Origin of the sequence: Psychrobacter urativorans, assembly GCF_904846695.1 — a bacterium.
GTDB lineage: Bacteria > Pseudomonadota > Gammaproteobacteria > Pseudomonadales > Moraxellaceae > Psychrobacter > Psychrobacter urativorans.
On sequence record NZ_CAJHBR010000008.1, the window covers coordinates 1 to 57,671 of the forward strand.

Consider the following 57,671-nt stretch of genomic DNA (forward strand, 5'->3'; position numbering starts at 1 on the left):
TTATGGATTGCCAGCATAGGCTTTATCTACACTACAGGTTTTAAGCCTAAGGTTGGGCACAACTCTATGCTGACAGGGTCACTATTAGTGTACGCTACTAGTGACTGTTTTATCATACAAGGTTGGGTCAGTGCGATGCGTAGGCTGGGTTTTTAACCCAGCTTTAAGACTTTGCAAAATTACAACGCTTGGTTAAAAACCCAGCCTATAATGAGTGATAGTTATCATTATAAACATCAAAAAATAACATTATGTCTAAACAATAAGATTACCGTCGCAGAGCAAATTAGTAAACCAAGAAATATATAAAACAAAACATTATCACGAGCCAGCTTCTTTTTAATAGCAGAATACCCTAGAGTATCAAAGGTAATATAGCCCTGATTTATGTCAGAGTAATCGATTTTTTTTACAGTTTCGATGAAATGTTCAATAAACCAAGAGGGCCAATGCTGTGGTTTGAATGGTGAGATATCACTTACCTTAGTATGGTTTGAAAACTTTTCCCAATTATCATTACCTAAATTGAGACTGTGCATACGCCAATCTGTAAAACTATAACCACCCACCTTTTTAGCAAAAACAACAGTCACATCTTTGTGGTTTTCGTCTTTAAAGATTCTCTGCATAAGCGAAGACACAATATCCTTTGTACCCTCTAAACATTGCAAAAAGCTTTGGTCGTTATTGCACAAAAATCCTGCGATATTATTATCTTTATTAAAAGATTCTGAGTGACTCTGTATATGCTTAAATACAGAGTCACTAGTAGTGTTTAATCCACTAATATATATTAATCTTATCAGAGAGTCTGAAAGGACATCTTTCATAGACTCATCTAGCATGTCGTAACTGGCTATGCTCATATATGTACAGTCATCCCAAGTATTATGCGGTGTTTTTTACGGCTATCAATCTTACTATTTTAAAGTTTTTATTCAAGCTTACCGTATGAAAAACATTAGTAAACGTCCATATTGCCATATATATTCGCTTTAAATGAGAGTCACAGTTTCCAACGAGTAGAACAGGTTTGTAATCCAGCTTATGTTACTTAAAAAGCTCTCTATAGCATTTAAATAGGTCAGATAATTAACGGAAGTAATAGAGGTGATTTACTGTGCTCATTTGTGCAAATATCTGCAAATAGTCGTATTACCCTAGACCAAGTAATCAACCAATATATAGCTAATACAACCGTCACGCTGAGCGCTGTTTAAGTAATCAGCAACGGTGGCGGTTTTGCTTTGCCTTTTTTACAGAGTCTTTCATAGGGTTTTAGGCTACAATCAATAAAAGCAAACAAGCAACCAAACAAACGCTATGTCTAAAGTGGGCAGATATGACCAATCCAATCTCTAATATTAGCGCCAGTGCAAGCATCAACTTTGCCGAAGAATTCAGCTCAAAAATCCCCGCTTTAACCTTGCTCACTACGCTGGGCTATCAGTTTATTCCGCCTAACCAATGCAACGCCATGCGTAGTAATAAGCTGCTAGCTAATCAGGCGAATGCAAATAAAGCCACCAACCAAGTAGTATTGTTACCTATCATGCGTGCGTTCTTAGGCAAGCAAACTTTCATATTTGAAGGTCAGGCGCATCCTTTATCAGACAGCGCCATTGATAAAATCATGCATGAGCTAAACCCAGCCATAAATCTAGGCTTGCAGGCAGCAAACGAGGCACTGTATAACGCCATGCTCTATGGCGTGACGGTGACTGAGTTTATCGACGGTAAAAAGACTTCGCAAACCATCAGTCTGATAGATTGGGAGCATATCGATAATAATAGCTTTCACTTTACCGAAGAGTTTGTAGTACAAAATAGCGAGGGTACAGGCAATGTTATTCCTGATATCGTCTGCTTTGTGAATGGTCTGCCTTTAGTAGTCATTGAAGCCAAACGCCCTGATTCTAATAGAGAAGGGCAATCGACTAACGCTCAAGCTATCTCCCAGCACATCCGTAATCAAGGTCAAAAACAAATTCCGCATCTATTTGCCTATAGCCAGCTATTGCTAGCAGTCAATGGTCATGACGGTCTTTATGGAACCTGTAAAACGCCTGAGAAGTTCTGGGCAAAATGGGTCGAAGAAGACATCCAAGAGCCTGAGTTTCATCGTCTAAAAAACCAAAAGCTTAATGATGAGCAGATTAGTAGTTTGTTTGATCATCGTCCTGCCTTTATTAAAAATGAATATCAGGCTTTAATTGATGGCGGTGACTTAGTTGTTACCGATCAAGACCGCTTAATCATTAGCTTATTAAAGCCTGAGCGTTTGCTTGAGATGACGCGCATGTTTACCTTGTTTGATAAAAAGGCGGGCAAAATTGTTGCCCGTTATCAGCAAGTCTTTGGTATTAAAGCCCTGATCAAACGTATCAGCAGTTTCGATGAGCACGGAAGCCGTGAGGGCGGAGTTATTTGGCATACCACCGGTAGTGGTAAATCTTTTACCATGGTGTTCTTCTCCAAAGCGCTTATTTGGTTAGAAGCATTGGCACAGTGCCGGGTTATTGTGGTCACTGACCGTGTCGATCTTGAGACTCAGCTCAGCCAAACCTTTGCCTCAGGCGGTGTATTAAGTGATCGCGACAAAACCGATGCCATGGCAACCTCTGGTCGCCGTCTAGCTCAGCAAATCGGGCATGGCAATGAGCGCGTCATCTTCTCTATTATTAATAAGTTTGGCTCAGCGGTTAAGTATGATGAGTGCTATAACGACAGCCCAAATATCATTGTCATGGTCGATGAGGGTCACCGTAGCCAAAACGGTGAGAACAATATTCGTATGAGCCAGGCCCTGCCAAACGCCGCCTTCATTGCTTTTACGGGCACGCCACTGCTTAAAGACGATAAGACCGAAAACAAATTCGGTAGCATTATTCACTCCTACACTATGCAGCAAGCGGTGAAAGATAAAACCGTCACCCCACTGTTATACGAAGAGCGTATCCCTGAGCTCAATACCAATGATCAAGCCATAGATAGCTGGTTTGATCGTATCACCCAAAAGCTCACTAGCGATCAAAGGACCGATCTCAAACGTAAATTCTCACAAAAGGGTCAAATCTACCAAACCGAAGGTCGCATTGAGCTGATCGCTCACGACATCTCTGATCACTTTCAAAACTTTAAACAGCAGCATCTAAAAGGACAATTGGCTTGTGAGTCTAAAGCCTCTGCCATTCGCTATAAGCTCGCCTTAGACAAGATTGGCAAAGTGTCATCGGCGGTGGCTATATCATCACCTGATACTCGTGAAGGTCATGAAACGGTCGATGCTGAATCAAAAGACATCGTCCAAAACTGGTGGCAAGCCAATGTTGCACCTACCTATGGTGGCGATGAAAAAGCTTATACCAAAGCCATTATCGAAGCCTTTAGTCAGGACGATGGTCCTGACATTATGATCGTCGTTGATAAGCTATTAACGGGCTTTGATGAGCCGAAGAATACCGTGCTGTATATCGATAAGCCGTTAAAACAGCACAATCTCATTCAGGCCATTGCACGAGTAAACCGCTTGCATGAGAAGAAGCGCTTTGGCTATCTGATTGATTATCGTGGCATCTTAAAAGAGCTGGATATCACCATTGAGAAGTACCAGGATCTTGCCGAGCGTACGCAAGGGGGCTTCGATATTGAGGACCTTAAGGGCATGTATAACAGCATGGACACTGAGTACAAGCAACTACCAAAGCTGCATAGTGAGCTGTGGGCTATCTTCTCATCAGTAAAGAACAAACAAGATGGTCAAGCACTAAGACAAGTGCTAGCCCCTAAGATGCAAGATATCGATGGCAGAGTAGTCGATACTAGGCTTAAAGAACGTGATGACTTTTATGCCGCCTTAACTGACTTTTCTAATGCTATGAAAATTGCTTTGCAATCAGCGTCTTTTTTTGCAGACAGCTCATTGGATAGTAAGCGTGATCGCTACAAAGCCGATCTAAAAGCCTTCGTTAATCTGCGCAAACAAGTACGCGCGGACGCTGATGAAACCATTGATTACGATGAATATGAAGCGGATATTCGCAGCTTGCTCGATAAGCATATAGCGGGGCTTGAAGTGCGTGAGGCAAAAGGTGTTTACTTAGTCGATGGCCTAGGCAATGCCGGCAAGGTAGAAAAAGACATTCAGCCTGAGGCAATAAGTGACGATGAAGCCCGTAATCAAACCGATAAGATCACTGGTCGTGTCACTAGAATGATTGAGCAAGATTTGGCTGATGATCCCTATGCGCAAGAATATTTTTCTAAGCTACTTAAGCAAGCGATTGAAGATGCCAAAGCAATGTTCGATGCACCAGTGAAGCAATACATGATGTTTTTCGGTCTTGAGCAACAAGTTGATGAGCGTAAAGTCGCTGATATACCGAATGAGTTTATCGATGACTCTGGCAATTTAAACAAACATGCGCAGGCGTATTTTGGTTTGTTTAAACAGCTATTTAACGACGATAGCGATGCTACGTTTGCCGAAAAAGGTGTTGATAATGAGCAGCTGGTTGCTTACGCTTTTAAGATTGATGAGGTAGTGAATACCGCAGTAGCTGAGTATTCTATCAATCCGGCGCAGATTGAGAACGCTATCAGCGTCAAATTACTGCCGATGCTATTTGCTGACTTAGGTATTGATAAAGCGCAACAGCTTATAGAAGCCGTGCTGAAGATTACCCGTCTTGGACTCTCAAGAGAGACCAAAATCCCCAGAGCAACAAGAGGGTGATGGCTAATGGTTAAAAGCGGCGTAATTTATTATGGTGAAGAAAAAATTCACTATGAAGTCGTGCATAAAGCCGTAAAAGAGCAGTATAAAAACGATACGCTTATTACCGGAAAAAGCAAACCGAGTAAACCGAGTAAACCTCGTAAAATCGTTATCAAAGTACATCCTGATCAACGTGTGGTTGCTACTGCTCCTATCGATGCTACAGATGCAATAATCTATGATGCGATGATAAAGCGTGCGCGCTGGATATGGCAAAGCCTACAAGACTTCGCCAAGCAGCAAGATCATGTGCTACCTAAGCGTTATGTCAGCGGTGAGACCCAGTTTTATCTGGGTCGTCGTTATGTGTTAAAAGTGCTCATCAATGTAGAAAATAACGAGGTTATAAATAACCCTGTTAAGCTTAGTCGCGGTAAGCTGAATGTAGAATTTTCGCAAAGCGATGCTGAACTAGAAGCTGAAGAACGAGCGAACAAGGTAAAAAGCCTTATTGATCAATGGTATCAAGATAAAGCAAAAAATCTCTTCCATGCTAGGCTTAAAGCTATGCTCACCAAAGCTTCATGGGTTGAAGAGATACCATCATTTAGACTGCTGGCAATGAAGAAACAATGGGGTAGTTGTTCGACAAAAGGCACTCTCATACTCAATCCGCATTTAGTCAAAGCGCCAAAGGAATGCATCGATTACGTCATTCTGCATGAGCTATGTCATATCGCTGAGCACAATCACAGCGAGCAATTTTGGCGCTTACTAACGCAAGTGATGCCGAATTGGAAAGAGGTCAAGGCTAGGCTTGATGGGATGGCTGAGCTTTATTTGAATGAGTGAAGATAGTTGAGAGTGATTTATTAAGATATATAAGTCTGAATTTTAGACAAGAGTCTTAGCTTAAGATGGAGTATATTTTATTTAACTCGACCTATAGATAAATAGATAGTATTGGTTTGCTATATGCGGTCATGACTCAAGTTGGTTTTACTACCTTAACCACTCAATGGCGGCACTTTGATTATGGTAATCGGCTTTGGGCCTGTAACGACAAGCAAAAACATGCAATTTACAGTGCAGCTCATTGAGATATTGTATCTGCTTAATGCATAATAATTACTAGTTGTGAGAAACTTACATATCAGGTTTAAGGAAGAACATGATGCAAACATTAATACAGGCTGATGATCATTTAGCGTTGTGGACATTCGTTATGGTTGCCGCAACTTCTGCTATTTTCATTGAACAGCGCTATAAGTGGGCTAGTAAAATTCCAGGCGCTGTCATCGCACTATTGATTGCGATTGCGGCATCGAACATGAAAATTATTCCAATAGATGCCCCTACATACGACATCGTTTGGGGTTATATCGTTCCTTTAGCCATACCTTTACTATTGTTCAAAACAAACATACAGTCTCTGGTTAAAGAAAGTTGGAAGCTTCTACTACTATTTTTAACGTCTTCGATAGCTACCATGATCGGTACTGTTTTAGCATTTTTGGCTTTACGTCACTATATTCCAGAACTAGATAAAGTTAGTGGTATGATTTCAGCATCCTATAGTGGTGGTGGGGTAAATTACGCCGCCATGTCGGCTAAATTAGCGCCAAGTGAGAGCATTAATGCCGCTACTATCGTAGCTGACAATATGATGATGGCCTTTTACTTCTTAATACTTATTGGCTTAGCGGGTATACCTATTATACGCCGCGTATGGGGTTCGCCGCATACGGATGCAATTGAAAAAAATCCAGAAATGCTAAATAGTCGCACGTTGTCAGAAGCGTTCTGGAAACCTAACCTCATCTCTTTAAAAGATATTGCAATTTGCTTAGCATCATCAATGTTAATCGTATTGATTTCATTCAAACTATCAGCATTTTTACAGGCGGTGTTGGGTACTAGTGATAATATTGTGCTTGGCCTTATCATCAGTTTGATCACTGATAAATATCTGTTATTAACAACTATAACATTCGTAGTAGTTTCTATTTTTAAAAACTCTTTTGAGAATCTTAATGGCAGTCAAGAGCTCGGTACTTACTGTATCTATCTGTTCTTTGTAGTCATTGGTATTCCTGCATCGATTAGTTTGATTGTCACTAAAGCCCCGCTATTATTTGTGTTTGTATTTATAATTGCTATGGTTAATTTAGCTATTACTATGGGTATAGGTAAATTATTTAAGTTTAATGTTGAAGAGGTGGTACTAGCTTGCAATGCTAATATCGGTGGTCCTACCACTGCAGCAGCTTTAGCTATTAGTAAGGGTTGGACTAATCTAGTAGGCCCGATCCTAGTTATTGGTACTGTAGGTTATGTGATTGGCAATTACGTAGGCACAATTATTTATTTTATAGTCACTCAAATTGGTATGTAAAAACTATCAATGTATAAGTATAAAACCGATGCTATCAGCGTCGGTTTTTGCTTTTTTGCTTGTCAGAAGTCTGTATTAGCTTTTTTAAATATATTGAAAACGGTTTGATAAACCTGGCTTTATATTACATTAGCTATAACAGTCGGTTTAAGCTTACCAATCTTGCCACCGTATAGCCTGTGGATGGAGTGAAGAAGTAGATAAATAAAACAGGTAGGATAAATAGCATTAAACAACAATATTTCAGACAGCAGAATACAATAAGCATAGACTAGAAGTCTTACTAGCAAAGGTTTTAGACTGTCAAAGGTTTCAAATAATGTTTTTTGGGCAAAGCAGAAGAGTAAAGCAGAGTTTTGGATTAAGCAGAAAAAGATATGGCGGTGAAGGAGGGATTCGAACCCTCGATACGCTATTAACGCATACACACTTTCCAGGCGTGCGGTTTCAGCCACTCACCCACTTCACCGTTTTTAGACGGCTTAGTATAGCCGATAGCAGCCACAATGTCACGGTTTTGACGACAGTGATTTTGATTAATAGCGCTTATCTTTCTTTATTGGTCAGCGCCTGCTAGGATAGGCCCTAAGTGTGAACAGCGATAGAGAGATAGAGAGTTAGATGACGACCAACAGTAAGCTAATAACCGTAAACCGTAAAAAAAGCACTGTAACTGAGCTTACAGCAACTCTTAAAATCAGCATTATGAGCATAACCATCGTTGCTCTATCAGGGTTATCGGTGGCGCATGCTGATGACTTGGCGCAGTGTAACCAGTCTTTCTACGCTGGGATTTATCCTGAATTTACTGAAAACAGTAAACTTAGCAAAAATACTCAAGCGTTATGCTTCGATGGTTTTGCGGTGATGTATTCTGGCATCTCACGAACACCGTTATGGTCAGCTGAATATCTGACTCGTGAGCGTTTGACGCAAGCGAAGCTGATCGATCGTGATGACAGCTTTCATGAAGAGAGCCGCTTACCAAATTCTATGCGTGCCAAACTCGCTGACTATTCAGGTTCAGGCTATGACCGAGGTCATCTAGCGCCCAATGGAGATATGGCCAATCGCAGTCAGCAGTATGACAGCTTTAGCTTGGCTAATATTGCCCCGCAGTCACCGCGTAATAATCGTTATATTTGGCGTAATATTGAATCGGCTACTCGTTATCTAACCCAACAGTATGGCGAGGTTTATAGCATTACTGGGGTGGCGTTCACCGATAAAAAAGCTAAGCAACTTGAACAGCGAGTCTTAGTACCTAGTCATTTTTACAAAGCAGTCTATATTCCAGCTATCAACCAAGCGGGGGTTTATTACGCTCCTAATGATGAGTCTGAGCGCATAGAGGTTATTAGTTTAGATGAGCTGACAGCGCAGACAGGTATTGACGTTATGCCACTGCTAGATCATCAGACCAAGTCAAAAGCCTTGGATTTGCCATTGAAGGCAGGTAATGAAATGGATCCTGCTAATAGCAATAATAACAATAACGATAATGGCAACGATGCTAATACTGTTAATAAAGATCCTGAATGGATGGTGTTTGTCATGGTTATTATCGACTGGCTATTAACGCAATTAAAGGCTTAGTATTCAATAATTGTCTATTAATATTGACACCTGCTAGAATATAGTTAAAATAAAACCGCTTAGTTTTTAGGAGTAGGGCCACGTCTTCAACTGGCTTAACCATACTATTAAAAATATACCCTTAACTAAAGGTAGGTACTCAAAGTCCATGAGGACAGTGAGCAGCTAAAGGCCGTTTTTAAAGGCTGGTAATGGCAATACTGAACCCGTAAAGCTAAGCCAAGTGTTGCGATACTTTTAACGACAAGTTATTGATTAATGGCTTAATGGATAGGAGAAAATAATGATTGAACCTTTTGCTAATGATCATCAAAGTATGCAAATTGGTGAGCTAGTTATCGAAAACCAAATGGACAAAATTATTATTTATGGCGACCTTGATTTGCATTTGAATGAGCTTGGACGTGAGCAAGCGGAGCAATTGCATCGCTTAACGGAGAAAATCCTACAAGCTTTCTCAGATTCTGATAAAAACAGTAATGACGAGTCAATGTCAAAATTAAAAAGTGACCGATCAGACGTAAATATAGATAATCCTTTTATGTAACTATTTGATATAGTTTTGATTTTGTAGTAATAATATTCTATAAAAAAATTACTAGGCAAATTTATAATTTTGCTTATAATGAATTAGTCCTACGTTTATGTAGCTCATTATTTTAATTATTATTAGGCGTTTTAATAAACAACTAATAGATGACTAATCGATAATTAGAAGATGGCAAAGGATATAATAAGCGTATAACCCTGTTTTAAAAGTTAACATTTTGAATAATCATCTTACGAAAGGAGTCGATTTATGAAATTATTTACGAAATCTGTGTTAGCAGTGGCTGGAATCAGTATGGCTACTATGGCATTTGCCGCTGACCCGTTGCACAATACTACTTGGCAAACTTTTGATGAAGGCCAACCTAAAGGTCTAGTGAAAATCACCGAATCTAATGGCGTATTAACGGGTAAGCTAGTTGGTGGTTCAACAGAGAAGGCCAAACAATATATTGGTACTACTGTAATCACTGGTTTGAAGGCAGACGGTAATGGCAAATACAGTGGTGGTAACATTACTGATCCTGCTAAAAACAAAACTTACCGTATGACTGCTAATCTAAAAGGTAATACTTTAGATCTAAAAGGTTATATTGGACCGTTCTCTCGTAGCCAAACTTGGAAAAAGAAATAAGTAATAGGTCTATTTAGATTTTACTTATTTAAAGTTTACTTATTTAGATTGTAATGATTAAAACCCCGCTAAACCTATAGGTCTAGCGGGGTTTTTGTTTATGCCTTATGGTGTAATTACAATCGTTGCAGCCTATTTAGTAAATTCAGGATAGGCTTCCATACCACATTCCGCTATATCTGCCCCTTCATACTCGTGCTCTTCGGAGATGCGCAGACCAACTAGGGCCTTAATGATTACCCAAACTACTAAGCTGGCTACATATACCCAAGTAAAAATAGTAATAGCGCCAACGAACTGACCTATAAATGTCGCTGCCGGATTAGTGAGGGGTACGATTAATAGCCCAAACAGGCCTGTCACCCCATGTACTGAAATAGCCCCTACAGGATCGTCGATTTTCATTTTGTCCAAAGCAAGGATAGCTAATACTACGATGATTCCAGCTGCTACACCGAACAGCGTTGCTTGTAATGCTGATGGCGTTGCTGGCTCTGCAGTAATAGCCACTAGACCTGCCAATGCACCATTTAAGAGCATAGTTAGATCGGCTTTACCGAAAATGATACGAGCCAGTAGCAGAGAGCCGACAGCGCCTCCCGCTGCCGCCGCATTAGTATTTAGGAACACCATAGCTACAGTATTGGCGCTAGCGATATCACCTAGTTTCAGTACTGAGCCACCGTTGAAGCCGAACCAACCCATCCATAGGATGAGTGTACCAAGCGCCGCTAACGGTAGATTAGCTCCAGGGATCGCTCGTATTTCTCCTCTAGATCCGTACTTACCTTTACGTGCCCCTAACAGCAACACCCCTGAGAGTGCGGCAGCAGCACCAGCCATATGAACGATACCAGAGCCGGCAAAATCGGAAAAGCCGATATCAGCTAAATTAAATAAGCCAAAGACATCCTTACCACCCCAAGTCCAACTGCCCTCTAAAGGATAGATAAAGCCAGTCATAGCTACCGTGAATAATAAGAACGACCAGAGCTTCATGCGCTCAGCAACAGCTCCTGAAACGATAGACATACAAGTCGCCACAAAAACCACTTGGAAGAAAAAGTCAGCGGCTACTGAATATACTGAGTCACCAGCAAAGCCACTGCTCGCTGACTGAGTCAAGGCATCAGCAACTAAGCTCTCATCGCCAGCAATGCCACTCAAAAACAGCTCACCACCATACATAATGGCATACCCACAGATCATGTACATAGTACAAGCCGTAGCGAAAAGTGCGATATTTTTGGTTAAGATCTCAACAGTGTTCTTGGAGCGTACTAGGCCAGCCTCTAACATAGAAAAGCCAGCAGCCATCCACATTACTAAGGCGCCACATATTAAGAAATAAAACGTATCAAGCGCGTACTGTAGTTCGAAAATCTGACTTTGCATATTAATTCCCCCTTGAATTGTCAATGCAGTGTTCGGTGCTGGGATTGCTATCGATAGTAAGATCGACGGCTGATCGCAGCCAAGAGCTACTACTTATAGGGGCTTATTAGTGGACTGTAATAAGCGCTATAGAGTAAGCTCAGAAATAGTTAATGCTGTTAGATAGCGTCAGGACCTGACTCACCGGTACGAATACGAATAACTTGCTCAAGCGCCGTCACGAATATTTTGCCGTCGCCGATCTTGCCAGTACTAGCGATGCGAGTGATGGCTTCGATAGCAGGCTCAACCATTTCGTCAATTACCGCCACTTCGACTTTTACTTTCGGTAAAAAGTCCACCACATATTCTGCGCCACGATAAAGCTCGGTATGTCCTTTTTGGCGACCAAAACCTTTAACTTCAGTGACAGTAACGCCTTTTACGCCAATGTCAGACAAAGCTTCACGCACATCGTCGAGTTTAAAAGGTTTTAAAATAGCAGTGATTAGCTTCATGAGAATTTCCTTATCTAAGTGATGTCGCAGGCTGATGCTTGCGCTTTAGTGCATCGTACCGCCACTGTGCTCACTATAATTCATTCAAGAATTGTGCCAAACATGCTCAAAAGGGGTGAGTACGTTTGAACTAAGCAGTCTTAAATTATTTTAGTAATAACAGCATAAAATGCCTATAACGGCATTTTAAAGGGTACGAGTGCTATGAAAATACGGTTGATCTATCGCCGGCAGTCCCCGAGCGAAGGTTTTATTATAACCAACTTTAGTAACTTTTTGCGAGGGTATCCTGTGATGATTTGCTAAAAATAGATACTGGATAAAAAGCTGATTATGAGTGCAAGCGCTTAATGGTAGGCGTTCAACTTACTATTCAGGTAGAGGCAGGGCTGATTGTCCAGTACTAGGGCTTGAGCATTAGAGCGGATAATAATCTAGAGCAAGCAAAGCTTTAGCTGGACGGTTAATAATAGCAGACGCTGGTCATTGATCGATTGCTAGCTGGTTGCTGATCGATTGCTAATAGGGGCAACCATAGCAGCATAGAAATAAGTGCTACTAGGGATTGATTATTATTGAGCGCTTATCAAAAAAGGGTATCAAACGAGATTATCAAAAGACAGCATCGAAGTGAAGAGGGCATAAAGCTGAAATTATTAACAGTGTTTACAGTACTAAGATTTTGGGAAGAGTAGATAAGGAGTTTTAGTGCTGCCTAGCAGTTTTTTAGTATCACTACCTTGCAGTAGCTCGCGAAAGCGTGACTGTCCAAAGGCGCCAGTCATTAGCAGACCTATATTATGTTCGCTTTGATAATAGGTAAGAGCAGCGCTGACATCGCGGCAGTCTAATAGCTTTTTCTTACAACTAAGGCCCGCTTGCTTGAGACGAGCATAGGCTTCTCTTAAAGCATCACAGTTTTCAGAATTCTCTTTGCCGACCATAACGATATGTATAGTCAGCGTGCGCACTAATGGCGTTTTACACAGCCAATTGAGCATTTTATGAGTAGTAGGACGATTGTCAAAAGCAAATAAGGCGGTAGTTGGGGGCAAAAATGGTGCAGGAGTCACCAAAATAGGGCAGTGGCTAAGACGAATCAGTTGGCATAAGGTCGATTTACAAGTGACTTGATGACCAATAACTACCAGCTGGGCTATGTCATCGATATAATCGATACTCTCACTTAGATTTTCGTGCCTATGCAAAGTATAAGTCTGACGTTTAGGTTGATGCTCTAAGCAATAAGACGCTGCTTGGTATAACAACAGCCTACCGTGGGCTTTTAGCTCACTGTTACTGAGATGCTCTTTACTAGCAAACTGATCGAGCAAGTAGCTTTCATCATTGACATTTAGACAACCAGAATAGTTGATGGCTGCTTTTTGTTGCATACTAGGCACTGCATGGAGCAGACCTATCGGCGCTTGCATACGCTTAGATGCCCACATACTAGCATCCAACACTGACTGCACATGATCAGGACAATCTAAACAAGCGATAACGCTATCTGTTTTTAAACTACTCATAACACCATCACATCATCTGGCAAGGTAAATATAGGCAAACCGTAGCGCTCATATACGCCCATTCATTAATAGCTGTTAATCAAGCAAGCCGATGTCCCGACGATCATGGATAGAAAAGCGATCAATCAAAGTACGGCTAGCATTATTAAGCCCTACTACTTTGACATCAATGCCTTCACGTTGCAAGCGTATCACTAGCTTATCCAAAGTATCGACAGCGCTAATATCCCAAAAGTGTGCTTGGCTTACATCGATCTCGATATGGTCTAAGGCTTCTTTAGTATCAAAACTATGCAAAAACTGAGTCGTTGAAGCGAAGAATACTTGTCCTTGCACATAGTAATAGCGAGTGTTGCTACTATCATCATATTCACTAAAGACCGTTAAGAACTGACCTATTTTATTAGCGAATGACAAGGCAGATAACAATACACCCACGCCTACACCATAAGCTAAATTGTGGGTGAACACAGTAGTCAACACCGTCGCTAACATAACGATATTAAAAGACATCGGATGGGTTTTAAACTCGCGAATAGATTGCCAATTAAAAGTGCCAATCGATACCATAATCATTACAGCTACTAAAGCGGCCATCGGTATTTGACTGACCCATTTGCTTAAGAATACCACCATAATCAAAAGTACCACACCAGCTATCAAGGCTGATAGGCGCGTGCGTCCCCCTGATTTTACGTTGATCATTGACTGACCAATCATCGCGCAGCCCGCCATACCACCGAAGAAGCCAGCAACTACGTTGGCGATACCTTGACCACGGCATTCACGGTTCTTATTGCTAGGTGTATCAGTCAACTCATCAACAATAGTAGCCGTCATCATAGACTCAAGCAGACCAATAATCGCTAGGGTAATAGAATAAGGAGCAATGATTAGTAAGGTATTTAAATTTAGAGGAATATCAGGCAACAAAAACATAGGCAGCGAATCAGGTAATTCACCCATACTGCCCACATTACGAATGTCCAAATTCAGGTACATAGCGACTGCGGTAAGCCCGACAATACATACTAAGGGGGAGGGCAGCACACGACCGATTTTAGGAATCAACGGAAACAGATAGATAATAGCTAACCCGGCAGCGGTCATGATATAGACCGTCAAGCCTACTCGCTCAGTCATCGGATTTAGTTCTGGTATCTGGGCGGCGAAGATCAAAATCGCCAGAGCATTGACGAAACCTATCACTACTGAGCGTGAGACAAAACGCATTAAGTTGCCAAGCTTTAGGATACCCATTACAATCTGCATAGCACCGCACAGTAAGGTGGCGGCTAATAGATACTGTAAGCCATAATCAGCGACTAGATCAACCATCACTAAAGCCATAGCTCCAGTTGCCGCTGAGATCATCCCTGGTCGGCCACCTACAAAGCTAATGACTACAGCGATACAGAACGAAGCATATAAGCCTACTTTTGGATCAACGCCAGCGATAATAGAGAAGGCGATGGCCTCTGGAATCAGCGCTAATGCAACCACAGTGCCTGATAAAATATCACCACGTACATTAGAAAACCATTCGTCACGTAAGCTATCAATATAAGATGTCATAAGTAAACTGCATAGAGTTAAAGGCAAAAAAAGTAATCATTATTGACAGCGAGCGATGATCCATCATAGAGGATGGCCCGCCTTCAATAAGCTACCACGTAGCTCAATAGATCAATACTATCGAGCACTAGGGCAAGATCATTTAGACTAATAATGCTAAGACCAATGATAAAGCATGATTAACTAGCATAAAGCCTAAATAATGACTATAGCTACTGAGTCGTTACAGTATATTTAATGATAAAATATGATGAAGCGTAAGTAGCTATGACGAAGTAGGCTAAAACGGGTGTCAGCCATACATAATGATAGTATTAATAGAGAAGTAATTAATGGCTGTCGATTGGCCATAAAAGTATGCGCATAATAGCATAAAGTGGCAAAAAAGCAGTATCGAAACATGAACGATAGCGTTATGATGCCATGCAACGGAGCAATAAGACCCAACTAGTAGTATAACCAGCAGTATAAAAGGATAAAATATGACTAGCCTTGCCACAACAGAAACTCTAATTCAAAAAGGCGGTGGCCTACAAGTAGTAGTTGGTTTAGGGCAGTCAGGGCTCTCGACAGCACGTTATCTAGCCGAACAAGGCTATCGAGTGGCAGTAACTGACAACCAAAGTGCACCAAAACTGGCCGATCAATTGCCCGCAGCAGTCGAAATACGTCAGTTTGGAGAGATCGATGCTGAATTACTGCTACAGGCAGCACGTATCATCATTAGCCCTGGTATTTCACTAGCTACGGCTGCGGTTGCTGCTGCTCGTCAAGCTAATATTCCTGTTGTCAGCGATATACAGCTTTTTTGCGAAGCTTGTAATGTACCTATAGTAGCTATTACTGGCTCTAATGCTAAGAGCACAGTAACTACTTTAGTAGGACAAATGGCTGCTGATGCTGGTGTTGATGTTGGAGTGGGTGGCAATATCGGTGTACCAGCACTGACCCTATTAGCCAATGCTAATATGCAGTTAGCAGTACTTGAGTTGTCCAGCTTCCAGTTGGAGACAGTGACTAATCTAGGCGCACAAGTAGCCACTGTGCTTAACATGTCGCCTGACCATCTGGATCGCCATGGTGATATGCTCGGCTATCATCAAGCTAAGCACCGTATCTTTCAAGGCGCAAAGTCAGTAGTGATTAATCGTGAGGATGCATTAACTCGTCCTTTAGTGGCGGACAATTTACCACGTATAAGTACGGGTATTCATGCGCCTGACCAAAACCACTTTGGACTTATTACTGAGCCTGATGGACAGATTTATTTGGCACGCGGCACTGAACTGCTGTTATCAGCAGATAAGCTGCGGATCAAAGGTCGGCATAATTTGCTTAATGCGCAAGCGGCGCTAGCGCTCGGTGAGCTGGCAGGTCTACCCTTAGAGAGTATGCTTAACACTCTGCAGCAGTTCACTGGCCTTGAGCATCGTTGTCAGTACTTAGCAACCGTAGCAGGTATTGACTATTTCAATGATTCTAAAGGTACAAATATAGGTTCAACAATAGCTGCTATCGAAGGCTTAGGTGCAGTATATGCGCCCAAAGATGGCAAGTTACTTTTGATATTAGGCGGTCAAGGCAAGGCGCAGCAGTTTGGTGATTTGAGTCATCACATCAATAAATATGTTAGTCAAGTTTTATGCATCGGTGAAGATAGTGCTCGGATCGAACAGGAGTTGCGCGCCGCCAAGCTCAGTGACGAGGTTAGATTGCATCAGTGTCAAACTTTGGACAACGCTTTTATTATTATCCAGCAGCTGACTGAGAGTAGTCTATCGCAAGTACAAGCCGTATTATTATCTCCTGCCTGCGCCAGCTTTGATCAGTTTAGTGGCTATGCAGCACGCGGTGAGTATTTTGCAAAGCTGGTCAAGCAGCTTGCCTGCAACAACTGATACTACTAAGGCATAGTGGTATATGAGTAGCTAGTAGCATTGTATTAGCATAAACCATTGTTTTGCCAAGCTATTACTGCTACTGTGCTTTAAAGACGGTGTTATCCCCAGAGCTATGCTGTAGCAAAGATCGTTGGCTCTCAAAAACGGCTTTTAGCAGCAAGCAGGTTGTTTATCGTTAAACGGTGGCGTCTTTTTCTTATATAGGCTAGGCGCCGTGTTCTTCGTTCGTTCGTTAGTGTGTTTAAATATTATGGCGCTCTCCTTTCTTAATAAATTTTCTAAATCTCAAGCAACCACTGGCTCAGATGGTGTCCTTTCGCTGCCGTCAGTACGTTCTATACTGCTATCTAGCGTTGGCTGTATTATGGTGTTGAGCCTACTCATGGTAGCGTCTGCTTCGATACCTTTTGCGCTAAGCCGTGGTATGACTGAGTTACATTTCTTTGATCGTCAGCTGCTATATATGGGTATAGGCGTGTTCTCAGCGGTGTTGACCTATTATCTAGTGCCGCTAAAGACCTTATATCAGATAGGAACTCAATTTATCTTGTTGGGCATAACGGCCTTGCTATTAGTAGCCACCTTATTCGGTACGCCTATTAATGGCTCTAAACGTTGGCTTAATTTAGTGTTTATCAACTTTCAGGTTGCTGAGCTTGCTAAGTTAGTGGTTATTGTTTTTGTCTCTGATTTTGTGGTTCGACGTTCTTTTGAAGTGCGCAACGGTTGGGATGGGTTTTTGCGTATATCCTTAGTCATAGGCATGTTAACTTTGCTATTACTGTTGCAACCTGATTTTGGCTCATTGGTAGTTATAGTGGGCACTGTGTTTGCGATTTTTTATATCGCTGGTGCACCTTATAAGCAGTTCTTAGCACTAGGTGCGGTAGTTGGAGCTCTTGGCGTCTTGGCCGTAACCTTAGTGCAGTATCGACTCACGCGCGCTCTATCGTTTTTAGACCCTTTTGACGATATTCAAGATACTGATTATCAGTTGGCACGTAGCCTTATCGCTTTTGGTCGTGGTCAGTTCACTGGCGTAGGTTATGGTGAGAGCGTACAGAAGCTATCTCATTTGCCTGAAGCTCATACGGATTTCTTGTTAGCGATTACTGGTGAGGAGTTAGGCTTCGTTGGGGTGACTATGGTGCTGTTACTCGAAGCGCTGATCATTGGTAGCGCTATGCGTATCAGTTATAACGCCCTTAAACGTCGGCAGATGCGTATGAGCTATACCGCTTTTGGTATTGGGGTTATTTTTATTGCTCAGACCATTATTAATGCGGCGATGAACATGGGTGCGATGCCAACTAAAGGTCTGACTATGCCATTCTTCAGTTACGGCGGCTCTTCCATGTTGATCAGCTTAGTGATGATAGCGTTATTATTAAAGATTTATAAAGAAAGCCCGGAGATAGAAAAAAGCCAGTGCCGTTATTTCTAATTTCAGCACTACTTTTTTCCCTTTTAATTTTCTATCTATAACGCTATAAAGAAAAACCAGATACTTATCAAAAAACGTCGCTACTGTTAATAGCGGCGTTTTTTTTCAGCACACTTTTAGTCTTCGACTACAGCCAATTGCTGTTGGCCTTGTAGCGGCGCATTATCCCATTGGGTAACGGCTTGCGCTAACATACGTGCAGGGGTATCTCTATCCACAGCGGGTTGCTGCAGTAAGCGTAAGGCAGTGGCTAGTAACTCACTAGGCTGGCTAGTATCTATAGGCTGTGCCAAATTCTGCTTAGAAAGCTTTTGACCTTCAGCGTTGAATATCAATGGCAAATGATACCAGTGATCAATAGCTGGCAACTTAGCTGCCTGCATGATAGCTATCTGCGCTGTAGTCATCGGTAAGATATCGAGGCCACGCATCACATGAGTCACTTGCTGCAAGCCATCATCAATACTAGCCGCTAAGATATAGTTAATCAGACCGTCTTGTCGACGCACCACCATGTCGCCTAAGGTTCGCTGGGGATTAGCCCATTGTAGCCCTTGAATATGATCCATAAAACCCATGTCATAATCGGGTAGTTGTATACGCAGCTTATGCTGATGCTCATCAAGATCAGCAGTGATACAACAGCGAGGGTAGCGCTGCCGATCAGGCTGATGAAGGCTCATAGAACTATCGATTGAGTATTTATCATTAAGTGGAGTAGCTGTTGATTGCTGCTGTGCCCAAAAATTTTCTAGGCTTTTACGCGAGCACTGACAGCCATAAGTTAGCGGACGCAGGTTCGATGCTAGATAATCGTTATAGATGTCAGTACGCTCAGACTGATAGATAACATCGCCATCCCAGTGCAAACTTAAAGCCTCTAAATCTAATAGTATCTGCTCACTAAACTGGGCATCACAACGCTCAGTATCAGTATTTTCCATACGTAAGAGCCAGTCCCCACCCAAAGACTTGATATGGCAAAAGCTAGCTAGCGCTGTAGTCAAAGAGCCAAGGTGCAACTCACCCGTAGGCGAGGGTGCAAAGCGACCAATAGGACGCGGCAGCGCTTGAGTAGTCGTAGCTGGAAGTGCAGTGCTAGCAGTATAAGCACTAGTAATATAATTATTAGCAATCAAAATAAGCAACTGTCAGAAGTAGCAGAATGAGCCAGCTAGGATAAGTAAAATAAAGCTAAAAAGATATTCCTTAAATACAGCTGTTTTGTGACTGATCTGCTAACAGCGCTGAAAACAGCCTATAGAAATATCGGCTGCTATAACGCAAAAAGCGACCTAAGATAAGGTCGCTTTTTTAACAGTTAGTTTAAGAGGTTACCTAGCTAATACTAAGGGTCTAGGTGTGACCTTGGTTTTGACGCTCTTTCATCTCAGATAAAGTCTTGCAATCGATACACTGAGTCGCTGTTGGGCGAGCTTCTAAACGACGCAAGCCAATTTCTACGCCACAAGTTTCACAAAAGCCATAGTCATCGTTTTCAATCTCTGACATAGACTTATCGATTTTGCGGATAAGTTTACGTTCACGATCGCGAGTACGAAGGGCTAAAGCGAACTCTTCTTCTTGCGTAGCGCGATCATTGATATCCGGCATAGAGCTGGACTCATCTTGAATATAAGTTTTAGTGCGGTCCGCCTCACCTATTAACTGACCTTTCCAGTCTAGCAAGATGGCTTTAAAATGCTCTAATTGTGCCTCAGACATATACTCTTCGTCTTTGGCTGGCACATAAGGGCTAAATTTTACATCACTCGGATTTGTGGTTAGGGTGCTCATATGGGTATCCTATTTTTTCAAATTAATCCAACAAAACGCTTTCTCAAAAGACAAAATATTACCACTGTTATAGAAAGCTAAACGCTGTCTTCCTGCAAAACGTTTTACCACTGGGTAACGCAATCAATACAGCTTGTCTGGCTATTTATTCACCCTTAAGTTCTTTGTCATTATAGGGAGGATAGCCGTATTTTTATTCCTATATCAGCTATCATAGCCGATATTTAGTTACATCCATAGTATTATACGAACAATATTGGCGCTCAAGTATCCAACCTTTCGACCCAGCTTGCAACCTGCCCATTGTTGGCTAATTGCAACCAACGATAACCAGGACGAGCATTGTCATCATAAGTAAAGCTCTCTTCAAAGGGTTTATACTGATAACAAGTTGATGGCGTAGTGTAGACCGTAACCCCATTATGATGTTGGATTTGTTCTTGGTGGGTGTGACCGTTAATAATCACTCGTAAATGTTCAAAGTTTGCCATGCGTTGCCAAAACGTATCAGTATTTTTTACGATATGTCTATCTATCCAGTCTGACTGCATGGGTATAACGTGATGATGCAAAGCCAATAATGTTGGTTTATGGCAATGGGTTAATTGTTCGCATAGCCAATCAATATCGTCGCTACTAATTTCACCAGCGATTTCGCCAGGAATAGCCGAGTTTATTAATAGTAATTGCCAGTAAGCAGTATTGATGACTTGGCGACTTAGCAGACGTGAATCAGCAGGTTGAGCGACTAAATATCGCTGATCAAAAGGCAGCTCTTCTCCTACTTCATCGGTCACATCGTGGTTGCCTGCGATACAAGCAAAAGGGATGCCGGTAGCATTCAACACCTGATAGATATAGTCATAGATAGCGGGTTCGACTTTATTTACTAAGTCGCCAGTGACTAAAATTAAGTCACAGTCACTTCGTTGATTAAGGGCTTGCTTTATAACCGATTCAAAGCCGTACTGACAGCTCGGTGTAGAGGCTGGGTTATCATTAGCAGTCGGATGAGTTGATATATGCAAATCAGTAATTTGCAAAATACTTAAATGCTTGCTCGGTGTTCTGATGGGGTAGACAAGGTTAGTCGGAATAAGATCAACTCCTCATTAAGCCGAAATAATGCTGGTATCAGCGAGTCAAAAATTAATATTCAGCAGTTCATGCACTCGTCAGTAAGCGCTGATTATACCAATAAACGACAGCTGATGAATCTATTTTTCAGGTCATCAGTCAATGCCCAAGATTCCTAAAAGACCAGTTGTATAGGCTTATATCTTCTATACAGGTCGCATTTATAGCATGGATTCTGTAACAAACTCAATATCATTTAGCAAAAAACTAAAATAATGTTCAACAAAATACTTTGGTTATTAAATTTTTAGTTCCTGGTAGTAATACAAGCTTTGACGATGACTCAGCTGTAGTGCTGCTCTATTAATACTCTAGCACTAACTACCACTTGATGACCTTGCCGCTAGAACCTTAGAAACTATAAGAGCGGTAAAGAATATGATTGCCAGCACTAATACAATGGCCAGTCCAGTTTGAATATCAAATAAAATACTACCCCAAACTCCTAAAGTGACTCCCAGTTGTGCTACTACTAAAGCCAGTATTACCATTTGCTTAGGTGCTGCTGAATACAAGCGTGCGGTTAAGGCTGGCAAGACTAATAAACCGCTAATCAATAAGCTACCCACTGCTTGGAGTGCAATCGCACAAAACCCAGCCAATAGCCCCATAAAGAATAGGCGCTGGCGAGTAGGGTCGATTCCTTGAATACGTGCTAATGCTTCATGAGTCGCTAACTTGACTTGCGCCGGCCAAATATAAACTAGCAAGGCTAAGCCTAGCGCTACACTGACGCCAAGTAATGGTAAATCGGCCCAATCAAGATCTAATAAGTTACCGAATAAGAAGCCCAAAATATTGGCTTGTTGATCAGTCAGCTGCGTCAAAGTTAATAAGCCTAAACACAATAGCGTGACGGCTACTACTGCTAATACGGCATCGACTGGCAAGCGCTCATCATCGACCAATACTAGTCCTAACACCACTACAATGCTGACTAAAGCTACGCCTATACCCATTGGTAACTGCCACCAAACCGCTAGAGCGACGCCCAGTAACGTTCCGTGCGCTAGAGCATCGGCAAAAAAAGCCATGCGTCGCCATAATACCAAACAGCCAAGCGGTGCTGAGAGCAACCCTAAAATACTACCGGCAATCCAAGCCGGAGCAATGATAGCTAACCAAGCAGTCATAACTAATATCGTCCATTAAATTTTATTAAAAGCCAAAAGCCAAATGTTACTAACAATTAACCTTAGCTAAAAGTAGCTAGGCAGCTGTTTATCTACCTCGACATTGCGCTTGGCGCATGATGCTCACAGGCATGAGGCTGATGGACATACGGCTGCTCATAGTGATGACCAAACAGCTTTTGAAATTCAGCCGTGACCGCCAGCTCGCTAGGTTGACCTTCGCAGCAAATATGCTTGTTAAGGCATATCACTCGGCGACTGCCTTTCATCACCCAATGTAGATCATGAGAGACTACTAGCATGGCACAGCGTAAAAAATCTGGTAACTCATCGATAAACTGATACAGCCAAAGCTCAGTATCGGGATCAAGGCCTTGCATAGGCTCATCCAAAATCAGTAAGTTAGGCTTATCTAATAAAGCTCTAGCAAGCAGCACTCGCTGAGTCTCGCCACCAGATAGATGCAGCATTTGCCGTAGTAATAGGTGATTTAGGGATAAGTTGTCAAAAATAAACTGCCGCTGCTCAGCATTTAGACGGCGCTGATCTGCTTGCGCTAATAAATCTTTTACTCGTAATGGCAAAATAGGCGGTACGGCAAAACGCTGTGGCACATACCCTAATTGTAGCGGTTGATGAGTGACGATTTGGCCTTTGCTAGGCTTGAGTAGACCTAAAATAAGCTTAACTAGCGTGGACTTGCCAGCCCCATTAGGGCCGATGAGGCTAAGAGTCTCATTGACAGCGATATCGATATTAATATGGGATACCAAACGCTGTGGGCCAATCTCGTAGCTGACATTTTCTAGGCTGAGTAGCTTAGGGCTAGCTTCGAGCTTTTGGTCACTTATACTAGCGTCAAGCGCTCGAGCAGAATTAATGGCAAGATGCTGAGGGGCAATAGACTGTTTCATGGTATGACTGCTAACGGTTAATGAATAGTGATTAACGAATAATGATGAGTTACTACAATTTAACAGTAACTTACCAAGTTCAAGCTTAAAAAGCAGCTAATGTTCCTGATAAGGTTATTGGCAAGCTTGGCAATGCCCGCTCAATTCAATAACACTACGGGCAACCTTAAAGCCCACATCTTGCTCTGCAAAAATCATCATTTCTTGGATAGGCAGGCTGCTACATTCCTGCACCCGTTGACACTGCTCACAGATAAGAAAAGCGGCAGTATGTTGCGCCCGTGGATGACAGCAAGGCACATAAGCGTTGATCGAGGTCAGTTGATGAATTAAGCCTTCGCTCAATAAAAACTCTAAACTGCGATAAACCGTTGGTGGTGCTACGTTTTTTGGCGTTTGCTTGTCTGAGCTACCATCTGTGCTATCAGCAGCGGTGTCTGAGAAGCGCATTTGCTGCAGCTGGGTGATCAAATCGTAAGCACCAACCGGCTGATTGGCGGTTAAGACTAGCTGATATATCTGCTGACGCAATAGGGTGAAACGTACGCCACGCTTACGGCAGTCCTCTTTTGCGCTGGCTAAGCGTTGAGCAACATCTTCTGCTGTGGATTGCTGTACATCATGCAGATGGTCGGTATCGACACATCTAGTAGCGCAAGAAGTCATAGTATAATTAGAAATAGTAGGGGACACCTTACAGACCTCCAAAATAATAGTGCATATTCAATTGTTATAGTATAACATAATGATAGATAAAATTATGCGCTCATAGCATTATAATTTTTCTTATCATTTATCAAAAAATGTTTATAAAAAAGCATTTTACAAAATAGTTATAGGACAAAACCCCACATGTCTGACAATCAACAAATTTTTGCTAATATCCTAAATAAGCAACGAGTGACACGGCTGTTGAGCAACCTCTCATCGCTAGTGCTAAGGCTCAAGTTTTGGCCAGCAAAAGCATTATCAATGTCAGCAGTTTTAATAGCTATGCTGTTAAGCTCAGTAATAGTGAGCAATGCACAGGCGGCAACGGTCAGTGTTAGTAACTATCCACTTTTTCTGTTAAGTGAAGCTGTGACAGCAGGCGCGCCGTCAGCTAAGCAACTGCTACATGCAGGCGAGGTGGGGCATCATGGTAGCATCAGCCCTGGTGATATTAAAGCCATTCAAGACAGCAAATTTGTAGTTTGGTTTGGTGCTCCTTTAGAGAATAACTTGGCAGCTAGTTTAGAAAAAGCGCCCAATGCTATTTCCTTATTTGCTTTCAAGGCTTTTACTAGACATCCACTACGTGAAGTACAAGGTAAGCCTATTACTAATACTCTAGATCCGCATATTTGGCTCGATCCAGAAAATGCTAAAGCTATTACTCGTGCACTAGCTGTGATTCACAGTCATGCCAATCCGCAGTACAAGTCGCTCTATCAAGCCAATGCAAAAAAATTCGCTCAGCGTATGGATCAAGCAGTAGCAAGCCAAAATAAGGTTTTAAAGCAGCAACCTTACTGGGCTTATCACGACGCTTATCAGTATATAGAGCAAGCGGCAAAGCTAAAGCTTATTGGTAGCTTGAGTGTGGATGAACATTTAGCCCCCAAAGCTAGCCAGTTACGTTGGCTAAATGAACAGCGCCCTGCCAAGTCAATGTGCTTAGTGACTCAAGGTAAAGTGGCGAAAGGCTTGTTGGCTAAGCTGCAACCAGTGACTAGTACTGTACAGCTGGAGGATATGAGTGCGAGTAAAGATTTTGTACAAGGATGGCAAGATATGGCGCAGCAAATACGCAGTTGTATAAACTGATAGGGTAGGGAGGCAAAGCTAAACACTTGATAGCAGCCATTATTCTGCTTGCTTCAATACAGCTTAGCCCTTATCATGACTGGGATTTTATTTAGATGAATAAGGGAATATCGCACTGATATTTTACACTTTAGGATAGCTAATGACCCAACCTGCCAAACGCAGCCAAAAACAACAAGTAAGAGTTTATCTTAAGCGACAGACTTGGGCGTTACTGCTAGTAATCGTTGCGGCTTGGCTGATAGATAACAGTTGGTTCAATGGCGAATTAGTAGTAGCAAAAAGTGCCGCTATCGGTGGCTTGTTGAGCTTTGTGACCCAAATGGTATTTGCTGTCTTTATGTTTAGTCATAGCGGGTACCAGGCGCGTAACCGCATTGTTAGCCAATTTTTTAGAGGGCAGGCGCTAAAATGGCTGCTAACAGTGTTTGGTTTTGCTTTTATTTTTATCACTATAAAACCACTATCTGCGCCAGCCTTGTTGCTTGGATTTATCGTTATGAAAATAAGTCATGTGCTAATGTTGGGTCGTATTAGATAATGCTATAAACTAACAGCAGCCGTAATACACCTAATTTTTATTAAAAACAACATTTAAAAATAAAATCTTACAATTTAATTATCGACGTAAAGCCATGCTAGCAAAGCTGTTAGCCATTAAGTTAGTCATATAGTGGATAAAAAACGAATAATTGCCTTTACACGAATACAACGCTGCATTAATATACACAACTAATTGTTTTGCTCAACCGTACTTAATTGAGCGACAGTCTCGCCGAATGGATACAGGCAGACGAACATATAATATATTTATATGTGAATACTAAGGGCTAGTAGTTATTACTCATAAGCCCTTTTTTTATAGCTACGTTTTATGAAAAGCTAATGAAAACAAGCATTTGCATGCAGAGTACAAGTTAAAATAGGGTGGCTGTTATTGATTATTGGGATGCTAAAGTAGGGTTTGTTTATGGGCTATATCAGCGCAGTAAATATTCGTACTTAAGTCTCATCAGATGACAATCATATTTTTGGTAGTTGAGTAAATCGTTGATTAATAAGAAGCTTATATTATGGCAGGCGAGCAAACAACAACAGAATATATCTCTCACCACTTAACGAACTGGACGTACGGCTATCTGCCGGGCGAAGGTTGGAAAGTTGCCTACACTGCTGAAGAAGCAAGTGCAATGGGCTTTAAAGCTATCCACCTTGATTCTATGCTTTGGTCAATTGGTTTAGGTATTGTTTTCTGCGCTATCTTTTGGATGGTTGCTAGAAAAGTCACTTCAGGTGTGCCGGGTAAACTACAAGCCGCTGTTGAGATGATCGTTGAGTTCGTTGATAACAACGTTCGCGACTCTTATAGTGGTACCTCAAAGCTAGTAGCGCCTTTGGCGTTAACTATCTTTGTGTGGATTTTCTTAATGAACTTGATGGATTTACTACCCGTTGATTTTATTCCTATGATTGCTGGACAAATCGGCGCCATGATGGGACATGATCCGCATCATGTGTTCTTTAAGATTGTACCAACCACTGATCCTAATATCACCCTTGGTATGTCCTTTTCAGTCTTTATATTGATTCTATTTTATAGTATCAAAGAAAAAGGTTTAGGCGGCTTTATTGGCGAGCTAACGCTGCATCCGTTTAGCGCTAAAAACCCTATCATACAAATTATTTTAATACCCATCAACTTTATCTTAGAGTTTGTTACTCTAATAGCTAAGCCTATTTCTTTAGGTTTACGACTATTCGGTAACATGTATGCTGGTGAGTTGATTTTCATACTGATTGCCCTAATGCCATTTTGGATTCAGTGGGCGTTGTCAGTACCGTGGGCTATTTTCCACATCTTAATTATTACCCTCCAAGCGTTCGTATTTATGATGCTGACTATAGTTTATATGTCACTTGCATCATCAACTGAACATTAATTAGACATTCAATAGGTAAATGAGGATACATCCATGGATCCAGTATTAGGTGGTTACACAGTTATCGCAGTAGCACTACTTATCGGTTTAGGTGCACTAGGTACAGGCATTGGCTTTGCAATCTTAGGTGGCAAATTCCTAGAAGGCGTTGCACGTCAACCAGAGCTTGGTTCACAATTGCAAACTCGTATGTTCATCGTGGCAGGTCTACTTGATGCTATCCCGATGATCGGTGTTGGTATTGCTATGCTATTGTTGTTCGCGAACCCTCTAGCAGGTTAATCAGAAAGCTCAGTTGTAAATGTTTGATTTTCAAGGTTTTTCTAAAAGATTGTTACCAATAAATTTAGTCAAATTTTGACTATCAAACATGGTCAATGAAACTGATTTTTCATTAACAAAGAGGTGATCACGTGAATATCAATTCTACCCTCATCGGTCAAGCCATTGCTTTTGCAATCTTTGTGATGTTCTGCATGAAGTTCGTGTGGCCACCACTTATCGGTGCTATCAATGACCGTCAGCGCAAAATCGCTGAAGGCTTAGATGCCGCAGAAAAAGCAAAAGCAGATTTGGCCACCGCGGAGCAAGATGTACAGCAGGAGCTTAATCTGGCTAAGACTAAAGCTGCTGCCTTAATTGAGCAAGCGAACAAGAGTGCTAATCAACTCATTGAAGATGCCAAGTCGCAAGCACAAGTAGAAGGCGAGCGTATTCGTCAACAAGCACAAGCGGCAATCGATCAGGAAATCAATCAAGCGCGTGAATCATTACGTGCCCAAGTTGCAGAACTTGCAGTCCTTGGTGCTGAGAAGATTTTGCAAGATAGAGTCGATGTGCAAAAACATGCCAGCATGTTAAATCAGCTGGCGGCGAAGCTGTAATTGTGAGGATATAATGGCTGACTTATCAACCTTAGCACGACCCTACGCGAAAGCCGCGTTTGACTATGCCAATGAGAACGGGATAGTAAACGAGTGGGAAGATTTTTTATTCGTTGCCAGTACGATTGTCAATGATAAATCTTTTCACACCTTGCTAGACAATCCAGCTGTTTCTGCTGAGCATAAGTCAGCCGCTCTGACTGATCTTTATGATACGCAAGTAGCTAGTGCTAGTGATTCTGCCTTTAAGCAACTATTGGGTGCTACCCATGGTCGCAGTGAGCAGATTCATAACAGTAGTGTCAGCTATCCAAAAGTATCAACTGCGCTTAATAACTTTGTAAACCAGCTAGCAGAGCAAGAACGTTTGGCCCTGCTACCTGAAGTTTATAAGCATTATCGTCGTCATAAAGCGATAAGTCTGAAGCAGCTTGATGCTTACGTGACTACCGCCTATCCATTGACTGACGAGCAGCGTGAGATGTTACAAACACGTCTTGCTGCCTCGCTTAATGCCAGTGTAGTGATTCACGAAACAGTTGATTCTAGTCTTTTAGCAGGCGCTACTATAAAAGTCGGTGACAAAGTCATCGATGATTCAATGCGCGGTAAGTTAAAACAGTTAAAAACACAGCTAACGGCCTAATACTACTGATAGATAATACCCTACTGAATGAGTAGGGTGTGCTAGTGAGAGTGTTTGAGTCAGTGGGCGGTATCATAAATTAAAGGAAACCAGGCAATGCAACAATTGAATCCAGCGGAAATCAGTAGTCTGATCAAGCAGCGTATTCAAGACCTTGATGCGGGTGCAACTGCAAAGAATGAAGGCACGATTGTCAAAGTATCTGACGGTATCGTGCAGATTCATGGTCTTGAAGACGCTATGTACGGCGAAATGATTGAATTTGAAGGCGAAATCTATGGAATGGCGCTGAACTTAGAGCGTGATTCTGTTGGTGCAGTAGTATTGGGCGACTTCTTAAAATTACAAGAAGGCCAAAAAGCATATTGTACTGGTCGTATTCTTGAAGTACCCGTAGGTCCTGAGCTATTAGGCCGTGTTGTTGATGCTTTAGGTAATCCTATTGATGGCAAAGGTCCTATCAATGCCAAAATGACTGACAAAGTCGAAAAGATTGCTCCAGGCGTTATTGATCGTCAGTCAGTAGATCAACCTGTAATGACGGGTTATAAAGCCGTTGATACTATGATCCCAATCGGTCGTGGTCAGCGTGAGCTTATCATTGGTGACCGCCAAACCGGTAAAACGGCAATGGCTATCGATGCGATCATTGCGCAAAAATCATCTGGCATTAAGTGTGTGTATGTGGCCATTGGTCAAAAACGCTCTACTATCGCCAACGTGGTACGCAAACTTGAGCAAACTGGTGCCCTTGAATATACTACAGTAGTAGTTGCTTCAGCATCAGAGCCAGCAGCACTGCAGTACATTGCACCGTACTCAGGTTGTACGATGGGTGAATACTTCCGTGACCGTGGCGAAGATGCATTGATTGTTTTTGATGATTTATCAAAACAGGCAGTTGCTTATCGTCAGATATCGCTGTTGTTACGTCGTCCGCCAGGTCGTGAAGCTTATCCTGGTGATGTATTCTATCTCCATTCACGTCTATTAGAGCGTGCATCACGCGTAAACGCGGCGTATGTAGAAAAGTTCACTAATGGTGAAGTTGTTGGTAAAACTGGTTCTTTAACCGCCTTACCGATTATTGAAACCCAAGCTGGTGACGTTTCAGCATTCGTACCGACTAACGTAATTTCAATTACTGATGGTCAGATCTTCTTAGAATCAAGCCTATTTAACTCAGGTATCCGTCCAGCAGTGAACGCTGGTATTTCGGTATCGCGAGTTGGTGGTGCGGCGCAAACTAAGATTATCAAAAAGCTCTCTGGTGGTATTCGTACTGCCCTAGCTCAGTATCGTGAATTGGCAGCATTTGCTCAGTTCGCCTCTGACCTTGATGATGCGACTCGTGAACAGTTGGATCATGGTGAACGTGTGACTGAACTGATGAAACAAAAACAGTATCAGCCAATGTCTATCGCTGAGCAAGCTGCGGTTATCTATGCCTCAAACGAAGGCTTCTTAGCAGACGTTCCAGTCGAGAAGATTGGTTCTTTTGAAGAAAGCTACTTGCGTTATATGCATGATGAGCAATGTGAGCTGATGAAAGAGATCGATGACACTGCAAATTATAATGATGATATTGCAGGTCGTTTAAAGTCGTCACTTGAGACTTTTAAACAAAACCACAGTTATTAATTTAACGGGTTAAGTTGGTTAAAGGCGCTGTGATAGAGGCCTAATATCGAAGTTATTAGTAGCTCTGAATAATATCAATAGGATATTGTTAAGACTTTACTTTAACAGCAGTCGCAGATATTAGTGCCGCTATCAGCCGCCATTACTGACACGTGATTGCATAATGCCACAAGACAATACTTTTTCTATTACTACCTTGTAGCATGTGCCAATGCTTTTTTAACCCTCTTATATTGGAATCATTATGGCAAGCTTAAAAGAGATACGTGCCAAAGTCACCAGTATTAAAAGCACCCAAAAAATTACTCGTGCCATGCAAATGGTGGCTGCGAGTAAGATGCGCCGTGCCCAAGAACGCATGAGCGTGGGTCGCCCGTATGCTGATAGTATGCGCCGGGTTATTTCACATTTGGTGCATGCCTCATCAGACTACAAACATCCGTATATGGTAACGCGCCCAGTTAATAAAGTGGGCTATATCGTTATCACCTCTGATCGAGGTTTAGCGGGTGGTTTAAATATCAATTTATTTAAAGCGCTATCAAAAAGCATTCAGCAATACCAGCAACAATCGGTAGCCGCTGAGTACGCTGTTATCGGTGCTAAAGGCGTCAGTTTTTTTAAAAGCTTCGGTGGCAAAGTCACCTCTGCTGTTACTGATTATGGTGATAAGCCAACCTTTGAGCAGATAAATGCGCCAGTGCAAGCGATGCTTGATGACTATAATCATGGCAAGATAGATCGTATCTACTTAGTATATAACCAGTTTATCAATGCGATGACTCAGAAACCGACTGTCAATCAGTTAGTACCTCTACCAGAAGGTGCCTTTAGTGATGACGAAAGTGGCATGCAGACTGAGTTGAGCTGGGATTATATCTACGAGCCTGACATCAAGACCTTGATTGACGATCTGCTAGGACGTTATATCGAATCTATCGTCTACCAAGCGGTTATGGAAAACATTGCCTCTGAGCAGTCTTCCCGTATGGTTGCTATGAAAGCAGCAACGGATAATGCTGGTGACTTAATTAACGATTTACAGTTGGTTTATAACAAGCTGCGTCAAGCGGCGATTACTCGAGAAATCTCGGAAATCGTTGGCGGTGCTGCTGCTGTTTCATAATTACTGTTTGTCTATAATTGTTTTTATGAAGCCCCCATATATAGAAGTTAAAGGAGAACGCAATGAGTAGCGGTCGTATTGTACAGATTATTGGCGCGGTTCTTGACGTTGAGTTCAACCGTAACGAAGTTCCACAGATTTATGATGCCTTGCAAGTTGACGGCACCGAGACCACTTTAGAAGTACAGCAACAGTTAGGTGATGGTATTGTACGTACTATCGCTATGGGCTCAACTGAAGGCCTAAAACGTAACTTACCAGTTACTAACACTGGCGCTCCTATTTCTGTCCCTGTTGGTATCGGTACTTTAGGTCGTATCATGGATGTCCTAGGTCGTCCTATCGATGAAGAAGGTCCAGTAATAGCTGATGAGCGCTGGTCAATTCACCGTGAAGCACCAAGCTATGCTGAACAGTCAAATAGTACTGAGCTGTTAGAGACTGGTATTAAAGTTATCGATCTACTTTGCCCGTTCGCTAAAGGTGGTAAAGTTGGTCTGTTCGGTGGTGCTGGGGTTGGTAAAACCGTCAACATGATGGAATTGATCAACAACATCGCTCTTAAGCACGAAGGCCTATCAGTATTTGCTGGTGTTGGCGAACGTACTCGTGAAGGTAATGATTTCTATCACGAAATGCAAGATGCGGGCGTTGTGAATACCGAAGACTTTAGCAAATCTAAAGTAGCGATGGTATATGGTCAGATGAATGAGCCACCGGGTAACCGTTTACGTGTTGCCTTATCTGGTTTGACGATGGCTGAATACTTCCGTGATACTAAAGATCCTGCCACTGGCAAAGGTCGTGACGTACTACTGTTCGTTGATAATATCTATCGTTATACCTTAGCCGGTACTGAAGTATCAGCACTACTAGGTCGTATGCCATCAGCTGTTGGTTATCAGCCAACTCTAGCTGAAGAGATGGGTATGCTGCAAGAGCGTATTACTTCAACGCAGTCAGGTTCAATCACTTCAGTACAAGCGGTTTATGTACCAGCAGATGACTTGACCGATCCATCACCTGCTACTACTTTTGCTCACTTAGACGCCACTGTAGTATTGAGCCGTGATATTGCCTCACAAGGTATCTATCCTGCGGTTGATCCACTAGATTCAACGTCACGTCAGCTTGATCCACAAGTGATCGGCGAAGAGCATTATAATGTTGCTCGCGGCGTGCAAGAAGTGTTGCAGAGCTATAAAGAACTAAAAGACATCATCGCTATTCTAGGGATGGATGAGCTGTCTGAAGAAGATAAACTAACCGTTTATCGTGCTCGTAAGATTCAGCGTTTCTTATCACAGCCTTTCCACGTTGCTGAAATCTTCACTGGTGCACCTGGTAAATATGTGCCACTACGCGATACTATTGCTAGCTTTAAAGCAATTATCGCTGGTGAATATGATGATTTACCAGAGCAAGCCTTCTATATGGCTGGTGGTATTGATGAAGTCGTTGCAAAAGCAGAAAAAATGAAATCTACTGCAGCCTAAGCAGATCAATTGCTGAGCTAGTGAGTGCATAAGCTTTAACCAGTTTATCCACTCATACGCCGTATGAATTTAATAGTTATTTCTATAATAGCTTTACTGCTTTTAGTATTCTATAAAAATAACTGCTGTTGGAAACTACTGCTTTTACAATAAGGAATTAAGTATGGCAACGTTACAATGTCGTGTAGTAAGTGCCCGTGAAGAGTTGTATTCAGGGGAGATTAGTATGCTAATCGCAACCGGTAGCGAAGGCGAGATTGGGGTGTTGCCAGGCCATACGCCACTAATTACTTTGCTAAAACCGGGTGCAATGCGCTTACAAAAAGCTAATGGCGAAGAAGAAGTTATTTACGTTTCAGGTGGGGTTTTAGAAGTACAGCCAAAGATGGTTACTATCCTAGCTGATACTGCTATGCGTGCTCATAATCTGGACGAGAGCAAAATCGTTGAAGCTCGTAGAAAAGCTGAGCAAATGCTAGTTAATCAGTCTGATACTCTGCAAACTAACGCAGCATTAGCCTCACTAGCAGAATCAGTGGCTCAGCTACAGACTATACGTAAGTATCAGAATCGAAGCTAAGACAATCAGTAAGCGTTAGATTATTACTGCTAATAACAATATCTTATAAACGACAGTCCATAGTGGGCTGTTTTTTTATGGCTTATTACCCTATATATACATCCTTTGCAAAGTATTAATAAATAATAGTTATTTATCCCAAAAGACACTAGCGATATCAGTGATATTTAGTTATATTACGGTACTACTAACTTTATCAACAGTAGACTTAAAGCGACTTACTAGCAGGCCAGCTTAAGCTAAATGCATTCAGCAGGGCAGAACTGTGCATAAGCAATAGTTATAATAGTGGACACTTATGATTTTCGGACGTTAACTAAAGTTTTAGCCCATATTGTTTATAGGTTTTGTTAATGACAATGAGCTATAGTATAGATGGTAGTAGATTTGCTAGTATAGTAAGCAAGCCCACAAAACTGAAAAACTCAAATAAACATAAATAGATGACTATAATACTTATAAATTATGCCACTTCACGGTGCTATTAATTTCTAATTTTATTACTTTTAACTCAGATGTACTAGAGGATATAGCAATGACAGCAACTGATGACGACAATACCCCTCGAATTTTGATTGTCGAGGACGATGAGCGTCTTGCCATGTTAACCCAAGATTACTTGGTAAAAAATGGCCTAGAAGTAGCGATCGAAACAGATGGTAATCGCGCGATTCGTCGTATCGTTAGCGAGCAGCCAGATTTAGTAGTACTTGATGTCATGTTACCAGGTAGCGATGGCTTGACAGTTTGCCGTGAAGTACGTCCACACTATCAGAACCCTATCTTGATGTTGACAGCCCGCACCGAAGATATGGATCAAGTATTAGGGTTAGAGATGGGCGCTGATGACTATGTCGCTAAGCCTGCTCAACCACGCGTATTGTTAGCGCGTATTCGTGCTTTATTACGTCGTTCTGAAAACGCCCCTTCTGAAGATGTGCCACAACGCTTAGAGTTTGGCGAGCTGGTCATTGATAATGGTGGTCGTTCAGTTATGCTTGGTGAAGAGTTAGTTGATTTTACTAGCGCCGAATATGACTTATTATGGTTGTTGGCTTCTAATGCTGGTCGTATCTTATCGCGTGAAGATATCTTTGAGCGTCTACGTGGTATCGAGTATGACGGACAAGATCGTTCAATTGATGTACGTATCTCACGTATTCGTCCAAAGATTGGTGATGATCCTGAGAATCCAAAGCGTATCAAAACGGTACGTAGCAAAGGCTATCTCTTCGTCAAAGAAGGCAACTAAGTCTGCATTTAGACTTATTGTAGATTGAGCATAGTCAGTTATTTAGAAAAACCAGCATAATGCTGGTTTTTCTTGGTATAAATTTTAACTTTTTGACCTTATGCATAGCGTTCTATGGTTTAATTAGCTGCTATAGTCAGTGCAATAAGTTACTTTTAGCTAGCAGTTCTTGCTCAGCCCCTATTATTCAGTCATCATTCAACGGTTTGGTCACGGCACGTATGTCATTAGTCTCCTCGTTAAAACACAGTATCTTCGTACGCATTTATGGTGGACTATTAATAGTTTGTCTATGCGTAGCCTTATTTGCGCAGTTATTGATGGATACTATCAATAAAGAGCGGGTGCAATCCTACCGTGAAAACATGGCGACTGGGGCGTTTTACTTAGTAAGTGAAGGCATTGGTCATCAGGATAGTGAGGCCCAGCGTGAGTACTGGTTATCTGATGCTAGCAGTCTGTTCGGCTCTACGTTTAAGATACTGCCGATCAAAGAGGTTGGTTTCAGCTCTAGTGAATTGCGCCGTTTTGACAACGGTGAAACAGTGGTTCGCTATGTTACGCAGCCTACTTATGCTGATGTTTACCATCGATTGCCAGATGGCAAAAGCGTATTGACAGTGCGAATCTCACAAGTTACTGAGCAGCAAGTGCGTGCTATGGCGGTATTTCTTTTGGACGACTTGTCCTACTATTCGACGCTATCAGCGAAAAGCAGTCGTCTAGCGCAACTATCAGAAAAATTTGCTTTCCCATTAAAATTAAAAGGTATTAATAGCTTAAGTCTAGACAGTGACCAAATGGCACGATTACGCCGTGATGAAGTAGTGATATTGTTTCAAGATACTAGCTCCAACCAAGGTGGCTCTTCGATAAAAATAATTGTGCCTTCTGAAATCAACGATATGGTGATAGTGATGGGGCCAGTACCCTTATTTAACTGGTTTCCACTAAATCTAATCATCAGTATGGTACTGATTAGCATGTTCTTAATCAGTTTAGGCGTCTACGCCCTTATCTTCCCACTCGAGCGTAAGCTACAATTAATCCAAGTCGGGGTTAATGAGGTCAGCGAGGGCAATCTTGATATTCAAGTACAAGTTATCGGTCAAGACGAAATCGCTCGTTTGTCAGCGACTTTTAATGCTATGACATCGCATATCAAGCGTTTGATTGAATCACAGCGTGAGTTAACTCGGGCGGTGTCTCATGAGCTGCGTACGCCAGTCGCTCGTATTCGTTTTGCGGTTGATATGCTGGCTGATACAGAGGATGAGGAATCACGTTTTAAGCAGCGCGATTTCATAGATGAAGATATTGAATCGCTGAACGGTTTGATTGATGAGATGTTGACTTATGCCAAGCTAGAAGAAGGCTCACCTAAGCTAGATCTAGAAGCGGTAAATCTTAAAGAGCTAATCGAGCAGGTGGTCCGTGAGACTAATGCGTTAGGTAAAGATATCAAAATCGTCGGTAATCCGCCTAATGCTAAAGTGACAGCCATTGCTGATCGTCGCTATCTACATCGAGTCATTCAAAATCTAGCTGGTAATGCATTACGCTATGCAGAGAGTACTATCATTATCAGTGCTGGGGTAAAAAAAGGCGATGCTTTCGTTATCGTTGAAGATGATGGTCATGGCATAGCAGAGTCTGATCGTGAAAAGGTGTTCATTCCTTTTTCACGCTTAGATGACAGTCGAACCCGTGCTTCAGGTGGCTATGGTTTAGGCTTATCTATTGTATCGCGCATTGCTTTTTGGTTTAATGGTAGTATGTCTGTAGACGAAAGCCCGGAGCTGGGTGGCGCACGCTTTGCCATGACTTGGCCGATTAAACCTTTGACTCAAACTATCTCTGCTGATCAAATCACTCAAGAGCAAAGCAATCGTAGTTTTGATAGCTAATATTATATCCAAGGTATCGATGCAAATTTTCGATCCAAATAGTAGAGGCTAAAGAATAGCAGTTAGAGTAGCTCGCAGAGTTTTTATGTACTGTAAAAACAGCTATCAGTATTAGCAGCCTGTCATTCGCATAAATTTTTAGCTAAGCATAAGTCTGAATGTAAACATAGCTGGCTAGGCAGCAGTTGGTTATCAACAAACTTATTAATGAGTTGAAGATAGTGAAGGGGATGGGCCTTACTGTTTGAAATACAGGAGCACAAACAATGCGTTATCTATTTGGCGGTTTAGTATTAATAAACGCTATCACTTTAGCCTACTACTTATTTATACCGCAGCCGTCAGTTACTGACAGTCTAAAGTTGGTTGAAGCTGAGATAATACAGCCACTGGCTTTTACCAATAGCGCCACATATATCGCACCGCCTGTTGGTAAAGTAGAGTAGCCAGCAGTATTTATTGCCCTGCTATTGTATTATCAGCAATAATTTTAGCGTCACCAGCTGAGGCTTCGTCCCCAGTAACTTTAGAAATTAGTGGAATACGCACACAAACCTCTAAGCCACCATCAGGATGATTAATAGCTTCGACTTTCCCATGATGTAGGCGGGCAATACGACTAACAATCGCCAAGCCTAAGCCGCTACCTTGGGTAGTTCGTGCTGTCTCTCCGCGCTCAAAGGGCTGCATAATACGCTCCAACTGATCCTCTGCGACGCCTTCACCACAGTCACGTACACAAATCACTAATTGCTCATTAGCCTCTTTATTCACTTGGCTTTCTCCACCTATCTCACTATCTTCTTCCAGCTCAGCCTCGCTAAGAATGGGTACTACCTTAGCCGATAAATAGATCGGTGGCTTACCATAACGGTTAGCGTTGTTAACTAAGTTGATGATCAGGCGTTTGATTGATAAAGGGCGTACGGGAACGGCGTTATTACATTCAGACTGATAGATAAACTTCATCGGCGCAAACTGCACCATAATCTCTTTAAATATAGTGTCTAAGTTGGTTAAGCGCACTGGTTCATCAGAGCCATCTTTCATAAATGAGATAAACTGCTCTAAGATCGCATCCATGTCCTCTACATCATAAATAAGCCCTTCACGGAAAAAGTCATCCGGCAGCATCTCAGCAGTTAGGCGCATGCGGGTCAGAGGAGTACGCAGATCGTGAGAAATTCCAGCGAGCATAATAGTACGCTCTTTTTGTGCTTGGTTAAGGGTAGTGAACAGACGATTAAACGCGGTGTTTACTTGCCGAATCTCAGTAGGACCACTATTCGTTGGCAAAGTAGTCGCATGACCCAGACGGATATAATTGTTTGCTGCCCGCTGCAAGTAACGCAGTGGACGATTAAGCTGACGCGCTAATAAAATGATAGTCAATAAGGTCAATATTGGTAAGCCAAACAAAAATAATATTAGTAATACTGGACTGTACTGTGAGTAATAGACCACCGACTCGCGAATCCAAAAGCTAGTATCACGACTGTCTTGTACCCACAACTGGGGAGTAGGTTTAAATTTAAAATACACTGCTACAGGACGCCCAAGTTGAGCCCCAATCTCATGTTGCAGCACGTCAGTGAATAAGCCTACAAAAGCTTTATCTTCCACCTTTGGGAAGTCGCTAGGGTTATTCACTACTGCCACATGTGAGTGCTGATAGACCCACTGCTGCATTTGTGGATTATCTCGCCAGTCACGTTTGACACTATTCATTAGACGCAGCTCACTAGTCAAATAGCGTGCATGGCTTTTGAGCTCTGGTAAATAAAGACTGCGCCAAAAAAACCATATCGATAAGCTAACGCTAATGATTACAATAAAAGTAACCATCATCGTGGTTTTCCAACTATTGGAATAGGAGCGAGTAAACCAGCCTTGACGGCGTGAGCGTGGATTCGGAGATATCATAAGCAGTTGTGGCTCTGGACAATAGGTAATAATGTATGAAGTATAGTGCAATAGTTATTCAGGTGCTATGGGCACTACTAGACTTTTCACTAACCAAACGCCAGCTCTAAGAATCGGCAGGCATTCGTCAGAGTGATTAGCGTTAAGTCACGGTTATAAAAGCATTAAATAAACCTAGTTTAGGTGTTTAATAATAAAATACTATGTTATAATTACGCCCTTTTTGGTATACCTGCGAAAGAGAGAATTCACATGGTTGTTATTCGTTTAGCACGGGGCGGTGCCAAGAAACGCCCATTTTATCAAGTAGTAGTAGCAGATCAACGCCGCGCGCGTGATGGCCGTTACATCGAAAATATTGGCTTTTTTAATCCGCTAGCTAAAGATTCAGAAGAAGCAGTACGCGTAAACATGGAAGCGTACAAGTCTTGGATCGAGAAAGGTGCACAACCTTCAGATCGCGTTGCTTCTTTAGTAAAGTCTTATAACAAAGCAGCTACTACCGAAGCTAAAGCTTAAGTATTAGTTTATCGGCTAATTAGATAAGTAAATGATTAAACAGCGTCAGTTATTTAATCATTCATTTTTATTAGCCCGCTTTAAAACATAGCGTAACTGGTCTAACCAGGCTACGCCATTAACTGTTTATTGCTGTTTTAAGTGGCTGTTGATGTTCACATTAATAAGTGCTTATACAAAGCTAGGTTCGCTGTTATGTCATCTGCTCCAGACGCTAAATCCCTCATGAAAATTGCCCAGCTCAAAAAGCCTTACGGCATTAAAGGCTGGTTATGGTTATTTAGTGAAACTGATAATCGCGAAGACATATTTGGCATGCAGCCGTGGTGGATGAAAACCGCTACTGGTATGAAGCCGTTGACTGTCAAAGCTTGGCGTCAGCAAGGTACAGGGATCGTTGCTCAGTTTGAGCAAGTTCCTGACCGTAACGTCGCTGAGACTATGAACGGAGTTACCGTTTGGGTTGAGCAAGATATACTACCAGAGACTGCTGCTGATGAGTTTTATTGGTCAGATTTGGTAGGTATGCGAGTCATAAACGAGCAAGATGAGTATCTAGGTGATATCACCGAAATGTTTGAAACGGGTGCCCATGATATTATGCGTGTAGCCGTTACTTCAGACAGTATAGATGGTGAAGAGCGTCTGATACCTTGGCATAAGCAAACCGTAGTGCAAGTCGATAAGACTAGCAAAACGGTAACTGTAGATTGGCCAAGCGACTACTAATAACAGACTGTTAGTTCAGTGTGAGTAGCCGTCATTTACCTCTAACAAGTTAAGGTGATGACACTAAGCTGAGTAGTTAAACAAGCGGGCCTAAGATGTATTTTGCAGTGATTAGTATTTTTCCTGAGATGTTTGCATCGATTCGTGATTTTGGTATTACGGGGCGAGCAGTGACTCAGAATCAGGTCACTATAGAGTGCATTAACCCGCGTGATTATACTACTGATAACTACCGCCGTATTGACGAACGTCCTTATGGTGGTGGTCCTGGCATGGTCATGATGGCTGAACCTTTAGCGCAAGCTATTGATGATGCTCGTCAGCGAGCTAGCTTACATGGCTGTCGTATTGACAAAGCGCATTGTCCGGTGATTTATATGTCACCACAAGGGCAAACGCTGAGTGAGAGTAAAGTGCTCGATATGGCTGAGTATGACGGCATGATTATATTGTGCGGTCGTTACGAAGGCATAGATGAGCGCTTATTAGCACAATATGTTGATAGCGAAGTGTCAGTTGGTGATTATGTGCTTACTGGTGGCGAGCTGCCAGCGATGGTACTAATGGATAGTGTGATTCGTCGTCTACCAGATACTATGGGTGATGATCAATCAGCTGAGCAAGACTCGTTCGTCGATGGCTTGCTTGACTGCCCACACTATACTAAGCCGCATGAGTTTGCAGGTATGGCTGTCCCGGAAGTGCTACTTTCAGGTCATCATGCCAACATTGCCAAGTGGCGTTTTAGTCAGCAAGTTGAACGTACGCAAGCGCGGCGTCCAGACTTATGGCAAGCGTTTACTCCCAATGTTCAGCAAGCGAAGTGGCTAAAAGCCTTAGCAAAAGCAGACAGCAATAACCGTTAAAAAATAGTTAATCGTTAAAATTTTGCGCAATAACAAAACAGGTCATACCATAATGGCCGTTTGTATAACCCTTACCTTGTATCTTATTACAGATATAATTAATTATTACAAACAGGTGATATGCGCTTAGCCTCTATTATCTAATGTGAGGAGATAACTCTCATGAGCAACAAGCATCCATTAGTTCAAGTCATCGAAAATGCCCAACTACGTGAGCACCCAAGCTTCAGCCCAGGCGATACTGTCGTGGTTCAAGTAAAAGTACGTGAAGGCGATCGTGAGCGTTTACAGGCCTTTGAAGGCGTTGTTATCGCTAAGCGTAACCGCGGTCTAAACTCAGCATTTACTGTTCGTAAAATTTCGAGCGGTGTTGGTGTTGAGCGTGCTTTCCAATTGCATTCACCTATCGTTGATAGCATTGAAGTGAAACGTCGCGGCGCTGTTCGTCGTGCGAAACTGTACTACTTACGTGAGCGTTCTGGTAAATCAGCACGTATCCGTGAAAAACTTGGCGCTCGTCCAGTTAAAAAAGTCGCTCAGAAAAAGACTGATGCTAACGTTCCAGCCGATACTGCACCAGGTATCTAAGCACTTATTTAAGACTACCGTTACTTCAGCTTCATTCATTGATGGATAGGTTGAAGTAAATCAGTAGACTTAGTGCTCGCTACAAGCCCTTATTCATAGGTTTATCATATTAATAAGTAGGCGTACCAAAAAAGACAAAACCCCAATCTTGCTGATGCCAGATTGGGGTTTTTGTATCTATAGACTTTAATATTAGTCAAGCTGCTAATCTATTAGTCACTTAATCAACAGTATCTACTGGACTGCTCTGGTTTTTAGATTTGCTGTGTTTACGCAGACGAATATAGACCGTTTTAGTCACAGTAGCGATAATTTTTTGTTGATCATCGACGATGTCGGTCTTATAGTCACGAAATACCGCTTCACCCTGCTCTGCTAGGTCACGGATAGTGGCTATCTCATCATTAGGGATCTTCATACGTGCGGTGACTCTAGTTTTGCCAGGGGCGATAAACTCAATATGTGAGCTTTTGTCCCAAACCACATAGCTACTACCAAGCTGGTGCATCAACATAGTCATATAAAAAGGATCAACCATCGAATACAGGCTACCGCCAAACTGGGTGCCAACGATATTTTTATTCATCGCATTGAGCCCCATGCTAACTACGCATAAGCCATGATCAAGATTGACATGCTCAACTTTAATACCGGCACCAACATAAGGCGCATAAGTATTAATACGCAATTTAAGCAAATGAGGTGACAACAGCGGCATAATGTTTTTTTTAGTCTTACGCTTGAACGACTCAAAATTCTTTGGTAATAGGTTCATAGGGTTGTCCTGTTGTTTTTTATAATTATAGCGGTTATCTAAGCTTTAGCTGCGCAAAAGATAACCATAATAGTTAAAAATAGCAGCACTAGCCAGTCTTAAAGGGTAATTAAAGCAATGCTTATCTTAAGCATGAATGAGCGCTGATGCAAGCCAAGCGCTAGCGTATCACCTTAGCATTTCGGGGTTATCGTTTTTGGGTATGTAGATACTATTGCGGTGAAGATGGCAGCAACTACTGGTAAAGTAGTAACGGTCGGCACTATTGCTGCTACTTTTGTGCGCCCTTTAGGGCTAAACTAAGATTTTGTATTAGAAAAAGTAGGCTATAAGTTATTAACTACTGCTGCATCTGGATTTTATAGGTACTAGATGCGCATTCAAAACCAGTCAAACCTATCTTTACTTGATCACTTACTTGCCCACTTACTTTGGCATAAGGTATTAGTATCTCGTATAGTGAGCTTACTATTATTTAAGGTTAAGATCTTTATAGTTATAGATGGACTTATAGTTGTAATGTCGCTTTAATGTGGTTTTGCTACCGCTTTACCCTGATGCGTTGTTGCAATAACAGTAGAATTGCCCCATAAATAAATGCATTACAGCATTTTCTGAGAGTACAGTTCACTATGGTCACTGATTCAAAATCAAGCGTTGTTGACGATGAAAAGCATATCGATAATAAAAAGATAGCCATCGATAAAGAGGATAAGCAAGCTCGTCTAAAGCATCTTATTAAACGCCTGCCAAACTTGCCAGGGGTCTATAAAATGCTGGGCAAAAATGGTGATATTCTCTATGTAGGCAAGGCTAAATCGCTGAAAAGTCGGGTTAATAGCTACTTCGCTAAGACCATTGATCATCCAAAAACTCGTGCGCTAGTGGCTCGTATTCATAATATCGAAACCATTATTACTCGGAGCGAGACTGAAGCGCTATTGCTTGAGCAAAATCTGATTAAGGAGCATCGTCCGCCTTATAACGTTATGTTGCGTGACGATAAATCTTATCTCTATGTGTTTATTTCTGCCGATAAACCTTATCCACGCTTGGCTTATGGTCGTGGCAAAGGCAATCATCAAAAGGGTAAGTTTTTTGGGCCATTTCCTTCGGCACATGCGGCTAAAGAAACTTTAGTGCTAATGCAAAAAATGTTTCAGATGCGCCAGTGTACTAATAGCTTTTTCAAACAACGTAAGCGCCCCTGTTTAGAGTATCAGATCAAGCGTTGCCGTGCCCCTTGCGTGGGTTTAGTGACCCCTGAGGATTATATCGAGGATGTGAATAATACTATTCGCTTTCTTAAAGGCGATTCTAGCGATATTCATAGTGCCTTGATTGAAAAGATGGAAGGTGCGGCTGAAGAGCTGGATTTTGAAAAAGCGGTTTTTTATCGAGATCAGCTATCGATGCTACGCGAAGTGCAGGCGCGACAAGCAGTTTATACTATAGAAGGTGAGGCAGATGTGATCGCCATTGCCAGCCAAGCGGGTATGACCACAGTGAATGTGCTCACCGTACGTGGCGGGCGAGTACTTGGTGGTAAGAACTACTTCCCTGATGTAGATAGTAGTCTGCCACTAGAAGATAATCTATCAGCTTTTATAATGTCGTTTTATTTCCAAGTAACCGATGATTTGCCGGGCGAGATTATTTTAAGCCACAAGTTACCGGATCAAAGTGCTGTCGCTGAAGCCTTGGCAACCCATTTCGGTAGTAAAGTGGTAATAAAAAACAGCGTACGTGAGCACCGTGCTGAATGGTTAGATTTAGCAACGCTCAATACCAATAATGCTTTGAAGACTAAGCTGGGTGATTATTTAGAGCTGCATGCTCGCTTTGGCGCGTTGAAGGATGTACTAGCCTCAGTAAGTGATCGAGTGATCGATCGTATCGAATGCTTCGATATTTCGCACACTATGGGTGAGGCGACTATTGGTAGCTGCGTAGTGTTTGACCAAGGGGGCTCAAGGCGTCGTGACTATCGGCAGTATGCCATTCATGATATCGTTGGCGGTGATGATTATGCGGCGATGAAGCAAGTACTGACCCGCCGCTATAAAAAGCAGCCGTTGCCAGATTTACTGTTGATCGATGGTGGCAAAGGTCAGTTAAGTATGGCCAAAGAGGTATTGGTAGAACTCAATATCTTGGGTGACACTCTATTAATTGGCGTTGCCAAAGGTGAGGGGCGTAAAGCAGGGCTAGAAGTGCTGCATTTCTTAGATCACGAGCCGCTCGACTTGCCTATGGATAGCAAAGCGCTGCATTTACTGATGCATATTCGCGATGAAGCGCATAGATTTGCGATTACTGCCCATCGTAAAAAGCGTGACAAGCGTCGCTCATCGTCAGTATTAGAAGTGATCCCTGGGCTAGGGGAGAAGCGTCGCCGTGACTTACTCAATCATTTCGGTGGTTTACAGCAGTTACTAGGTGCCTCGCAGCAAGAGCTGGCAGGGGTGCAAGGTATAGGGCCAATACTAGCCAAGACCGTCTATAAAGTGTTGCATGAGTAATCTACAAATCAGTGGCTTGATTGACATAAACCACTGATGCAAAACCTGATGGCGATAGCCAATAAGCCACTATTAATTAGTGGCTTTTCTTTGGTAAGTCACAAATTTAAAGTCTAAACTGCTTTTGTCATCATGCATTTGCTCAGACTGCTGCGCTACAGTGAAGTCACTAGGTAGCTGAGGATAAAAAGCATCACCAGCCTCAATTTCAGTATCAACATGAGTCAGCTCAATGCGATCGGTATAGAGTAAGGCGTCGCTAAATACTTTTTCACCACCGATAACCCAAATAGTCTCTAAATGTGCACCATGCGCTAGACTGGCAGCTTGGGTCAAAGCATCATCTAAGTTATGCACTACGTAAGCGTTGTCTTTGCCCTCTAAGCCTTGTTGCTGGGCATAATCTAGCTGGCTAGTAATAATAAAGCTAACCCGCTTAGGTAAAGGCTTGCTGCCCATAGATTCAAAAGTTTTGCGACCCATAATAACGATGCCTTTTATGGCATTGACGGTTTCTGCAGTAGTTAGCTGTTTAAAATGCTGCAAATCGGCTGAGATATGCCAAGGTAAATCATTGCCTTTACCGATACAACGATTGTTACTAATAGCGGCGATTTGGGCCACTTGGGTATTGGCATAACTCATGGAATATCCTTGATCATTAATAAAAAATGGCTTAGTAAAAACAGCATGGTATAAATACTAGCATAGACACTAGCAAAAATAGTAGTTATAAGTAGCGTTTATACTGTTATTATTAATTCAGGCTTAATAACGGCATATGACTAATAATTATCGATAGTAGTATCTTGCTAGCTCACAGCGTAGCTGGCACGGTTAAATGGCATTGTTAGGATCTCTATAGGCAATATTTTAGTGGTCTAACATTGGGATTAGTAGTAATCAATGCTCAACGACATAAGCAAGATATGTTATGTTTTATCAATACACGTAAAAACACTTAATCCTAGCTTAGAAGTTACCCTAAAACCCTATCAATCAACGAATCTATAAATTGAAATCACGTCTCTTAAGACTGCTTTATCTTCTGTTTTAGCTGTAGGTTATCTTCAATAATATATTCAGCGAATTTCTTTTTAACATAATCACTGTTATGGGAACAAGGAGCGCCAACATAGTGAGAATTTAAACCTTCGATTGTAGGATGATTGGTATCAATCAGCGTCAGTCACGACTAAATGCAATTTGCACATTATCTTGCCCAAATATATCGGCTAATTTATCAGGCTGGTTCACTCTACCAATACGCGTATAAGAATATGATGAGGAGAAATTCTTATAAAATACCACTAACGTTGATGAGCCATATAACATGATGTCACCATTATGAATGGTATTTGCACGACTGGCATTCGTTGGCACTGCATTTGGTAACTGGGTATGCTTCTCGTTACTGTGCAAGTCTTCCATATTTAACGTTAAGGGTAATTGTGCCGCAAAAGCGTTCGCAGTCGCATTGTCTTCAAACGTCACTTCAAAACGATGTCCGTTAACCTTCATCCACATCCTCAATTGTTCCTTTTCTGATATCGGTTGCACCGTATTATTGTGGCTTGTGTTTTGTGTCACGTCTTGATGCACAACGGGTGAGTTTGATGTACCATTTTGATAGTCAGCACAAGCGCTTAATGCTGACATGACACCAATTGCCATCATGATCATCATGCGGTTATTCACATTCATCTGTCAAACTCCCTTAAAGCAGTTACCTTATGGCCAATCGCGATGTTAAGAACGCAGAAATCACTAAAATAATTGCACTAAACACAAACGTTGCTTGATAACCGCTATGATCAAAAAGTACACCACCCAATGTTGAACCCGAAGCAATAGCCAGCTGAACTACCGCTACCATTAATCCACCACCTGCTTCTGCATTTTCTGGTAGCGTTCGAGCAAGCCAAGCCCACCACCCAACGGGTGCTGCTGTTCCTAAAAACCCCCACATGCCGAGCAATACAGCCACAATCATGGTCGATGTACCAAAAAATATCAGCGTCGCTGCAATTGCCGCCATGAGAATAGGAATCACAATCAAAGTTGCATAAAAACGCCGCTCCAAGAAAATGGTAATCACACACGTGCCAATAAAACCCATCACGCCAATGCCAAGCAAAATCAATGACAAGGTAGAAATACCAACTTGGGTAACGGTCTCTAGAAAAGGTCTTATATAAGTAAAAAGCGAGAACTGCCCCATAAAAAACAAACTGACTGCCAACATACCAATCATCACGACAGGATTACGGAGCAACCCCAAAATAGAGGGAGGTTTTTCTGTTTGATCTATGGTGACTTGCATGGAAGGTAAACTGATCCACTGCCAAATAAATGCCAGTATGGCGACAGGAACCAGACAAAGAAAAGCGCCGCGCCAACCAATGATTGAGCCAAGATAACTCCCTAAAGGGGCAGCAATGACCATTGCCAAGGCGTTGCCACTGTTAAAAATGGCCATTGCACGAGGTACATCTGAGCTGGGTACTAAACGCATTGCCATCGCCGCCGACATTGACCAAAAACCGCCGATAACCATCCCAAGCAAAGCTCGGCCTATCATGTAAACCATATAATTTTGCGCAAGCGCAACAATGGCTCCTGATATAGCCATAATGGCGGTTAAAAGCAACAATAGCGTTTTACGATTCATGCTACCTGCTACACGAGAGACCGTCAAACTTGTGATAACCGCAAAAGCACCTGAAATGGCAATACCTTGACCCACCATCCCTTCACTGATTTTAAGATCTACTGCGATCGGCGTGAGTAGACTCACCGGCATAAACTCTGATGCAATCAATGCAAAAACGCATAAGGTCATGGCAAAGACCCCACTCCAGTAAGCGGGCTGTTCTATATTCTTGTCTACTTCTTTGGTGCTTAACATACACACTCTCGATATTGTATTGAGACTCTATTAAAAAAACGGATTTTAAACCAAACCAAAAACTGGCTACCACGTAGCCGGTTGTCTTTATAACTCACTATCTTGCTTTTTATTTCAAATTTTTGTTAAAAAAGTCTGTTAACTTGTCAAAGGGAATTTTATCCATGCGGTCGTATAAATCGACATGGTTCGTATTTGGTAAAATGAGTAGCTCTTTTGGTTGTTTGGCTTTTTGATAAGCATCTTGACTAAAATAAAGCGAGTGGGCATCCTCACCAGCAATGATTAGAATAGGACGCGGAGATATCTCGTCGATGTAGCTCAGCAGTGGCATATTCATAAATGATAAAGGAGTCGTCGCCGTCCATGCTCCACTGGAATTAACTGAGTTTTTATGAAAACCCCGAGCCGTGCGGTAGTAATCAAAAAACTCTTTTTGTACAGGGTTTGGATTGCTATCTAACGCTTTAGGCAAAATACGATCCGCCGTGGTCACTTTACCGTTATCGTCCACATAGAGGTCATGATTGGCTGTCGCAGGTTGGCCTTTTTCTGCGTCTACCCAGCGTTGTTGATTGAGGTGTTTTAATACCGCTTGACGATCGTCCGCATCATAGCGATCATTACCGTCACCTACCCCATGTCCCATCGCACGGCTCATATCGTACATGCTGGTCGTGGCGACCGCTTTGATGCGTGTATCCATCGCCGCCGCATTCAGTCCCATGCCGCCCCAGCCACAGATACCAATAATGCCAATCCGATTTCTATCAACTTCAGGACGTAATCCTAAGTAATCTATTGCCGCACTAAAATCTTCAGTATTGATATCTGGTGAGGCTACATTTCTAAGCTGACCGCTGCTTTCGCCCGTATACGAAGGGTCAAAGGCAATAGTGACAAAGCCCTGTTCTGCCATTTTTTGGGCATATAATCCTGATGACTGTTCTTTCACAGCGCCAAAAGGCCCACCAACAGCCAATGCTGCCAGCTTTTTACCCTTATAATTTTTTGGTATATAAAGATCTGCGGCAAGCGTAATGCCATAACGGTTTTTGAACGTTACTTTTTGATGTGTGACGCTGTCACTTTTAGTAAAGGTTTTATCCCATTTTTGTACGAGTGGGACGGTAGATGTGGCTGCATGTGCCATATGATTCGCTCCAAGAATGGTTGAGCTGACAAGTAATCCCAAGCTAAACTTTTTTAACATTGATGGTAAGGTCATTGGACTTCCTTTTTGATAATAAATAATCACGTATCTGATGATTACTTATCATATGTGAGAGGGAATAGCCGTGTTCTAAACAAGACAAAGTTTTTTAAAATATATTCTTTGAAGTCATGAGATTATCTTATACTTCTACGATTCTAGTGATAATACCCATTTTTTAACTTTTATTTATTCACTCAGGTTCTGAATATGCGACAACAAGAGAATTATAATGAGCTGCATGCTTTCTTATTGGTTGCTCAAGAAAGCAGTTTTACTAAGGCCGCTGTCAAACTTGGGATATCACAATCCGCACTGAGCCGCTCTATCAAGTTATTAGAGCAGCGCTTAGGTCTACAGTTATTCACGAGAACCACACGTAGCTTGTCTTTGACACAGGCAGGTGAGCAGTTATTTGTGACCGCTGAGCAGAGTTTTGGCTCGTTAGATAGGAAGTTGGATGGACTCAAGCATTTACGCGAAACGCCTGCAGGGTTGGTGCGCATCAGTGCTGGTCAGTATGCTATTGATAAAGTGCTGTTACCAAAGCTGGCCAAATTCAAACAGCTATATCCTGATATTGAATTGGAATTGATAAGCGATACTGCGTTGTCGGATATTGTCAGCACACAATTTGATGCCGGCGTTCGCTTTGGTAGCTTAGTTACTGAAGGCATGATATCAGTACGTATCGATTATGATGAGGAGATTGCTGTGGTCGGTTCGCCAGACTACTTCAATGAGTTTGGCCTTCCTAAAACCCCAATGGATTTAAACGATCATAATTGTTTGGGCTATCGATTTATGAGTGGCGGCATGTATCACTGGGACTTTATGGTTGATGGGCAGCCATATAAATTAAAGACGCAAGGACAATGGGTGTTTTCGACTGATTATTCAGTGATTGATGCTGCAAAACGAGGACTGGGTATTGGTTATGTGCCTATCGATATGATTAAAAATGAGCTAAAAAACGGCAAGCTTATTCATATATTGAGAGAGTTCAGTCATACCTTTAGCGGTTTTCATTTATATTATCCGCATCACAATGTGTCACCTGCGCTACGAGCCGTCATTGATGCTTTGAAGCTCAAATAATAGTTATTCGAGCCCTTAGTATGAAGTTTTCCTGTAGAAATGAGCAGTACATTTATTTTTTGCCTAGATTGGGTATACCCCAAGGGAACCATCTATTTTACGCTATAAACCTATTAACAGACTACTTAAAACAGACTGCTATAATGGAACCACTTATAACAGACTATTTTAGGTGTTTATGTTTATCAGAGCGTATCTACGAGCGTCTACCAAAGAACAAAATGCTAAGCGTGCCAAAAGCGAACTCATAGCATTTGCCAAAGATAGTGACTACAAAATTGCCACCTGCTATGTTGAAAACTTATCAGGAGCTACTTTGGTGCGACCCCAGTTAATGCAGCTGATTGATGAAGATCATGCAGGCGATGTGATACTAGTTGAGCAGATAGATCGCTGATTTCACCCACAGGTTTGTACAATCAAGTCTCAAACTTTATAATACTTAAGAACTTGTCAGGTAAAATGTGCCGTGACCGCATGGCAATAGAAACACAGCCTGATGAGAAAGAAGTTTAGTCTAACTAAGGTGATTGAATGAAACAATATCTAGATTTGTGTCAACGCATAATCGATGAAGGTGTATGGGTTGAAAATGAACGAACTGGAAAGCGTTGTTTAACCGTTATTAATGCTGATTTGCAATATGATGTAGGAGCTAATGAGTTCCCTTTAGTAACTACTCGCAAAAGTTATTGGAAAGCAGCTATCGCAGAGCTGTTGGGGTATATACGTGGATATGATAATGCCGCTCAGTTTCGGGCGATTGGCTGTAATACTTGGAATGCCAATGCTAATGATAATGAAGCTTGGTTAGCCAATCCTTATCGTAAAGGTGAGGATGATATGGGCCGAGTCTATGGTGTACAGGGACGCCGTTGGTGTAACTCAGTAGGGGAGGAGTTCGATCAGCTTCGTAAGATTTACGACAATCTGCGCAACGGGATTGATGACCGAGGTGAAATTCTAACTTTCTATAATCCAGGTGAGTTTGAGATGGGATGTTTGCGTCCTTGTATGCATACTCACACGTTTTCATTGCTAGGAGGAAAGCTGTATTTAACGTCCTCGCAACGTTCATGTGATGTGCCATTAGGTCAAAACTTTAATCAGATCCAAGTTTTTACCTTATTAGCTTTAATGGCTCAAATTACCGGCCATGAAGCAGGAAGTGCTTATCATAAGATAGTAAATGCACATATTTATGCAGATCAGTTAGAGTTAATGCGCGATGTGCAATTAAAACGCCAACCTTACCCCGCAGCTAAGCTGCATATCAACCCTGAGATTAAAACTCTTGAAGATATCGAAACTTGGGTCACATTGGATGATTTCAAAGTTACCGACTACCAATACCATGAGCCCATTGCGTATCCATTTTCTGTATAAGCAGATAGCTGTAATCAAAAGATGAATTGAAAACACTGAAAAGATAACTTATAGGCTGAGCAGGAAAAATAGTCTTTGCTAGATTTTCTGCTCTTAACCCCTTACTAACTTTTATAGAAGCTACTTGATGCTTGCTTGCGCAAAGCCCTTAATAAGCCGCTTGTTTACCCCAATCATAAATACCACGCTTATAAGCATAAGCTATCAAGAAGATACCAATGAGGATCATTGGAGCGCTGAGTATTTGCCCTTTAGTCATCCAACCTAATAAGATAAAACCTTGATCCATATCTGGTTGACGGAAGAATTCAATGATAAAGCGGCTCAAGCCATAACCTAGCATAAATACGCCAGTAACCGCCATACGTGGGCGTGGCTTCGATGAATACCACCATAAGAATAAGAACAGCAGCAAGCCTTCAGCAAGCGCTTCATAGAGCTGTGAAGGATGGCGCGGCAATAGGGATTGTCCGTTTACTTCAGTAACTAAAGCTTGTAGCGTAGGATTGGTTTGCAGTAAAGTAATATCAGCTTGAGCGGCTTGTGGAAAAAAAGTAAGCCAGTTATAGCCCCCATCAGATACTCGTCCCCACAGCTCACCATTTATATAGTTGCCGATGCGTCCGAACAACAGTCCTGTGGGCACACAAGGAATGATAAAGTCCAGTACTTGAAAAGGCGTCTTTTTATATTTACGGGCAAAATATAGCATGCCAAGGCCAACGCCAATCAGGCCACCATGGAAAGACATGCCACCTTCCCAAACTTTAAATAAGTAAGCTGGGTTCTGTAATAATTCGCCAAACTGATAAAACAATACGTAACCAACACGGCCACCCAATATTACCCCTAGTGCACCAAAAAACACTAAGTCAGATACCATATCGTTCGACCAGTTATCACGTTTAGTACTGCGATACCAGGCGAGACCATAAGCGGCGGCAAAAGCCAATAAATACATCAGGCCATACCAATGTACGGCTACTGGGCCCATGGATAGAGCTACAGGATCATACTGTGGGTGAATCATCATAAGGGCATCATAATATGGATAATAAAATGCTGACTATCATAACAAATTTTACGCTCACGGACATCATTAGCATGCAATGGATGGCAAAGGGTTTAGAAAAGCGATAGTATAGAAAAAAGCGTACTGACTACTAAGGGATTATTATGCAAGCGCACTCATCAAAGTCAATGACTTCACTAGTATCTGTCACTGCAAATCCACAGCTAGTAGCCAACGCTAGCCTGGGAATGGCCAGCAATAAATGGCTGCCCTTATCACTAGTTACTACCGCTGCATTAACTATGATTAGCCCTAGTGTACAAGCGGCTGCGAGTAGCGTAGAACAAGTCACTATTTATCAAGGTTTGGCTAGCGTAACTCGGGCCCTACCTATCACTGGTAGTGGTGAACAGACTTTAGTTTTTTCTTGTTTATCGCCTTATATTGATAAAGAAAGTTTGAGTGTTCAGGCCTTGGGCAATGTCAACATCGGTGAAGTGAGTATCGAGGAATTAAGTGGTGAGCAGGCGGCGCAGTGTCAGTATCAAGGCGATGCAAAAGTACAAGTTGGACAGCAGAGCTTAGCGACGATTAAAGCTGAACTAGAGGCCGCACAGTTAGCCAAAGCCTACTTGCAAAATCTGACTAAAGTTACGCAAATAACTATAGAAGGTACGCTGACTAATAATACTCGTGATATAGAAGCACAAGCTGCAGCTATTAATAAAAGAATCTTAGATATTCAGCAGCGCCAAGTGCGTGCACAAGATGAGCTAAATCAGCTGATGGCGGGCAGCACTACCTCGACTCGTGATAATGTTACCCAAGTCAGCGTACGTACGGCTAGTCGCAGCCCCAGCTCAGTCAAGCTGCATTATCAAGTGCGTGGTGCAGGTTGGGAGCCAACCTATCAGGCACGGCTTAACACAGAGAGTAAGCAGCTCAGCATTATTGCCTCTGCTATTATTGCCCAGCAAACGGGAGAGAACTGGATAAACGTGCCTTTGACTTTGAGCTCTGTCAATCCTAATCAGAACACTACTGGCCAACTGCCCAATGTGCCACGACTATCCTTATATGAAGAAAATAAAGACGGCGTCGTAAGTGTCCCACCGATGATGGAGCCTTCTATCGTAATGGTAGATGCGAGTTATGAGCGTTCTGCAAAAGTCGCAGGGGCAGCGCTGCCGAACTTTACGGTGAGCAGTGAAAATAAAAACGGTATTATCGAGTATAAGCTACCGCAGCGCATTAGTATTCCAAGCGATGGTAGACGGGTGCGTACTTTGATTGATGAGCAGTCAGGTAGCAGTAAGCTGTGGATTCGTAGTACCCCAAGCCAAGAGATGGCAGGATACTGGTATGCATCAGCGCCGTTTTTGACCCCAGCTTGGGTTGATGGATCATTACAGTTATACCGTGATGACAATTACGTTGGTCAGTCACGTTACAGCTATCAGCTGCTAAAAGAGCAGGGTATTGGCTTTGGTATTGACCCTAATACTATCGTTAAGCAGTTAGCTGACGAGGATAAGCAAGGCGATAAAGGGGCGTTTAATCGTACCCAAACCTTTACTAAGAAACAAGCTTATCAGTTTACTAACCAGCATACTCGCTCTATGCGCTTGCAGGTATTAGGTAGCGAGCCTATCAGTCGTGATGACAGTCTAAAAGTTGCCGTGACTCATACGCCACCTGTTACCGAGCGTGACTGGAATGATAATAAAGGCATAGTTGCTTGGGAGTTCGAACTACCGAGCAAACAATCACAAGTGATTCAGTCTACTTATCAGCTCAGCTATCCTGCTAATAAAGTATTGTCTGGTAACTATTAAAGCTAGTGATTGCTATGAGTGCTATGAGTGCTAGCTATTAACAATGCTAGTTATTAAAGCTGCTACTCATTAAAACTGGCAGTTATGAAAATCAGCCACTGTGGCAACAGAAATAAGGATAGTCATGTGCATAGTCGCTATTGCTTGGCAGTTATTTGATCAGCTGCCCCTAGTATTATTATCTAACCGTGATGAGTTTTTGCAGCGCCCAACTGAGCCGCTACATCAGTGGCTAGATCAGCCAATCTATGCCGGTCGTGATCGTCAAAGTGGTGGTACTTGGTTAGGTATCCATCAGCAGCTGCAACAGCATAAAAGTAACGATGCTGAGGGGTCAGCACTTTATCAGCACAATGGTCGTTGGGCCGCTGTATTGAACTTCCGTGATGGGATACAAGCAACTACTGATGAGCGGTCACGTGGTGAGTTAGTGACTGAATTTTTGACTAGTGATCTGACCCCGATGGCTTTTGCACGGCAGATTAACTTACAGGACTACGCAGGCTTTAATTTGCTGATTGGCGATGCTAAGCAAGCGATCATCGTCAATAATCGTGGTCATGCGCCTACAGCTTTGCATGCAGGACTGCATGTGTTATCTAATGGTCAGCCAGAAGAGCGTTGGTTTAAGACAGAACGGCTACGCGCTAGGTTACGCCAAGAAGTGCTGCCGTTAATAGCTGAGGATAGTGCGGCTGACTACTGGCAAGCAGCGGCCTTTGAGATATTGTCTGATTCCGTGCCAGCCCCAGCGCACGAACTGCCAGATACAGGTATTGCTCCTACTATAGAACAAGCGTTGTCTTCTATTTATATTGAGCCGGCAACTATGACTGATTTAGACGCTCCGATGCCGCTATATGGGACTCGTACGCAAAGCATCTTAACTTTGTATAATAAATACGATGCTGTTAGGCCAATAGAACTAGCCAATCGAAGGGCAGATTTTAAGATTCAGCTTATCAGTCGTGAGTTAGCGCATGTGGAGAGTTAGCAGTAGGGATAGCAATGAGTACTGCAGGGCTGATACATAGTGATAGCTAATAAGTACTAATATATTAATAACTAATCACTAAAGTAAATATGTTTATCTATCAAGCACAAAAATGCCTGTATCAAGTTCTAGATGATTTAGAATTTGATACAGGCATTTATGTTTTATGACCAGGGTTATTATCTGTTTATTCCATTAACAGATGATTGTTCTGGTCTGGAATAATCAACTCTTGCTTTAGCGGCAGCTCACGTACTAGCTCCTGTAAAGCGCGACGATATACTCCGCGTTTAAAGTGAATCACTTGTCCGAGTGGATACCAGTAGCTGACCCATTGCCAATGGTCAAATTCAGGTTTTCCTTCATCAAAGCGGATGTGTTGAGTATTTGGCTCATCTAAGCGTAGCAAAAACCATTTCTGTTTTTGCCCGATACACAAAGGATATTGTCCATGGCGCACATAGCGCTTGGGTAAACGATAACGCAACCAATCTTGCGTAACTGCTAATAAGTCTACGTGCCGCGGATGTAAACCGACCTCTTCCCAGAGTTCGCGATACATCGCATCCATTGGCGTTTCCCCATGGTCAATACCACCTTGTGGAAACTGCCAAGCGTTATGACCAATACGTTTTGCCCATAGTACTTGCCCTTGTGTATTTGCCAAGATGATACCGACATTGGCGCGAAAGCCGTCTGCATCTATCATGACTAACCCTTTTAATTTGTCTAAAAACAGCTCATTTCAATGCGATATAGTGATAGTGACCATAATTATTATTCGTTGGCTACCATCGATATCTAACAAAAATGAGTTTCATTACTGTCATTAAACCAAGAAATAGCCTAAATGTGTAATAATATTTTGCTATAAAATGTTTCATGAAATTAACATGCCCCATTGTCTACGCTATAGGGGATATTACATACTATTTCTATGACTCAAAACCAGAGTTTATCGGTGTTTAAATGGATAATAAATTTCAGCTAAGTAATAGTATTTTGCATTACTGATGCAAACCGATTAGCTACTTATTAATGAGAGGTAGCTGAAGTTAAAAAGGCTCAACTACTAGTAAATAATGGATAGGCAGTAGATGACAATTACTCTATAAAAAGCAGCATTATCCTGTGCTAAACTGATGTTATCTAATTTTAACTATTAATTTTTAATAACTGATTTTTAATCAGTTAAGTTTTAATAATCGATAATAAATTCAGCACCAAGCTTTGATTGGTGTAATCAGCATTTTATGACAAGGATATTGGATAATGGCAGAGTTAAAGGCAAGCGTAACTTGGCAACAAGACAAAGAATTTATGGGTGTAGCGCCTTCTGGACACGAAGTGCAGATAGATGCTGATAAAGAAAAAGGCGCAAGCCCAATGGAGCTGATTTTGCTCGGCCTTGGAGGCTGTGCTAGTTATGATGTAGTCTCCATTTTGCAAAAGAGCCGTCAAGAGGTTAAAGATGTACGCTGTGAGCTAAGCGCTCAACGTGCCGAAACAGTTCCAGCTGTTTATACTGCTATTCATATGCACTTTGTAGTAACAGGTACAGATATAGCGGACAAACAAGTAGAAAGAGCCATTAAACTTTCTGCCGAAAAATACTGTTCTGCTAGTCGCATGTTGGTACAAGGCGGTGTTGAAATCACTCATGATTTTGAAGTTGTTGCAGGTTAGGGGTAGAGACACTGATGAATTTACTTTTTGGGTTAATTTCTGATACTGCAGCATCGGCATTATGGGCGATGATAGTAGCGAGTTTGCTACCAGTAAGTTTGGCGATGATGGCTAAAGTGTTCGGCGGCTTTAATTTAGCTGATAATGCCCATCCACGTGATTTTTTACAACAGACTACAGGCGCAGCAGCACGTGCTAATGCGGCCCAAAAGAACAGTTATGAGACCCTGCCAGTATTTTTGGTGGCAGTATTAGCAGCTATGCTATTCTTCGTGCCTCAATCAATCATCAACATTTTAGCTTGGCTTTACGTGCTTATCCGCATTGGTTATTGCGTGGCTTATATCACTAATTTGCCAATGTTTCGCTCGATACTTTGGCTGTTATCGATGGCATGTTGTGTCATGCTATTTTACTTAGCGATTAGAATTAGTGCTTAATAGTAAAGCTAAACAGCATAAACTTAGTTCAAGATATCTACTCAAAATCAGCTTTTCTAAGTAAGTTTGCCATAGGCTAGCCTAAGACAGTCTAAGTTGTATAGCTATGGCATCTATTATCAGCAGTTATTATTGTTATCAGCAGTTATTATTATAGCGAGGTAGCTTCTAGCGCTATGATAATAGCTGCTTTATTTTTTTCACGTTTTAAAGCATTCCATAAAGGCTGCGCTTCGCTATAGTCTTTAGTCAGCATACCTAACCATTGCTTATAGCGACCGACTAATACTACATCGCTTTTGGCCGTACCTTGCAAAAATTTGATTTGATGAGTGATCAAGGTTTGCCATGATAGTTCAGGGGTACTCATCGAGTCAGTTTGTGGTAGTTCTAAGTCGAGCTTCCGTACTTCTGCAATTAAATCTGGACGAGTAACAGCGCCGCGACCTAACATCAAGTGCTTAGTTCCCGACTGTTGCATACAAGCCTGCGCTTGCTCCGCATTCCAAATCTCACCGTTAGCAATCACCGGAATGTCCAACGAGTTAAAGGCTTGAATCTTATCCCAATAAGCGGGTGGCTTATAGCCTTGGGTTTTAGTTCGGGCATGAATAGTCAGCCAATTGGCACCACTAGCAGCGATAGCTGCTTGGATATCATCCATTCTACTAGTATCGGTATAGCCC

The 57,671-nt window shown here is 42.1% G+C and carries 53 protein-coding genes and 1 tRNA gene (1 of these 54 running past the window's edge); 33 read left to right on the forward strand and 21 right to left on the reverse strand.

Annotated elements, in window-relative coordinates; genetic code table 11:
- Nucleotides 1-236 precede the first annotated feature (236 nt).
- Entirely contained in the window at nucleotides 237-866 is a 630-nt protein-coding gene (locus tag JMY09_RS06960; RefSeq protein WP_201622879.1) for a BLUF domain-containing protein, read from the reverse strand.
- A gap of 476 nt (nucleotides 867-1,342) precedes the next feature.
- On the opposite strand from JMY09_RS06960, the gene JMY09_RS06965 reads away from it, so the two are divergent.
- The 3 genes from JMY09_RS06965 to JMY09_RS06975 all read left to right on the forward strand — a co-directional run bounded on the left by JMY09_RS06965 (nucleotide 1,343) and on the right by JMY09_RS06975 (nucleotide 7,112).
- Entirely contained in the window at nucleotides 1,343-4,735 is a 3,393-nt protein-coding gene (locus JMY09_RS06965) for a type I restriction endonuclease subunit R (RefSeq protein WP_201622880.1), read from the forward strand.
- A gap of 6 nt (nucleotides 4,736-4,741) precedes the next feature.
- Entirely contained in the window at nucleotides 4,742-5,569 is an 828-nt protein-coding gene (locus JMY09_RS06970; protein WP_201622881.1) for a M48 family metallopeptidase, read from the forward strand.
- A gap of 319 nt (nucleotides 5,570-5,888) precedes the next feature.
- Nucleotides 5,889-7,112 carry a DUF819 family protein gene (locus JMY09_RS06975; protein WP_201622882.1) on the forward strand — a complete coding sequence of 408 codons (1,224 nt, stop codon included), beginning with the start codon at nucleotides 5,889-5,891 and terminating at the stop codon, nucleotides 7,110-7,112.
- Nucleotides 7,113-7,490: 378 nt separating this feature from the next.
- Here JMY09_RS06975 and JMY09_RS06980 read toward each other — a convergent pair.
- Nucleotides 7,491-7,581 (reverse strand) — tRNA-Ser (locus tag JMY09_RS06980).
- Between the two features lie 152 nt (nucleotides 7,582-7,733).
- Between JMY09_RS06980 and JMY09_RS06985 the strand changes: the two genes are divergently transcribed.
- From JMY09_RS06985 to JMY09_RS06995, 3 genes are all read left to right on the forward strand, one after another.
- Nucleotides 7,734-8,708, forward strand: a complete 975-nt coding sequence (locus JMY09_RS06985) for a DNA/RNA non-specific endonuclease (RefSeq protein ID WP_201622883.1) — start codon at nucleotides 7,734-7,736, stop codon at nucleotides 8,706-8,708.
- 283 nt (nucleotides 8,709-8,991) lie between these two features.
- Entirely contained in the window at nucleotides 8,992-9,255 is a 264-nt protein-coding gene (locus tag JMY09_RS06990) for a hypothetical protein (RefSeq protein ID WP_201622884.1), read from the forward strand.
- A gap of 252 nt (nucleotides 9,256-9,507) precedes the next feature.
- The gene (locus JMY09_RS06995; protein WP_201622885.1) at nucleotides 9,508-9,891 is read left to right on the forward strand and encodes a DUF2147 domain-containing protein; all 384 of its coding nucleotides are present in this window, start codon (nucleotides 9,508-9,510) and stop codon (nucleotides 9,889-9,891) included.
- Between the two features lie 132 nt (nucleotides 9,892-10,023).
- Here the strand turns inward: JMY09_RS06995 and JMY09_RS07000 are convergent, their stop codons facing one another.
- The 4 genes from JMY09_RS07000 to JMY09_RS07015 form a co-directional block, all read right to left on the reverse strand.
- Nucleotides 10,024-11,286 carry an ammonium transporter gene (locus JMY09_RS07000; protein ID WP_201622886.1) on the reverse strand — a complete coding sequence of 421 codons (1,263 nt, stop codon included), beginning with the start codon at nucleotides 11,284-11,286 and terminating at the stop codon, nucleotides 10,024-10,026.
- Nucleotides 11,287-11,444: 158 nt separating this feature from the next.
- A complete protein-coding gene (locus tag JMY09_RS07005) occupies nucleotides 11,445-11,783 on the reverse strand; it encodes a P-II family nitrogen regulator (RefSeq protein WP_201622887.1) in 339 nt (112 codons plus the stop codon).
- Between the two features lie 674 nt (nucleotides 11,784-12,457).
- Nucleotides 12,458-13,312: a universal stress protein gene (locus JMY09_RS07010; protein WP_201622888.1), complete on the reverse strand. Its 855-nt coding sequence runs from the start codon at nucleotides 13,310-13,312 to the stop codon at nucleotides 12,458-12,460.
- 75 nt (nucleotides 13,313-13,387) lie between these two features.
- Entirely contained in the window at nucleotides 13,388-14,887 is a 1,500-nt protein-coding gene (locus JMY09_RS07015; protein WP_201622889.1) for a SulP family inorganic anion transporter, read from the reverse strand.
- Nucleotides 14,888-15,369: 482 nt separating this feature from the next.
- Between JMY09_RS07015 and murD the strand changes: the two genes are divergently transcribed.
- A complete protein-coding gene (gene murD, locus JMY09_RS07020; RefSeq protein WP_201622890.1) occupies nucleotides 15,370-16,785 on the forward strand; it encodes a UDP-N-acetylmuramoyl-L-alanine--D-glutamate ligase in 1,416 nt (471 codons plus the stop codon).
- A 253-nt stretch (nucleotides 16,786-17,038) separates the two neighbouring features.
- Nucleotides 17,039-18,232: a putative lipid II flippase FtsW gene (gene ftsW, locus JMY09_RS07025; protein WP_201622891.1), complete on the forward strand. Its 1,194-nt coding sequence runs from the start codon at nucleotides 17,039-17,041 to the stop codon at nucleotides 18,230-18,232.
- Between the two features lie 116 nt (nucleotides 18,233-18,348).
- On the opposite strand, the gene gluQRS is transcribed toward ftsW, so the two are convergent.
- From gluQRS to JMY09_RS07055, 6 genes are all read right to left on the reverse strand, one after another.
- Entirely contained in the window at nucleotides 18,349-19,353 is a 1,005-nt protein-coding gene (gluQRS, locus tag JMY09_RS07030; RefSeq protein ID WP_379606622.1) for a tRNA glutamyl-Q(34) synthetase GluQRS, read from the reverse strand.
- Nucleotides 19,354-19,588: 235 nt separating this feature from the next.
- Entirely contained in the window at nucleotides 19,589-20,029 is a 441-nt protein-coding gene (gene dksA / locus JMY09_RS07035) for an RNA polymerase-binding protein DksA (protein WP_201622892.1), read from the reverse strand.
- 263 nt (nucleotides 20,030-20,292) lie between these two features.
- Nucleotides 20,293-21,072: a metallophosphoesterase gene (locus JMY09_RS07040; RefSeq protein WP_227677214.1), complete on the reverse strand. Its 780-nt coding sequence runs from the start codon at nucleotides 21,070-21,072 to the stop codon at nucleotides 20,293-20,295.
- A gap of 411 nt (nucleotides 21,073-21,483) precedes the next feature.
- Nucleotides 21,484-22,299, reverse strand: coding sequence for a metal ABC transporter permease (locus JMY09_RS07045; RefSeq protein ID WP_201622893.1), 816 nt, complete (start codon nucleotides 22,297-22,299; stop codon nucleotides 21,484-21,486).
- A 92-nt stretch (nucleotides 22,300-22,391) separates the two neighbouring features.
- Nucleotides 22,392-23,213 carry a metal ABC transporter ATP-binding protein gene (locus JMY09_RS07050; RefSeq protein ID WP_201622894.1) on the reverse strand — a complete coding sequence of 274 codons (822 nt, stop codon included), beginning with the start codon at nucleotides 23,211-23,213 and terminating at the stop codon, nucleotides 22,392-22,394.
- 114 nt (nucleotides 23,214-23,327) lie between these two features.
- Nucleotides 23,328-23,879 (reverse strand): Fur family transcriptional regulator, encoded by a 552-nt coding sequence (locus JMY09_RS07055; RefSeq protein WP_201622969.1) that lies wholly within the window; start codon nucleotides 23,877-23,879, stop codon nucleotides 23,328-23,330.
- A 186-nt stretch (nucleotides 23,880-24,065) separates the two neighbouring features.
- On the opposite strand from JMY09_RS07055, the gene JMY09_RS07060 reads away from it, so the two are divergent.
- From JMY09_RS07060 to JMY09_RS07120, 13 genes are all read left to right on the forward strand, one after another.
- Nucleotides 24,066-25,019: a metal ABC transporter solute-binding protein, Zn/Mn family gene (locus JMY09_RS07060; protein WP_227677216.1), complete on the forward strand. Its 954-nt coding sequence runs from the start codon at nucleotides 24,066-24,068 to the stop codon at nucleotides 25,017-25,019.
- A gap of 142 nt (nucleotides 25,020-25,161) precedes the next feature.
- On the forward strand, nucleotides 25,162-25,560 hold the full coding sequence (locus JMY09_RS07065; protein WP_201622895.1) for an ATP synthase subunit I: 399 nt from the start codon (nucleotides 25,162-25,164) through the stop codon (nucleotides 25,558-25,560).
- A gap of 532 nt (nucleotides 25,561-26,092) precedes the next feature.
- Nucleotides 26,093-26,959, forward strand: coding sequence for a F0F1 ATP synthase subunit A (gene atpB, locus JMY09_RS07070; protein ID WP_201622896.1), 867 nt, complete (start codon nucleotides 26,093-26,095; stop codon nucleotides 26,957-26,959).
- Nucleotides 26,960-26,992: 33 nt separating this feature from the next.
- Nucleotides 26,993-27,241 carry a F0F1 ATP synthase subunit C gene (gene atpE, locus JMY09_RS07075; protein ID WP_010197960.1) on the forward strand — a complete coding sequence of 83 codons (249 nt, stop codon included), beginning with the start codon at nucleotides 26,993-26,995 and terminating at the stop codon, nucleotides 27,239-27,241.
- 131 nt (nucleotides 27,242-27,372) lie between these two features.
- The gene (locus JMY09_RS07080; RefSeq protein WP_201622897.1) at nucleotides 27,373-27,843 is read left to right on the forward strand and encodes a F0F1 ATP synthase subunit B; all 471 of its coding nucleotides are present in this window, start codon (nucleotides 27,373-27,375) and stop codon (nucleotides 27,841-27,843) included.
- 13 nt (nucleotides 27,844-27,856) lie between these two features.
- Nucleotides 27,857-28,489, forward strand: coding sequence for a F0F1 ATP synthase subunit delta (locus JMY09_RS07085; protein ID WP_201622898.1), 633 nt, complete (start codon nucleotides 27,857-27,859; stop codon nucleotides 28,487-28,489).
- Nucleotides 28,490-28,585: 96 nt separating this feature from the next.
- Nucleotides 28,586-30,130, forward strand: a complete 1,545-nt coding sequence (gene atpA, locus JMY09_RS07090; protein ID WP_201622899.1) for a F0F1 ATP synthase subunit alpha — start codon at nucleotides 28,586-28,588, stop codon at nucleotides 30,128-30,130.
- A 244-nt stretch (nucleotides 30,131-30,374) separates the two neighbouring features.
- A complete protein-coding gene (atpG, locus tag JMY09_RS07095) occupies nucleotides 30,375-31,256 on the forward strand; it encodes a F0F1 ATP synthase subunit gamma (RefSeq protein WP_201622900.1) in 882 nt (293 codons plus the stop codon).
- Nucleotides 31,257-31,318: 62 nt separating this feature from the next.
- On the forward strand, nucleotides 31,319-32,752 hold the full coding sequence (atpD, locus tag JMY09_RS07100) for a F0F1 ATP synthase subunit beta (RefSeq protein ID WP_201622901.1): 1,434 nt from the start codon (nucleotides 31,319-31,321) through the stop codon (nucleotides 32,750-32,752).
- A gap of 163 nt (nucleotides 32,753-32,915) precedes the next feature.
- Nucleotides 32,916-33,332: a F0F1 ATP synthase subunit epsilon gene (locus JMY09_RS07105; RefSeq protein ID WP_201622902.1), complete on the forward strand. Its 417-nt coding sequence runs from the start codon at nucleotides 32,916-32,918 to the stop codon at nucleotides 33,330-33,332.
- A 535-nt stretch (nucleotides 33,333-33,867) separates the two neighbouring features.
- Nucleotides 33,868-34,584 (forward strand): response regulator, encoded by a 717-nt coding sequence (locus tag JMY09_RS07110; protein ID WP_201622903.1) that lies wholly within the window; start codon nucleotides 33,868-33,870, stop codon nucleotides 34,582-34,584.
- A 221-nt stretch (nucleotides 34,585-34,805) separates the two neighbouring features.
- Nucleotides 34,806-36,491 carry an ATP-binding protein gene (locus JMY09_RS07115; RefSeq protein WP_201622904.1) on the forward strand — a complete coding sequence of 562 codons (1,686 nt, stop codon included), beginning with the start codon at nucleotides 34,806-34,808 and terminating at the stop codon, nucleotides 36,489-36,491.
- Nucleotides 36,492-36,757: 266 nt separating this feature from the next.
- The gene (locus JMY09_RS07120; protein WP_201622905.1) at nucleotides 36,758-36,937 is read left to right on the forward strand and encodes a hypothetical protein; all 180 of its coding nucleotides are present in this window, start codon (nucleotides 36,758-36,760) and stop codon (nucleotides 36,935-36,937) included.
- Between the two features lie 10 nt (nucleotides 36,938-36,947).
- Here JMY09_RS07120 and JMY09_RS07125 read toward each other — a convergent pair whose 3' ends face one another.
- Complete coding sequence (locus tag JMY09_RS07125) at nucleotides 36,948-38,414, reverse strand: ATP-binding protein (protein ID WP_201622906.1); 1,467 nt, start codon at nucleotides 38,412-38,414, stop codon at nucleotides 36,948-36,950.
- 252 nt (nucleotides 38,415-38,666) lie between these two features.
- On the opposite strand from JMY09_RS07125, the gene rpsP reads away from it, so the two are divergent.
- From rpsP to rplS, 4 genes are all read left to right on the forward strand, one after another.
- Entirely contained in the window at nucleotides 38,667-38,933 is a 267-nt protein-coding gene (gene rpsP, locus JMY09_RS07130; RefSeq protein WP_201622907.1) for a 30S ribosomal protein S16, read from the forward strand.
- A gap of 195 nt (nucleotides 38,934-39,128) precedes the next feature.
- A complete protein-coding gene (rimM, locus tag JMY09_RS07135; RefSeq protein WP_201622908.1) occupies nucleotides 39,129-39,662 on the forward strand; it encodes a ribosome maturation factor RimM in 534 nt (177 codons plus the stop codon).
- A 95-nt stretch (nucleotides 39,663-39,757) separates the two neighbouring features.
- A complete protein-coding gene (gene trmD / locus JMY09_RS07140) occupies nucleotides 39,758-40,528 on the forward strand; it encodes a tRNA (guanosine(37)-N1)-methyltransferase TrmD (RefSeq protein WP_201622909.1) in 771 nt (256 codons plus the stop codon).
- Between the two features lie 162 nt (nucleotides 40,529-40,690).
- The gene (gene rplS / locus JMY09_RS07145) at nucleotides 40,691-41,116 is read left to right on the forward strand and encodes a 50S ribosomal protein L19 (protein WP_201622910.1); all 426 of its coding nucleotides are present in this window, start codon (nucleotides 40,691-40,693) and stop codon (nucleotides 41,114-41,116) included.
- A 220-nt stretch (nucleotides 41,117-41,336) separates the two neighbouring features.
- On the opposite strand, the gene JMY09_RS07150 is transcribed toward rplS, so the two are convergent.
- Nucleotides 41,337-41,891 carry a DUF4442 domain-containing protein gene (locus JMY09_RS07150; protein ID WP_201622911.1) on the reverse strand — a complete coding sequence of 185 codons (555 nt, stop codon included), beginning with the start codon at nucleotides 41,889-41,891 and terminating at the stop codon, nucleotides 41,337-41,339.
- Between the two features lie 692 nt (nucleotides 41,892-42,583).
- On the opposite strand from JMY09_RS07150, the gene uvrC reads away from it, so the two are divergent.
- Complete coding sequence (uvrC, locus tag JMY09_RS07155; RefSeq protein WP_373416600.1) at nucleotides 42,584-44,413, forward strand: excinuclease ABC subunit UvrC; 1,830 nt, start codon at nucleotides 42,584-42,586, stop codon at nucleotides 44,411-44,413.
- A gap of 72 nt (nucleotides 44,414-44,485) precedes the next feature.
- On the opposite strand, the gene JMY09_RS07160 is transcribed toward uvrC, so the two are convergent.
- From JMY09_RS07160 to JMY09_RS07175, 4 genes are all read right to left on the reverse strand, one after another.
- A complete protein-coding gene (locus JMY09_RS07160; RefSeq protein WP_201622913.1) occupies nucleotides 44,486-45,058 on the reverse strand; it encodes a dihydrofolate reductase in 573 nt (190 codons plus the stop codon).
- A gap of 540 nt (nucleotides 45,059-45,598) precedes the next feature.
- Nucleotides 45,599-45,934, reverse strand: coding sequence for a cyclophilin-like fold protein (locus JMY09_RS14530; RefSeq protein ID WP_227677217.1), 336 nt, complete (start codon nucleotides 45,932-45,934; stop codon nucleotides 45,599-45,601).
- Between the two features lie 205 nt (nucleotides 45,935-46,139).
- The gene (locus JMY09_RS07170; protein ID WP_201622915.1) at nucleotides 46,140-47,321 is read right to left on the reverse strand and encodes an MFS transporter; all 1,182 of its coding nucleotides are present in this window, start codon (nucleotides 47,319-47,321) and stop codon (nucleotides 46,140-46,142) included.
- Between the two features lie 109 nt (nucleotides 47,322-47,430).
- Nucleotides 47,431-48,474 (reverse strand): alpha/beta hydrolase, encoded by a 1,044-nt coding sequence (locus tag JMY09_RS07175; protein ID WP_227677218.1) that lies wholly within the window; start codon nucleotides 48,472-48,474, stop codon nucleotides 47,431-47,433.
- Nucleotides 48,475-48,744: 270 nt separating this feature from the next.
- Between JMY09_RS07175 and JMY09_RS07180 the strand changes: the two genes are divergently transcribed.
- The 3 genes from JMY09_RS07180 (at nucleotide 48,745) to JMY09_RS07190 (ending at nucleotide 51,018) form a co-directional block, all read left to right on the forward strand.
- Nucleotides 48,745-49,632, forward strand: coding sequence for a LysR family transcriptional regulator (locus JMY09_RS07180; protein ID WP_201622917.1), 888 nt, complete (start codon nucleotides 48,745-48,747; stop codon nucleotides 49,630-49,632).
- Nucleotides 49,633-49,810: 178 nt separating this feature from the next.
- Nucleotides 49,811-50,029 (forward strand): recombinase family protein, encoded by a 219-nt coding sequence (locus tag JMY09_RS07185; protein ID WP_201622918.1) that lies wholly within the window; start codon nucleotides 49,811-49,813, stop codon nucleotides 50,027-50,029.
- 137 nt (nucleotides 50,030-50,166) lie between these two features.
- Complete coding sequence (locus JMY09_RS07190) at nucleotides 50,167-51,018, forward strand: thymidylate synthase (protein ID WP_201622919.1); 852 nt, start codon at nucleotides 50,167-50,169, stop codon at nucleotides 51,016-51,018.
- A gap of 148 nt (nucleotides 51,019-51,166) precedes the next feature.
- On the opposite strand, the gene lgt is transcribed toward JMY09_RS07190, so the two are convergent.
- Nucleotides 51,167-52,051, reverse strand: coding sequence for a prolipoprotein diacylglyceryl transferase (lgt, locus tag JMY09_RS07195; protein ID WP_201622920.1), 885 nt, complete (start codon nucleotides 52,049-52,051; stop codon nucleotides 51,167-51,169).
- A 143-nt stretch (nucleotides 52,052-52,194) separates the two neighbouring features.
- On the opposite strand from lgt, the gene JMY09_RS07200 reads away from it, so the two are divergent.
- Entirely contained in the window at nucleotides 52,195-53,865 is a 1,671-nt protein-coding gene (locus JMY09_RS07200; RefSeq protein ID WP_227677219.1) for a DUF4139 domain-containing protein, read from the forward strand.
- A 124-nt stretch (nucleotides 53,866-53,989) separates the two neighbouring features.
- Nucleotides 53,990-54,859 carry an NRDE family protein gene (locus JMY09_RS07205; protein ID WP_201622921.1) on the forward strand — a complete coding sequence of 290 codons (870 nt, stop codon included), beginning with the start codon at nucleotides 53,990-53,992 and terminating at the stop codon, nucleotides 54,857-54,859.
- A gap of 187 nt (nucleotides 54,860-55,046) precedes the next feature.
- Here the strand turns inward: JMY09_RS07205 and JMY09_RS07210 are convergent, their stop codons facing one another.
- Entirely contained in the window at nucleotides 55,047-55,568 is a 522-nt protein-coding gene (locus JMY09_RS07210; protein ID WP_201622922.1) for an RNA pyrophosphohydrolase, read from the reverse strand.
- 563 nt (nucleotides 55,569-56,131) lie between these two features.
- Here JMY09_RS07210 and JMY09_RS07215 point away from each other — a divergent pair.
- Both JMY09_RS07215 and JMY09_RS07220 read left to right on the forward strand, forming a co-directional pair.
- The gene (locus JMY09_RS07215) at nucleotides 56,132-56,545 is read left to right on the forward strand and encodes an OsmC family protein (protein ID WP_201622923.1); all 414 of its coding nucleotides are present in this window, start codon (nucleotides 56,132-56,134) and stop codon (nucleotides 56,543-56,545) included.
- 14 nt (nucleotides 56,546-56,559) lie between these two features.
- Nucleotides 56,560-56,985 carry an MAPEG family protein gene (locus JMY09_RS07220; RefSeq protein WP_201622924.1) on the forward strand — a complete coding sequence of 142 codons (426 nt, stop codon included), beginning with the start codon at nucleotides 56,560-56,562 and terminating at the stop codon, nucleotides 56,983-56,985.
- A gap of 151 nt (nucleotides 56,986-57,136) precedes the next feature.
- Here JMY09_RS07220 and JMY09_RS07225 read toward each other — a convergent pair whose 3' ends face one another.
- Nucleotides 57,137-57,671: the 3' portion of a tRNA dihydrouridine synthase gene (locus JMY09_RS07225; protein WP_201622925.1), read on the reverse strand. It continues 470 nt past the right edge of the window; the window shows 535 of its 1,005 coding nt (coding positions 471-1,005); its start codon lies beyond the right edge, outside the window; it ends in the stop codon at nucleotides 57,137-57,139.

Bases quoted from the DNA above. Each gene is read 5' to 3' on its own strand.
- JMY09_RS06960 (WP_201622879.1), bottom strand. From the start codon at position 866: ATGAGCATAGCCAGTTACGACATGCTAGATGAGTCTATGAAAGATGTC.
- JMY09_RS06965 (WP_201622880.1), top strand. From the start codon at position 1,343: ATGACCAATCCAATCTCTAATATTAGCGCCAGTGCAAGCATCAACTTT.
- JMY09_RS06970 (WP_201622881.1), top strand. From the start codon at position 4,742: ATGGTTAAAAGCGGCGTAATTTATTATGGTGAAGAAAAAATTCACTAT.
- JMY09_RS06975 (WP_201622882.1), top strand. From the start codon at position 5,889: ATGATGCAAACATTAATACAGGCTGATGATCATTTAGCGTTGTGGACA.
- JMY09_RS06985 (WP_201622883.1), top strand. From the start codon at position 7,734: ATGACGACCAACAGTAAGCTAATAACCGTAAACCGTAAAAAAAGCACT.
- JMY09_RS06990 (WP_201622884.1), top strand. From the start codon at position 8,992: ATGATTGAACCTTTTGCTAATGATCATCAAAGTATGCAAATTGGTGAG.
- JMY09_RS06995 (WP_201622885.1), top strand. From the start codon at position 9,508: ATGAAATTATTTACGAAATCTGTGTTAGCAGTGGCTGGAATCAGTATG.
- JMY09_RS07000 (WP_201622886.1), bottom strand. From the start codon at position 11,286: ATGCAAAGTCAGATTTTCGAACTACAGTACGCGCTTGATACGTTTTAT.
- JMY09_RS07005 (WP_201622887.1), bottom strand. From the start codon at position 11,783: ATGAAGCTAATCACTGCTATTTTAAAACCTTTTAAACTCGACGATGTG.
- JMY09_RS07010 (WP_201622888.1), bottom strand. From the start codon at position 13,312: ATGAGTAGTTTAAAAACAGATAGCGTTATCGCTTGTTTAGATTGTCCT.
- JMY09_RS07015 (WP_201622889.1), bottom strand. From the start codon at position 14,887: ATGACATCTTATATTGATAGCTTACGTGACGAATGGTTTTCTAATGTA.
- murD (WP_201622890.1), top strand. From the start codon at position 15,370: ATGACTAGCCTTGCCACAACAGAAACTCTAATTCAAAAAGGCGGTGGC.
- ftsW (WP_201622891.1), top strand. From the start codon at position 17,039: ATGGCGCTCTCCTTTCTTAATAAATTTTCTAAATCTCAAGCAACCACT.
- dksA (WP_201622892.1), bottom strand. From the start codon at position 20,029: ATGAGCACCCTAACCACAAATCCGAGTGATGTAAAATTTAGCCCTTAT.
- JMY09_RS07045 (WP_201622893.1), bottom strand. From the start codon at position 22,299: ATGACTGCTTGGTTAGCTATCATTGCTCCGGCTTGGATTGCCGGTAGT.
- JMY09_RS07050 (WP_201622894.1), bottom strand. From the start codon at position 23,213: ATGAAACAGTCTATTGCCCCTCAGCATCTTGCCATTAATTCTGCTCGA.
- JMY09_RS07055 (WP_201622969.1), bottom strand. From the start codon at position 23,879: ATGACTTCTTGCGCTACTAGATGTGTCGATACCGACCATCTGCATGAT.
- JMY09_RS07060 (WP_227677216.1), top strand. From the start codon at position 24,066: ATGTCTGACAATCAACAAATTTTTGCTAATATCCTAAATAAGCAACGA.
- JMY09_RS07065 (WP_201622895.1), top strand. From the start codon at position 25,162: ATGACCCAACCTGCCAAACGCAGCCAAAAACAACAAGTAAGAGTTTAT.
- atpB (WP_201622896.1), top strand. From the start codon at position 26,093: ATGGCAGGCGAGCAAACAACAACAGAATATATCTCTCACCACTTAACG.
- atpE (WP_010197960.1), top strand. From the start codon at position 26,993: ATGGATCCAGTATTAGGTGGTTACACAGTTATCGCAGTAGCACTACTT.
- JMY09_RS07085 (WP_201622898.1), top strand. From the start codon at position 27,857: ATGGCTGACTTATCAACCTTAGCACGACCCTACGCGAAAGCCGCGTTT.
- atpA (WP_201622899.1), top strand. From the start codon at position 28,586: ATGCAACAATTGAATCCAGCGGAAATCAGTAGTCTGATCAAGCAGCGT.
- atpG (WP_201622900.1), top strand. From the start codon at position 30,375: ATGGCAAGCTTAAAAGAGATACGTGCCAAAGTCACCAGTATTAAAAGC.
- atpD (WP_201622901.1), top strand. From the start codon at position 31,319: ATGAGTAGCGGTCGTATTGTACAGATTATTGGCGCGGTTCTTGACGTT.
- JMY09_RS07105 (WP_201622902.1), top strand. From the start codon at position 32,916: ATGGCAACGTTACAATGTCGTGTAGTAAGTGCCCGTGAAGAGTTGTAT.
- JMY09_RS07110 (WP_201622903.1), top strand. From the start codon at position 33,868: ATGACAGCAACTGATGACGACAATACCCCTCGAATTTTGATTGTCGAG.
- JMY09_RS07115 (WP_201622904.1), top strand. From the start codon at position 34,806: ATGTCATTAGTCTCCTCGTTAAAACACAGTATCTTCGTACGCATTTAT.
- JMY09_RS07120 (WP_201622905.1), top strand. From the start codon at position 36,758: ATGCGTTATCTATTTGGCGGTTTAGTATTAATAAACGCTATCACTTTA.
- JMY09_RS07125 (WP_201622906.1), bottom strand. From the start codon at position 38,414: ATGATATCTCCGAATCCACGCTCACGCCGTCAAGGCTGGTTTACTCGC.
- rpsP (WP_201622907.1), top strand. From the start codon at position 38,667: ATGGTTGTTATTCGTTTAGCACGGGGCGGTGCCAAGAAACGCCCATTT.
- rimM (WP_201622908.1), top strand. From the start codon at position 39,129: ATGTCATCTGCTCCAGACGCTAAATCCCTCATGAAAATTGCCCAGCTC.
- trmD (WP_201622909.1), top strand. From the start codon at position 39,758: ATGTATTTTGCAGTGATTAGTATTTTTCCTGAGATGTTTGCATCGATT.
- rplS (WP_201622910.1), top strand. From the start codon at position 40,691: ATGAGCAACAAGCATCCATTAGTTCAAGTCATCGAAAATGCCCAACTA.
- JMY09_RS07150 (WP_201622911.1), bottom strand. From the start codon at position 41,891: ATGAACCTATTACCAAAGAATTTTGAGTCGTTCAAGCGTAAGACTAAA.
- JMY09_RS07160 (WP_201622913.1), bottom strand. From the start codon at position 45,058: ATGAGTTATGCCAATACCCAAGTGGCCCAAATCGCCGCTATTAGTAAC.
- JMY09_RS14530 (WP_227677217.1), bottom strand. From the start codon at position 45,934: ATGAAGGTTAACGGACATCGTTTTGAAGTGACGTTTGAAGACAATGCG.
- JMY09_RS07170 (WP_201622915.1), bottom strand. From the start codon at position 47,321: ATGTTAAGCACCAAAGAAGTAGACAAGAATATAGAACAGCCCGCTTAC.
- JMY09_RS07175 (WP_227677218.1), bottom strand. From the start codon at position 48,474: ATGGCACATGCAGCCACATCTACCGTCCCACTCGTACAAAAATGGGAT.
- JMY09_RS07180 (WP_201622917.1), top strand. From the start codon at position 48,745: ATGCGACAACAAGAGAATTATAATGAGCTGCATGCTTTCTTATTGGTT.
- JMY09_RS07185 (WP_201622918.1), top strand. From the start codon at position 49,811: ATGTTTATCAGAGCGTATCTACGAGCGTCTACCAAAGAACAAAATGCT.
- JMY09_RS07190 (WP_201622919.1), top strand. From the start codon at position 50,167: ATGAAACAATATCTAGATTTGTGTCAACGCATAATCGATGAAGGTGTA.
- lgt (WP_201622920.1), bottom strand. From the start codon at position 52,051: ATGATGATTCACCCACAGTATGATCCTGTAGCTCTATCCATGGGCCCA.
- JMY09_RS07200 (WP_227677219.1), top strand. From the start codon at position 52,195: ATGCAAGCGCACTCATCAAAGTCAATGACTTCACTAGTATCTGTCACT.
- JMY09_RS07205 (WP_201622921.1), top strand. From the start codon at position 53,990: ATGTGCATAGTCGCTATTGCTTGGCAGTTATTTGATCAGCTGCCCCTA.
- JMY09_RS07210 (WP_201622922.1), bottom strand. From the start codon at position 55,568: ATGATAGATGCAGACGGCTTTCGCGCCAATGTCGGTATCATCTTGGCA.
- JMY09_RS07215 (WP_201622923.1), top strand. From the start codon at position 56,132: ATGGCAGAGTTAAAGGCAAGCGTAACTTGGCAACAAGACAAAGAATTT.
- JMY09_RS07220 (WP_201622924.1), top strand. From the start codon at position 56,560: ATGAATTTACTTTTTGGGTTAATTTCTGATACTGCAGCATCGGCATTA.